This window comes from Escherichia sp. TW09308, assembly GCF_000208565.1.
In the GTDB taxonomy this organism is placed as follows: domain Bacteria; phylum Pseudomonadota; class Gammaproteobacteria; order Enterobacterales; family Enterobacteriaceae; genus Escherichia; species Escherichia marmotae.
Map to the genome: position 1 here is coordinate 1,031,787 of NZ_AEME01000001.1, position 57,671 is coordinate 1,089,457.

Consider the following 57,671-nt stretch of genomic DNA (forward strand, 5'->3'; position numbering starts at 1 on the left):
ACGAATACCTACAACATTAATTAATGAAAACATATGACATAACAAGAAGGACTCGTTATGAAACGGATGCTCGAAGGCATTCTTGCGGTCATCATCGCAATACTGTCTTGTATTATTTTTATTAATATAATTCTTCGATATGGATTTCACACAAGCATATTATCGATTGATGAATTATCCCGACTTTTATTTGTCTGGTTAACATTTATTGGCGCTATCGTGGCGTTTATGGACAACAGCCATGTACAGGTTACTTTCTTAGTCGAAAAACTCTCACCCACTAATCAACAACGTGTTTCGCTGCTAACCCATACGCTTATTTTATTGCTTTGCCTGGGCCTGGCCTGGGGGGCAATAGAAAAAACAGCGCAAGACTGGAGTAACTTATCGCCCATTCTCGGCGTACCTGTTGGCTTAATGTATGCCGCCGCAATCCCCACTAGCCTGATTATCGCATTGCTGGAATTGCGCCATTTATACCGGCAGTTAACAAGTGCCCCCAGCCGAAACCAACAAGGAGCCTGACGATGACAATCCTTATATTTATTGTCAGTCTGTTAGGGGCTATCGCCATTGGTATTCCCATCGCCTGGGCATTATTACTGTGTGGCATTTCATTGATGTTCTGGATGGATATCTTTGATGTGCAAATTCTGGCGCAAACACTGGTCAATGGTGCAGACAGCTTCTCCCTGTTAGCCATCCCCTTCTTTGTACTGGCGGGTGAGATCATGAACGCGGGCGGCCTGTCGCAACGTATTGTCGACTTGCCGATGAAACTGGTAGGCCACAGACCGGGAGGTCTGGGTTACGTCGGCGTTCTTGCTGCGATGATCATGGCAAGCCTTTCTGGTTCTGCGGTTGCCGACACCGCTGCCGTCGCGGCACTGTTGGTGCCGATGATGCGTCAGGCCAACTATCCGGTAAACCGCGCCGCCGGGCTTATCGGATCGGGCGGTATTATCGCGGCCATTATTCCGCCATCTATTCCACTCATTATCTTCGGTGTCTCCAGTGGGTTATCCATCAGCAAACTGTTTATGGCTGGCATTGCGCCGGGCATCATGATGGGCATCACGCTGATGATTACCTGGTGGTGGCAGGCAAAACGGCTAAACCTGCCTTGCCAGCCGAAAGCCTCGCTGCGGGAAGTCTGGCAATCTTTAGTTTCCGGTATTTGGGCACTCTTTTTGCCAATAATTATTATTGGCGGTTTCCGTTCGGGATTATTCACACCAACAGAAGCTGGCGCGGTTGCGGCATTCTACGCCTTGTTTGTCTCGGTGGTGGTCTATCGCGAAATGACGTTCGCCACGCTTTACCATGTTTTGGTTAACGCGGCGAAAACCACTTCCGTGGTGATGTTCCTGGTGGCTTCCGCAGCGGTATCCGCATGGCTAATCACCATTGCTGAACTGCCGATGATGGTATCGGAGTTATTACAACCGTTGGTTGACTCGCCTCGCTTATTATTCATCGTAATTATGCTCGCCATTATGGTGATCAGTACAGTCATGGATTTAACTCCTACCGTATTAATTCTTACGCCGGTATTAATGCCATTAGTAAAAGAAGCGGGAATAGATCCTGTCTATTTTGGCATTATGTTTATTATTAACTGCTCAATTTCGCTAATTACGCCCCCGGTTGGTAACGTACTTAACGTCATATGCGGTGTTGCGAAGCTTAAATTTGACGATGCTGTAAAAGGCGTTGCGCCTTACGTCATGGTTTTATTCATGTTGTTAGCATTATTTATTTTTATCCCAGAATTAATTACCGCCCCACTAAAATGGATGAGCTAAAAGGAAAATATTATGAAATTACGTTCTGTAACCTACGCTTTATTAATTGCCGGAGTGGCTACATTCAGTACATCTTCTCTGGCGGCACAATCATTACGTTTCGGTTATGAAACATCACAAACCGATTCGCAACATATTGCGGCAAAAAAATTCAATGAATTATTGCAAGAGAAAACCAAAGGTGAGCTGAAATTAAAACTGTTCCCGGACAGTACCCTCGGCAATGCACAGGCGATGATCAGTGGTGTGCGCGGTGGCACCATTGATATGGAGATGTCCGGCTCGAATAACTTTGCGGGACTCTCACCCGTGATAAACCTGCTGGATGTACCTTTCCTGTTCCGCGATACCGCCCACGCGCATAAAACCCTCGATGGCAAAGTGGGCGACGAGTTGAAAGCCTCCCTCGAAGGCAAAGGACTGAAAGTACTGGCGTACTGGGAAAACGGCTGGCGTGATGTGACTAACTCTCGCGCGCCGGTAAAAACCCCTGCAGACCTGAAAGGACTGAAGATTCGCACCAACAACAGCCCGATGAATATCGCCGCATTTAAAGTGTTCGGTGCCAACCCAATCCCGATGCCATTTGCTGAAGTCTATACCGGCCTGGAAACTCGCACCATCGACGCGCAAGAGCATCCGATCAACGTCGTCTGGTCAGCAAAATTTTACGAAGTACAAAAGCACCTTTCTCTGACACATCACGCTTATTCACCGCTTCTGGTGGTGATCAACAAAGCGAAGTTTGATGGCTTAAGCCCGCAGATGCAGGAAGCTCTGGTCTCCTCCGCGCAAGAAGCGGGTAGCTACCAGCGCAAACTGGTTGCTGAAGATCAGCAAAAAATCATCGACGGTATGAAAGACGCCGGTGTAGAAGTCATCACCGATCTTGACCGCAAAGCCTTTAGCGACGCCCTGGGTACTCAGATCCGCGACATGTTTGTTAAAGATGTTCCGCAGGGTGCTGATCTGCTGAAAGCCGTGGATGAGGTGCAATAAACCATGACGCAATACTGGCTGGGGTTAGATTGTGGCGGTAGCTGGCTAAAAGCCGGACTGTATGACCGCGAAGGCCGGGAGGCGGGCGTGCAGCGCCTGCCGCTGTGCGCATTAAGCCCGCAGCCAGGTTGGGTAGAGCGCGATATGGCAGAACTGTGGCAATGCTGCACTTCCGTCATTCGCGATCTGCTTGCAAATACCGGTGTCAGTGGTGCTCAAATTGTCGGCATCGGCATTTCAGCACAAGGTAAGGGATTGTTTCTACTAGATAAAAACAACAACCCGCTCGGTAACGCCATTTTATCCTCTGACCGCCGGGCGATGGCAATCGTTCGTCGCTGGCAGGAAGAAGACGTACCGGAAAAGCTCTACCCACTGACCCGACAAACGCTGTGGACCGGGCATCCTGTGTCGCTGCTACGTTGGCTGAAAGAGCACGAACCAGAACGCTATGCACAAATTGGCTGCGTGATGATGACACATGACTACCTGCGCTGGTGTTTAACCGGCGTAAAAGGCTGCGAAGAGAGCAATATTTCGGAGTCCAATCTCTACAACATGAGCAGCGGGCAATATGACCCACGCCTCACCGACTGGCTGGGGATCAGTGAAATCAATCACGCCCTGCCGCCTGTTGTCGGTTCAGCCGAAATTTGCGGGGAAATCACCGCTCAGACAGCCGAATTGACCGGTCTGGAAGCGGGTACGCCCGTTGTCGGCGGTCTGTTTGATGTGGTTTCCACCGCGCTCTGCGCCGGGATCGACGACGAATTTACCCTCAACGCAGTGATGGGCACCTGGGCAGTGACCAGCGGTATTACATCAGGTCTGCGTGACGGCGAAGCGCATCCGTATGTCTATGGCCGCTACGTCAACGACGGTGAGTTCATCGTTCACGAAGCCAGCCCGACCTCCTCCGGCAATCTCGAATGGTTTACCGCGCAGTGGGGAGGAATCTCATTTGATGAAATCAACCAGGCCGTTGCCAGCTTGCCAAAAGCCGATGGCACTCTCTTTTTTCTGCCATTCCTGTACGGCAGCAACGCCGGACTCGAGATGACCAGCGGTTTCTACGGTATGCAGGCGATACACACCCGCGCACATCTGTTGCAGGCCATTTATGAAGGTGTGGTGTTCAGTCACATGACGCATCTCAACCGGATGCGTGAACGTTTTACCGATATTCACACCCTGCGCGTGACTGGCGGTCCGGCGCATTCCGATGTCTGGATGCAAATGCTGGCGGATGTCAGCGGCTTGCGTATTGAGCTGCCGCAGGTGGAGGAAACGGGCTGTTTTGGCGCGGCGCTTGCCGCCCGCGTCGGCACTGGGGTTTATCGCGATTTCAGCGAAGCCCAACGAGGATTACAGCACCCGGTACGCACCCTGCTGCCGGATATGACCACGCATCAGCTTTACCAACAAAAATATCAACGCTATCAGCACCTTATTGCCGCACTTCAGGGTTATCACACCCGTATCAAGGAGCACTCATTATGAGCAGACCACTTCTGCAACTGGCCCTCGACCACTCGTCACTTGAAGCCGCACAGCGCGACGTGACGCTGTTAAAAGACAGCGTCGATATCGTCGAAGCGGGCACCATTCTCTGCTTAAACGAAGGGCTTGGCGCGGTGAGAGCCTTGCGTGAACAGTGCCCGAACAAAATCATCGTCGCTGACTGGAAAGTTGCCGACGCCGGTGAAACGCTCGCTCAACAGGCGTTTAGCGCGGGAGCCAACTGGATGACCATTATCTGCGCCGCACCGCTCGCCACGGTAGAAAAAGGCCATGCGATGGCGCAACGCTACGGCGGTGAAATTCAGATTGAACTATTCGGCAACTGGACGCTGGACGACGCCTGCGACTGGTATCGAATTGGCGTGCGACAAGCGATTTATCATCGTGGTCGCGACGCGCAGGCCAGCGGGCAGCAGTGGGGCGAGACCGATCTGGCACGTATGAAGGCACTTTCTGATATCGGCCTCGAACTTTCTATTACCGGCGGAATTACCCCTGCCGACCTGCCGCTATTTAAAGATATCCGCGTGAAGGCGTTTATTGCCGGGCGAGCGCTGACGGGCGCAGCAAATCCGACACAGGTTGCTGCCGATTTCCATGCGCAAATCGATACTATCTGGGGAGGCGCGCGTGCGTAATCATCCGTTAGGTATTTATGAAAAAGCACTGGCAAAAAATCTCTCCTGGCCAGAGCGGTTGGTGCTGACAAAAAGCTGCGGTTTTGATTTTGTCGAAATGTCGGTGGATGAAACTGATGAGCGTCTGGCGCGCCTTGACTGGAGCGCCGCACAAAGGGCTTCGCTGGTCACCGCGATGATCGAAACAGGCGTTGCCATTCCATCAATGTGCCTTTCTGCCCATCGCCGTTTTCCTTTTGGCAGCCGTGACGAGGCGGTACGCCAGCGAGCACGGGAGATCATGAGCAAAGCGATTCGTCTGGCACGCGATCTCGGTATTCGTACCATTCAACTGGCGGGCTACGACGTCTATTACGAAGACCATGACGAAGGCACACAGCAACGGTTTGCTGAAGGGCTGGCGTGGGCGGTTGAACAGGCGGCGGCATCGCAAGTGATGCTGGCGGTGGAGATTATGGACACCGCGTTTATGAACTCCATCAGCAAGTGGAAAAAATGGGATGAAATGCTCGCCTCGCCGTGGTTCACCGTCTACCCGGACGTCGGCAACCTTAGCGCCTGGGGCAATGATGTTCCCGCTGAACTGAAATTGGGGATTGACCGTATCGCGGCTATTCACCTGAAAGACACTCAACCAGTCACAGAGCAAAGCCCTGGTCAGTTTCGTGATGTGCCGTTTGGCGAAGGCTGCGTTGATTTCGTTGGCATCTTTAAAACGCTGCATGAACTGAATTATCGCGGTTCATTCCTGATTGAGATGTGGACAGAAAAAGCCAATGAGCCGGTGCTGGAAATTATTCAGGCGCGGCGCTGGATTGAAGCACGCATGCAGGAGGCCGGATTTATATGTTAGAGCAACTAAAAGCCGAAGTGTTGGCGGCGAACCTGGCGCTTCCCGCTCATCATCTGGTGACGTTCACTTGGGGCAATGTCAGCGCGGTAGACGAAACGCGACAATGGATGGTGATCAAGCCTTCCGGTGTCGAGTACGACGTGATGACCGCCGATGATATGGTGGTGATTGAAATAGCCAGCGGTAAGGTGGTGGAAGGCAGCAAAAAGCCCTCTTCCGACACGCCAACGCATCTGGCACTCTACCGTCGCTATGCAGAAATCAGCGGTATTGTGCATACCCACTCGCGCCACGCCACTATCTGGTCGCAGGCCGGGCTGGATCTCCCCGCCTGGGGCACCACGCACGCCGATTACTTCTATGGTGCCATCCCCTGCACGCGCCTGATGACCGCAGAGGAGATCAACGGCGAGTATGAATACCAGACCGGCGAAGTGATCATTGAAACTTTCGAAGAACGCGGCAGGAGTCCAGCGCAAATTCCGGCGGTGCTGGTGCATTCTCACGGCCCGTTCGCCTGGGGAAAAAATGCCGCCGATGCGGTGCATAATGCCGTAGTACTGGAAGAATGCGCCTATATGGGCCTGTTCTCACGCCAACTCGCGCCGCAGCTTCCTGCCATGCAAAACGAACTGCTGGATAAACATTACCTGCGTAAACACGGGGCCAATGCCTATTACGGACAATAATCTCTCACGCCGGGGCTTCATCGCCCCGGTACTATGAATTGATATGCTCCCGATTACATTGCGCACAAAAATCAGAAACGTTTAACGCAGGCGATTATAGTTACCGACCAGTTCATTATAAGCTTGTAATGATTTCGGATATGAGTCCTCGACCATCCAGCTTGTGTTTGCGTCCTGAAGTTTCTTTTTATCCCAGTCAGAATACGGGACTTTATCTCTGATACGACGAACATATTTTTTAGATGCAATTTGATATCGGTCTGCTGCCCCTGTGAAGAGAGAATTCATACTGTCTTTACTCACTTCTTTGGCTTGCGCCACCAGCGTTTCAAGTTCAGCCACTTTCTTCATTGCCGCTTCTGCATCAAACTTCTCTTGCGATATCAGGTTATTAATTTGTTTCGCTGAAATCATGGCAGCCAGAGAGTAGTAGTGGAATGTTTTCCCTTCTCTTTGTTCAATATTTTTCAGTTCTACAAGCTGACGCTTATCATTAATTTCCTGAATTGCCGCATGATAAGATTCTGCTACAGGTTCAAAGGCTTCAAGATTTTTTAAGAATGTCTGGTGCAGCGTTTTCCCTTTGGCAAACGCATCGTCTTTATAATTTTCCTGGGTGTAATATTTATCCATTTCATTAATAGTATTCCCCAGCGCGACTGCGGTATTAATATAATTCAACGCTACGCCATCAATAGGTTGCAGCTCAGGCGTTAACGCCACAACACTTTTCACGCCTTTTTCGCACTCAGAAAGACTGGATTCACTAATGCCGTAGATGCCATAAACATGACTCTCTTTGCCCGTTGGTCCCTGTTTAAAATCTTTCAGCCAGTCGGCATAACGCGCCAGACTGCGCTGTACCGGGATCTGTAACTTGTTGTAGCACTTGATATAGATATCCATTTTTTCGTCGAAAACCGCTTGTTCATCGACCACCGGTTGCGCAGGTGTTTCAGGTTTAGCTTCTGCTTTTGCAACGGGGGCTTCTGTAGGTTTCGCTTCAGGAGCAGGTGCGGCAGGTTGACTATTGGCGGGCGGGGGAGTTTCTGTTTCGGCTTTTTTATCATCACAGCCAGTGATACCGAGGGCCATTATGGCGGCTATAATAGCGGAAGATAATAAATTCCTTTTCATTTAATTGCCTTATAAATAGATAAATAAGAGAGTGAATATAATAAAGGAAAAAAGAAAGCGTCACTACACGCGTTTTGTTTATAAATAAATAGATACAATTCACAAAATGAATAAGTTCTGCAATTTAATATATAAATCGCAGAACTTAATTTAATTAACAGTTCAGCCGTTGCGGAGGGGGAGTTTCCTGCTCCCCATTATTTAAGCCCCGATTACATCCCATAACGTTCAGAAATAGCAGCATGCTTCTCTTCATTCGCACCGGCTTCTTTGGCAAGACGCCACCAGCACAACGGATGTTCCCAGTCAGCGGTCAATTCACTCAGGGTCTTATCGATATCACCTTTAGAAACTGAACGCGGTGCACTGATGACAAAGTAGAACGCAGACAGCGGCTGTGCATCTTCTCCCTGATGACTGTCCGTTAACGTATAGTCATCATTACTGTTGCTCCAGTAGTACCAATTTCGTTCACGGAGCGCCTCACGGAAGGTATTAAACTGTTCTTCACCAGGCATAACACCTTCGCAGAACCAGGACTCGCCGTACCCGGTCGGGATAATGGTTTGCAGGCACCCATAGAGCGGAGTGAAATTCTTCTGCTCTTCTTCGTCTTCTGGTCGGGTATTCAACATTTCCGCATCGAAAACGACAATTTCATCAACATGTTGTGGGAAATCGGTCCGGTAAGTCGGCTCTATAATCCTTGCCGTTACCGGCCCAATCCGCTGGGCATAGTAATAGCGGTATTCGAAGTTTTCCCGGAAACGGATGTTCAATAACCCCCATTTTTCGTCGATAAAACCTTCGCCTTCCGTAAGTTCTATTTCCAGCTCGGCTGCAATAGCACGCACCAGATCCCATTGTTGTAAGATGCTGGCGGTCGCCATGATATCCCACTGGAGATTGCGAATATCTTCTTCACGGCTAATCAAAAGCTGCTGTAATTGCTGTAAATAATCCAGTTGCCGATCCCAGGCTTCCTGTTTTTGTGCTGCCCAGGAGCACATACGATAAACGCCTGGCCACTCACGCCCTTTTGCGTTTTTCAGCAATTGTTGACCAATTGTCTCCAGTTCACTCCAGTCTTCCTGTTGGTTGATCACTCGCGCGCGGAACCACAGCGCCATATGTAGCAGCCCCGCCTGTTCATACAGCTTCGCCAGGTGCTCAATGGTTTGCTGATCGCCACGGTTAAGCAACAAATCCAGCAGGTCGAAACAGAGACCGTTATCTTCCTCAATATGACTTTCAACGTAACATTGCAAAAGTTCGATCGACTCATTGATCGCATTACAGGCGTTTAATGCATTGACCAGTTTGCCCAGCAATTCCGCATCATCTGGCGTGTTCAGGTAAGCACGACGGAATACCTCTACGTCTTTTTCTGGATCTGGCTGCGTTTCTTCATCGCTATTTTCAGATGCTTCCACTATCGGGCGAGCAAGCAACTCCGCCTCTTTGGCGGCGATTTTTTCGCTGAGTTCGAGAAATTCACGATCGACACCCAATAACGCGCGTAATTTCGGCATGTGCCGCTGGGCCAGTTTCATCGCCATTTTAGCAACCCAGACAGATTCACGTTCCAGCGCGAGGGTGATTTGCAGTTTTGCCAGATCAACCACTTTGCGGTGCGCCCCAGCCTGCGAACGATGCTCCAGCATTTGTTGGATAATGCGCGCCAGTTGCCAGTGGTTTCTCTGCGGATGGCGAGGAAGCAGTACGGTAATAATCTTTACCCACATGCCCCATGAATAGGGAGTCAGATCTGACCAACGCGGCAATTCCTTCCAGACTTCTTCGTCCTGTCCGCATAACGCCATGATGTACAGTTTTTTCAACTGATAACTGATACGGTCACGTCCCCAGTAATCATTTTCTTCTGCCAGTTCATCAATCAATTTGCGTGCTTCATCGTAACGCTGAAGGGCAACCAAAATATCGGCACGGGTCGCCAGCAGCGCTTCTAAATATTCACTCCCCGCTGCGTTTACCGCGTCGATTTGCCTGTCGATATAAACCAACGCCTCTTCTGTTTTGTTGGAGTCCACCAGTGCGCTGGCATATTCGCAGGATAAACACATAAAACAGCTCCAGGTCGGATCAATGCGCGCGATGGTCTCTTCACATACCGCCATGCGTTCATTAGCCCAGCCTGGGGCATCTATATTCTCGTAGCAGGCGGATAAATCCTGCGTAACGCAGATAGATTGCGGGCAATCTTTCGCCTCTTCCCGATGTGCTTTTTCAAACAGCGCCACCACATCAGGCAGCACTTCTTCGCCTTCTTCGTGGTTAGTCAGACGATGGCGCATTTCCCAGTGTCCGATAAATATTTCCAGCCACGGATTTTTTGCCACCTGATTAAGTGCTTTCATTTCCGGTAATAATGAATCGCACTTTTCCATTTGCAGATGCAAAACACCTTCTGAAAAATCATCAATAAGTTGCGGAATATATTCTTGCCCGGCATCGCGCAACTCCTGACTATATTTATTGTACCACTCCCATGTATCCATTTTATTTTCCTTGATTAATTAAAACAGGAATAACCTGAGTAAAATCTTCCAGTGCCTGGTGTAAATCCCACTGCTGATCTTTATTACCGCTGGAACACAAAATCACTTTTAGCGATTTTAATAACCGTAATGCCGCCGCTGGTTGCTGTTGATGTTGTAATGCTGTCACCAGTTGCATGACGCAGGGATTATTAAGGTTGATATACAGACTTGATGTTTTGGTCTTTTGGATTTGCGAGGTAAATTGCCGCGCCAGCATTAACGCCGCGGTGCTGATGCGCTTATCGGCATCATCCTGCTCAAGAATTTGTTTTAATTCCGCTTCCCGGTCTGGCGTGACGACTAACGGTAAAACGGCCGGTTCGAAGCGGGAAATAATTAATTGCTCACCATCGCAGAGCTGCTCTTCCAGATACGCAACCTGCTCTTCGGGCAACTCCGCCAGGCTGAACAACTGCTCATTACCCGTTTGCGTACCGACTTCGATAATCCGGCAGTGATATAACAGCGCCCAACGGCGTAAAAATGGCACCACGGCATAGCGATCGCCACGCGCAACGGGTCGTTGCAGAATGTGGAACAACATCTCTTCAAAACCGCCGTCGCGGCTTAACAGAATATGAATGCTGTTATTGATGCGTAAATCTTTCGCCAGCAACGCTCCTTTTGAGGTTGGCACCTGCAAACGGTCTTTCAGCAAATCAAACAGACGATCATCACACAATGCCGCACCCAGTAACGCCTCGTTATGGCGCATTAATACCCGTCGCCATATTTCTGGCTGGTTTTGTGCGAGATCGGACAAACCAGAGATCAGCGACTCTTTTAACGCCTCCTGCACCGCAACCCAGGTTTCATCTCGCTGAAGATCTTCCCGGCTCGCCGTCGGCGTCAGTTTCGATGATTCAATCACACCGCCAATAAAACCGGCCCAGGGCGGTAACAGCTCACGCGCTTCGTCATCGAGTAACATGCCGCGCAAAAACAACGACAGGTTGCGGTTATCGCTGGTGCCATAAGTTGCACCATCCTGAATCCATAAAATCCCGACGGCATCGCTCATCCCCGCCGGTACTACCGGAATGGTACAAATCGGTTCGAAGGAGGATTCAAACTGGGCGGCAAAGGCGAGATTTTTACGCTGCACCAACGCGCGGTGCATGGTTACGCCTTCGGGGGCAACTTCACGCCACGGCGGCTGGAGTTTATTCACCGGCTCGCTGGCATCGCCCACATAGACCGGCTCGTGCAGCAATATGCAGTAGCGGGAAAGAACGCGGTTCAGCAAATTGTTACTCGCCAGATGGCTGTACTCTTCTTTGAGCGTCAGAATGACCTGCGTACCCGGAGCCGAGTTTTGATGCGGGGTAACGGTGTATTTTTGCCCGTCGGTAGAGTGGTATTTCCAGCTCTGATCCGGCGTTTGCCAGGATGTGGTCAACACCGTGACCTCTTTTGCCAGCACAAAGGCCGACAAAAAGCCGAGGCCGAACATGCCAATGAGTCCCGTATCGTCATCCTGCTGGCGTAACATTCGGGTATAACCCACACCAACCGTTGCCAGAAAGCCATGAATTTCACTTTCCGTCAGGCCTGCGCCGGTATCGCTAATGGTGATGGTGGACTTCGCCACGTCAGCTACCACACGGATTAGATTGTCCTTTGGTGCATCAGGTTGCTCAATCCTGCGACGCACAATTGCATCATGCCCGTTCTGCACCAGTTCGCGCACGGCAACCACAGGTGTGGAGTAAAGATGCTTGCTGAGCACCTCAATTAAGCCGTTTAAATTAACTTCTGTTGAATATGAACTGCCTGGTAACTGTAATGTACTCATTTTTCAATACTCATAATCCATCACCCACTATTGAAAATACATTGAGGTTGACAACAAACACGAAATTGCCTGATGCGCTGCGCTTATCAGGCCTACGGAATTCATTAAATCTGTACGATTTACAGGTCGGATGAGGCGTTTGCGCCGCATCCGACAAAAATACTTTGCATTTCATCAGTAATACTTATTGCTGTTTTTAATGCTGGAATAAAATTGTTTTTCCCTTTACTCATTAGTTACACGTTTTTATTTATTGATACGATGATTAGTTCAAAACGTCCATATAAATAAAATCATTAATTCATCGCGTAACGTGAAAGAAGTATATCTTTAACCGCCGGAGTTAACGAGGATATTTACTACAAATAAATAGTAATTATATTTAAATGCTGAATAATATATTGAGAATTATTTAATAAAAAAATAAAACCGCAACCCGTAATCAGAATTGCGGTATTTTTTAATGATGAATTAAACGCTGAGGATGGGTATAAACCGTTGCCCTGCCTGGCTTACAAAAGCCCACTAATGTCAGGTTACAACGCTCAGCAACTTCCACCGCCAACGTTGTCGCGGCAGACACCGCAAACAAAATCTCTACGCCGCACATCGCTGACTTTTGTACCATTTCATAACTGGCACGACTGGAAACCAGCACCGCACCTTGCAGCCAGCTTTCGCCTTCCCGCGCCCGGCGACCCAGCAGTTTATCCAACGCTACATGGCGACCCACGTCTTCATGTCCGCCCACCAGTTCACCAGAAGGCAGCATCCAGGCGGCGGCGTGCGTACAACCAGTCAATTGCCCCACGGGCTGGAAGTCATTGAGATGACGTAATGCGTCATCCAGTTTGTTGAGATCAAAGGTCTGGGTGAACGGCAGTGGCTGCACCGGTTTACCAATGTCATTAAGTTGCTCTACGCCACAGACACCACAGCCCGTGCGCCCGGCCAGCGCCCGGCGGCGCTCTTTCAGCCCCATAAAGCGGCGGCTGGAAAGCTCGATTTGCACTTCAAGACCGTTACAGGAAGGAACAACGTCCATACCGAAGATATCACGCGGGTTTTCGATAATTCCTTCTGAAAGCGAAAAACCGAGCGCAAAGAGCTCAAGGTCTTTTGGCGAGGCCATCATCACCACATGCGAAATACCGTTGTAGACCAACGCAACGGGAACTTCTTCCGCGACTTCATCAAGCCGGGAATGTTGTAAATCATCACGCCGCCATAACTCAATTTGACGCATCCCTGTGATATTTGTCACATTTTCGATTTCTTTTTGCTGTGTTTTTTTCACTTTCTCTTAACCAGATAAGAACACACACACCAAGATTATGGTATTCTGTTACAAACCCTTCCTGGATGGAGGGAAATTGAGCCAATTCTGGACCTTTGCGGCCTCTTCCGCAAAGAAAAATAACTCCCACTCCCTGCACGCGCAGCAAGCGAATGTAAATGGGACGTGACAATGTCGAAACAAGGAGCAATCCATGCAGGTCAGCAGAAGGCAGTTCTTTAAGATCTGCGCTGGCGGTATGGCAGGCACCACGGCAGCGGCACTGGGTTTTGCACCCAGCGTAGCACTCGCGGAGACAAGGCAGTATAAACTGCTGCGCACCCGCGAAACCCGTAATACCTGCACCTATTGTTCTGTTGGTTGTGGGCTGCTGATGTACAGCCTCGGTGACGGAGCAAAAAACGCCAAAGCATCTATCTTCCATATCGAAGGTGACCCGGATCACCCGGTCAACCGCGGTGCGCTTTGTCCGAAAGGCGCTGGCCTGGTGGATTTCATCCACTCCGAAAGCCGTCTGAAGTTCCCGGAATACCGTGCACCTGGTTCTGATAAATGGCAGCAAATCAGTTGGGAAGAGGCGTTTGATCGCATCGCCAAACTGATGAAAGAAGACCGCGATGCTAACTACATTGCGCAAAACGCCGAAGGCGTGACTGTTAACCGCTGGCTCTCCACCGGGATGCTGTGTGCTTCCGCGTCGAGTAACGAAACCGGCTATTTAACGCAAAAATTCTCGCGCGCGCTGGGTATGCTCGCGGTCGACAACCAGGCGCGTGTCTGACACGGACCAACGGTAGCAAGTCTTGCTCCAACATTTGGTCGCGGTGCGATGACCAACCACTGGGTCGACATCAAGAACGCCAACCTTGTTGTGGTGATGGGCGGTAATGCCGCTGAAGCTCACCCGGTCGGATTCCGCTGGGCGATGGAAGCCAAAATTCACAACGGCGCGAAGCTGATTGTGATCGATCCTCGCTTTACGCGTACGGCAGCGGTGGCTGACTACTATGCCCCTATTCGTTCCGGTACTGACATTGCTTTCCTGTCAGGCGTATTGCTGTACCTGCTGAACAATGAAAAATTCAACCGCGAATACACCGAAGCCTATACCAACGCCAGCCTGATCGTGCGTGAGGATTACGGCTTTGAAGATGGCCTGTTCACCGGCTACGACGCGGAAAAACGCAAGTACGATAAGTCTAGCTGGACTTATGAACTGGACGAAAACGGCTTTGCCAAACGCGATACCACGTTGCAACACCCACGTTGCGTATGGAACCTGCTGAAACAGCACGTTTCCCGTTATACGCCAGATGTGGTTGAAAACATTTGTGGTACGCCAAAAGACGCGTTCCTGAAAGTCTGCGAATACATCGCAGAAACCAGTGCTCACGATAAAACCGCCTCGTTCCTCTACGCGCTCGGCTGGACGCAACACTCCGTTGGTGCACAGAACATCCGCACGATGGCGATGATCCAGTTGCTGCTCGGCAATATGGGGATGGCAGGCGGTGGCGTTAACGCCCTGCGCGGTCACTCCAACATTCAGGGACTGACGGATCTGGGGCTGCTGTCGCAGAGCCTGCCGGGTTACATGACGCTACCGAGCGAGAAGCAAACCGATTTGCAAACCTACCTCGCCGCCAGCACGCCGAAACCGCTGCTGGAAGGTCAGGTCAACTACTGGAGCAACTACCCGAAATTCTTCGTCTCGATGATGAAAGCATTCTTTGGCGATAAAGCAACGGCGGAAAATAGCTGGGGCTTTGACTGGTTGCCGAAGTGGGATAAAGGCTACGACGTCCTGCAATACTTCGAGATGATGAAAGAGGGCAAGGTCAATGGCTATATCTGCCAGGGCTTTAACCCGGTTGCCTCATTCCCGAACAAAAACAAAGTGATCGGTTGTCTGTCGAAACTGAAGTTCCTCGTGACCATCGACCCGCTGAACACTGAAACCTCTAACTTCTGGCAGAACCACGGTGAGCTGAACGAAGTCGATTCTTCGAAGATCCAGACCGAAGTGTTCCGTCTGCCATCGACCTGCTTCGCGGAAGAAAACGGTTCTATCGTTAACTCCGGTCGCTGGTTGCAGTGGCACTGGAAAGGCGCGGACGCCCCGGGGATTGCGCTGACTGATGGCGAAATCCTTTCCGGTATCTTCCTGCGCTTGCGCAAGATGTATGCCGAACAGGGCGGCGCAAATCCGGATCAGGTGCTGAACATGACCTGGAACTACGCCATTCCGCATGAGCCATCTTCAGAAGAAGTGGCAATGGAGAGCAACGGTAAGGCGCTGGCCGATATTACCGACCCGGCAACCGGAGCGGTCATTGTTAAAAAAGGCCAACAACTTAGCTCGTTTGCCCAACTGCGTGATGACGGAACAACCTCCTGTGGCTGCTGGATTTTCGCCGGTAGCTGGACGCCGGAAGGCAACCAGATGGCGCGTCGTGATAACGCCGATCCGTCTGGCCTCGGTAACACGTTGGGCTGGGCATGGGCATGGCCGCTTAACCGCCGCATTCTGTATAACCGCGCCTCCGCAGACCCGCAGGGTAACCCGTGGGATCCGAAGCGTCAGTTGCTGAAATGGGACGGCACCAAGTGGACCGGCTGGGATATTCCAGACTACAGCGCAGCGCCTCCGGGCAGCGGCGTCGGGCCGTTTATCATGCAGCAGGAAGGCATGGGCCGTCTGTTTGCCCTCGATAAGATGGCGGAAGGCCCGTTCCCGGAACACTACGAGCCGTTTGAAACGCCGCTGGGGACTAACCCGCTGCATCCAAACGTTATCTCAAACCCGGCTGCGCGTATCTTTAAAGATGACGCTGAAGCATTAGGTAAAGCCGATAAGTTCCCGTATGTCGGAACCACCTATCGTCTGACCGAGCATTTCCACTACTGGACTAAACACGCGCTGTTGAACGCGATTTTGCAGCCAGAGCAGTTTGTGGAAATCGGTGAGTCGCTGGCGAACAAACTTGGCATTGCCCAGGGCGATACCGTGAAAGTCTCCTCCAACCGCGGCTATATCAAAGCCAAAGCAGTGGTGACCAAACGTATTCGCACGCTGAAAGCGAACGGCAAAGATATCGATACCATCGGTATTCCGATTCACTGGGGCTATGAAGGCGTAGCGAAAAAAGGCTTTATTGCCAATACGTTGACGCCATTCGTCGGTGATGCGAACACGCAGACGCCGGAGTTTAAATCCTTCCTCGTGAATGTGGAAAAGGTGGATACCTAATAGATTTCAGATTGCAGGGAGCTGGCAACGCCATGAAGACCGGGAGCATAGAAACACTATGTGACCGGGATGAATAAGGAAGCCAGCGAACCTGCAAGCTGAAAGATGAAGGGTACGGAGACGAAATATGGCTTACCAATCTCAAGATATCATTCGTCGTTCCGCGACTAACGGTCTGACCCCCGCCCCTCAGGCGCGGGATTTCCAGGAAGAAGTGGCGAAACTCATCGACGTCACCACCTGTATCGGCTGTAAAGCCTGTCAGGTGGCGTGTTCAGAGTGGAACGACATTCGCGATACCGTCGGCAATAACATTGGGGTGTATGACAACCCTAATGATTTAAGCGCCAAATCGTGGACGGTGATGCGCTTCTCGGAAGTGGAGCAAAACGACAAACTGGAATGGCTGATCCGCAAAGACGGCTGTATGCACTGTTCCGATCCAGGCTGCCTGAAAGCGTGCCCGGCGGAAGGGGCAATTATTCAGTATGCCAACGGTATCGTCGACTTCCAGTCCGAGCAGTGCATTGGCTGCGGTTATTGTATCGCGGGCTGTCCATTCGATATTCCTCGCCTCAATCCGGAAGACAACCGCGTCTACAAATGCACGCTGTGCGTAGACCGTGTAGTGGTTGGGCAAGAACCGGCCTGCGTGAAGACCTGCCCGACAGGCGCGATTCACTTCGGTACGAAAGAGTCGATGAAAACGCTGGCGAGCGAGCGCGTGGCTGAGCTGAAAACCCGCGGTTACGACAATGCAGGTCTGTACGATCCGGCTGGCGTCGGTGGTACACACGTGATGTATGTGTTGCACCATGCTGACAAGCCGAATCTGTATCATGGCTTGCCGGAAAATCCGGAAATCAGCCAAACCGTAAAATTCTGGAAAGGCATCTGGAAACCGCTCGCGGCTGTTGGCTTTGCGGCTACCTTTGCGGCCAGTATCTTCCACTACGTGGGTGTCGGTCCGAACCGTGCGGATGAGGAAGAGAATAATCTGCACGAAGAGAAAGACGAGGAGCGCAAATGAAACGACGTGACACCATCGTGCGCTACACCGCACCGGAACGTATCAACCACTGGATCACCGCCTTCTGCTTCATCCTGGCGGCGGTAAGCGGGATGGGATTTTTGTTCCCCTCTTTCAACTGGTTGATGCAAATCATGGGCACGCCGCAACTGGCGCGAATTCTGCACCCGTTTGTTGGCGTGGTTATGTTTGCCTCGTTCATCATCATGTTTTTCCGTTACTGGCATCACAACCTAATCAATCGGGATGATATCTTTTGGGCGAAGAATATTCGTAAGATCGTCGTCAACGAGGAAGTAGGTGACACCGGGCGTTATAACTTCGGTCAGAAATGCGTTTTCTGGGCGGCAATTATTTTCCTGGTCCTGCTGCTGGTGAGCGGTGTGATTATCTGGCGTCCTTATTTTGCGCCTGCTTTCTCAATCCCGGTGATCCGATTCGCGTTAATGCTGCATTCATTTGCCGCAGTGGCGTTAATTGTGGTTATCATGGTGCATATCTACGCCGCCCTTTGGGTGAAAGGCACGATTACCGCCATGGTGGAAGGATGGGTTACCAGCGCATGGGCGAAGAAACACCATCCACGCTGGTATCGTGAAGTCCGCAAGACAACGGAAAAGAAAGCTGAATGAGTATTCGCATAATCCCGCAAGATGAGCTGGGTTCGAGCGAGAAACGTACGGCGGATATGATTCCGCCGTTATTGTTCCCTCGGCTCAAAAATTTATACAACCGCCGCGCCGAGCGTCTGCGCGAGCTGGCAGAAAATAATCCGCTGGGTGATTACCTGCGCTTTGCTGCGCTTATCGCCCACGCCCAGGAAGTGGTGCTGTACGACCATCCGCTGGAGATGGATCTGACCACACGCATTAAAGAAGCAAGCGCACAGGGCAAGCCACCGCTGGATATTCACGTACTGCCGCGTGATAAGCACTGGCAAAAACTGCTGATGGCGCTGATTGCTGAACTGAAACCTGAAATGAGCGGTCCGGCGCTGGCTGTGATTGAGAATCTGGAGAAGGCATCGACCCAGGAACTGGAAGATATGGCCAACGCGCTGTTTACCTCTGATTTCTCGTCAGTCAGCAGTGATAAAGCGCCGTTTATCTGGGCCGCGTTGTCGCTCTATTGGGCACAGATGGCTAATCTGATCCCTGGCAAAGCCCGTGCAGAATATGGCGAACAACGTCAGTACTGCCCGGTTTGTGGTTCGATGCCGGTTTCCAGCATGGTGCAAATCGGCACGACTCAGGGCCTGCGTTATCTGCACTGCAACCTGTGCGAAACCGAATGGCACGTGGTGCGCGTAAAATGCAGCAACTGCGAACAGAGCGGCAAACTGCACTACTGGTCGCTGGATGACGAACAGGCTGCAATTAAAGCCGAAAGCTGTGATGACTGCGGCACTTACCTGAAGATTCTTTATCAGGAAAAAGATCCAAAAGTTGAAGCTGTGGCGGATGACCTCGCCTCTCTGGTACTGGACGCGCGAATGGAGCAAGAAGGCTACGCCCGCAGTTCCATCAACCCGTTCCTGTTCCCGGGTGAAGGGGAGTAATCTCTGACGTTTTCCGGGGGGCACAGGTCGCCCGGATTACAGTTCATAGGGTGTGACAACACCTGCTATTCCCGCAAAATCTCTCGTATTTCGCGTTACCAGTTCGCAGCCATAAATCTGTGCCGTTGCCAGAATAATGGCATCTGGCTTTTTGATTTTATATTCAAGAATGAAAAAGTCTTTTTGTCATTCCTCATGCACCTTACACGGATTCTTCAACACCTGGCGCCTCCCCCTTTTGCCTGCCTCCCTTTGCCTTACGTACCGGAAATTGCTGCCGCTCCAGATATTGCTCCACCGCTTCGCGTAAAATTGCAGATCGTGAAACTTTACGCCAGCCCCTGAGTTTGTTCAGTCTTTTAATTGCCTCTTCTGACAAATGAAGAAAAACCGTATTCATCGCCATCGTTACCACCTAACATATACTGTTAATTAATGTATGAAACTTACACTGGAAAATTAATTAACGAAAGCTGGTTTCCGCATGTGGTTTTGTTTTTTGCGAGACACTTTCCAGAAACAATGCAACAGTTACAGTTATTTTAATTATTATTAAAAAATCGTTTAGCATCGCCCATGATTGTTTATTACTCTTAATTAGGTCGGATCGCATCCACAGAAAAGCGACAACAAATAATAAGGACGAGTTATGGTGCTATGAATATATTATATTCAAGGATATTTGTTTTTTGACTGGGTCTTCATTTACATCATCAGGATAGTGTACCCGAAAAAGTCAGCGTATTTACCGCATCAGGCTTAAGATAAAATTTATCGCCCATCGCAGACCGGTCAGTGCCGCCACCAACCGGTATTTAATTAAAACGGCCGCCCTACTCTTCTTCGTTCCCGCCCTCTTCATACGGGCCAAATGGCTTCGCGGGCAGAACGATATATGTGCCTTCAAACACCGCGCCTGGCGTATCGTCGCCAAAGATTTCGACCTGCATTTGCACCCGCGCTTTACGCCCGCGCGCCAGACGGTCGAGATCGCCGCTTAACGCACCGAGGTCGGCCACCGCATGAGGTTTGCCGCTAATCGGCTTGCTGTAGCGGATATGCGCATCGGCAAGAATAATCGTTCCGCCGAGGTGGCGTTCGCGCAGCATCAGCCAGATAAGCCCCCAACCGGTGAGCGTCGCCAGAGAGAATAAACTCCCGGCAAACAACGTGTGGTGCGGATTCTGATTGCCGGTTTCCGGCATGGTGGTGATAAATTTTTGCCCGGTATATTGCTGAATGCGCACGCCCATTTTTTCGCTTAACGGGATGTGTTCATACCACGCCTGCTGGAGCTGGGCGCACCAGTCGCCGCGATGCAAAATGTCATCCAGAGTAGCGACGGGTTTAATCATCAGAAAATGGCGAATCGGCGTGGTGGTTGGGGTGGTGATCTCCCCCTGATTCACAAACCCCAACTTAGCGAAAAACTCCACCGCGTCTTCACGGGCGCTACAGGTCACGCGCTTAACGCCTTCCTGACGCGCTACCGACTCCAGGGTCATCGCCATCAGCGTGCCCAGGCCTTTGTCCTGCACGTCGGGATGAACGGCCATAAAGCGAATGGAGGCTTCGTTATCGGCATTGATATACAGCCGCCCTACTGCCACCAGATTACCCTGCTCGTCGACGACCATCTGGTGATGCGCCATCGCATCCCAGGCGTCGCGTTCAGAACCTTTCGGTTGATGCAGGGGTTTACGCAACATCTCCCAGCGGAATTGATAGTAGCGCTCTAATTCTTCTTCTGTTTGTGGAACCCGAAGGTGATACATAGCGATACTCTCTCTTGTTTCCCGTGACACACCTGGAAGCTGGCTCATACCTGCAACCAGAATGTCACGGGACCATCATTGACCAGCGATACCTGCATATTGGCAGCGAAGCGTCCTGTTTGCGTGTTCATTTCCTGCTGACGGCAGCGTTCGACGAAATAGTCATATAACGCCTCTGCGCGATCCGGTGAAGCGCCTTTGGAGAAGCTGGGGCGCATCCCCCGTTCGGTATCTGCGGCAAGGGTAAACTGGGAAACAACCAGCACACTGCCGCCCGCCTGTTGCACGTTGAGATTCATCTTGCCTTCAGCATCGCTAAAAATGCGATAGCCGAGCACACGCTCGCACAGACGGTTTGCTTTCTGTTCGTCATCATCCTTTTCGACACCCAATAACACCAAAAGTCCCGCGCCAATTTCGCCCGTCACTTCTCCCTCCACGGTGACGCTGGCTCGGGTTACGCGTTGAATTAATGCAATCATGGTTCGTCGTCTTCTTCTTGTTCAGCAGCTTGTTTAAGTTTGCGGTATTCCCCGAGAGTGACAGTAATTTCTGCACCAAGCAAGACGATACACCATGTCCAGTAGACCCAGACAAAGAGGATGGGGATCACCGCCAGCACACCGTAAATGAGCTGATATGACGGGAACATGGTGATATAAAGCGCGAAACCTTTCTTTCCTGCTTCGAACAGGAGTGCGGCGACAAACGCGCCGACAATCGCGTCGCGGTTAGGTACGCGAATGGTAGGAACAATGCTGTACAGCAGCCAGAAGGAGATCCACGACAACAACAGCGGAAAAATACGCAGCACATTGTCGATGACAGTATTGAGATCGCTCGCCCAGCGCAGGGAGAGTAGATAGGAGCTGATCGCCAGACTGGCCCCCGCCAGCAGCGGCCCCAGCGTCAGGATCATCCAGTACACAGCAAACGAATAAATTTTGGGGCGTACCCGTTTACTGCGCCAGATGGCATTCAGCGCGCTATCGATGGAGTACATCAACAATAATGCCGTGACGATCAGACCACACGCCCCGACGGCGGTCATCTTGTTGGAGTTGGCAACAAACTGTTCGATATATTGCTGGATAACATCGCCTGTGGCAGGAAGAAAGTTGGCGAAGATAAAATGACGCAACTGAATGCTGACGTCAGAAAACATGGGAAACGCGGCGAAAAGTGCAAAAACAACGGCAACCAGCGGCACTAATGAGAGCAATGACACGTAGGCAAGGTTACCTGCCAGGGTTGTCATGTTGTCCTCATTAATGCGTTGCCAGAGTAGTTTCAGCCAGGCCCATAGCGGACGGGTACGATGCCTGGCTTTTTCATGGATGGTTTTTAGCATAACACCTTCGCGAAATAGTCCGGGATGGTGGTTTTATCTTTCACCAGAATGCTGGTAATACCTAGCTGATTAGCTCCTTCTATATTATCGGCGTTATCGTCGAAAAAGACCGTCTCGTCTGGTGAAAAACCTTCTGCCCGCAAAACATGCTGGTAAATTCGCGCTTCCGGTTTGCGCATACCTAAATCTTGCGACAAGTAGATATGGTCGGCAGCGCTACGGATTTCCGGGTATTCCTCTGGCCAAAAGGTAGTATGCAGGCGGTTAGTATTGGAAAGCACCACCACGCGATGCCCCTGCTCACGCAGTTTATGCATAATGGCGATCACTTCCGGGCGTAGCGCGACAAACACCGCCTGCCAGCCGTGGGAGAACTGTTCGTAACTTAACGGTAAGGCCATCTCATGACACAGCGCCTCAGCGAACTCTTCATCACTAATTTCCCCACGCTCATGCTGATGAAACGCCTCACCCATATGAAAACTCTTCTTAAGCGACGCCAGCGGAATACGCGTTAAATCGCTCCAGGTTCCCAGCACACGGTTAAAGTCGATATCGACAATCACATTACCTAAATCAAAGATATAGAGCATTTTTGCCTCCTTTCACACCACAGGAAATTAACTGTAGCGGGAAAGGATGGGTTTGGCTATGTGGCAATAAGGGTAATCTTGTGACGCTGATTGCGAAAAAGCAGAGTAATTTCACTGACTTTTTCGCATTAGATGAATGGTTAAGATTCAGGCGTAAATTGCCAACGGGTTTCGATGACCAGCGGCTTATCTGGTGTCACAAATTCCGGCGTTAGATTTATTGCGTTAGGTGCCTGAGTAAGCGGGTTAACACAGGTGGCATCAGGCTGTTTATCAAATACAACCAGACTGTTTGCTGAAGAAGTCATGGTCATCGCGAGTTTACCTGGCCACAGTAACTTAACCTTTAACCCGTCATAAAAACCAAAGCAGTCATCCCAGGGGCCGACTTGAGGAGAGATGCGATTTCCTGTTGGCAGTTCATCACTACCCGCTTCTTCTTGCCAGTCCGCATCAAAAAGCACCTGCAACGACGCTGTACTTTGCGGAGCCAGCTTTTTCGCAAACCACGGATGCCAGCCCGCAGAGGCCGGGAATGTATCGGCATGTGAATGGATTTCCAGTTGTAAAACCAGCGCATCGTTCTCCAGCAAAAAAGTCTGAATCACTTCCCCTTGCCATGGCCACGGTGAAGCCAGAGGCATACGTAAAGTCAGGGAATCTGTTGTTTTGGCGATAATTTCCCATGTTGAATAGCACGCCATACCATGTAACGCATGTGGTGGTTTATTGGCGGGTAAAGAATAACATTGCCCACCAGCATTCAGCGTCGCGTTCCCCAATCGCCCTGCCCACGGCACCATTGGGAAACAGCCGTACTGAAAAGCTCTGCGTTGCGGCTGCCATTGGCGTAATACTTCACAACCAAATGCCTGTAATGAGGTGATCCTGGCACCATCATGCGGATAAATCTGCAGGCGAATACTGCCTTTTTCCAGCGTCACAGACTCTCCCACAGGCCCAGGCCAGGGCGCGTCAAACGCCTGTTGTAGCACCAGATAATGCTCGTTATTCCGTTCAGTTTTCATGAGATTGTTCCCTGATGTAGCGGTAAGAAGCGGTTTCTTGTTCATCGGTCGGCTCAATCAGCCAGACGCAAACAAAGGAAAGAACTGAGACAGCAAATAAAAACAGAGCGACATACCACGGTTTTCCCCCTCCCAGCGCCAGCAAACTTGAGGCGATAAGGGGGCTTAGTCCGCCAAGTATTGCGGAAAATTGATAGGCAAAAGAAAGACCGGTATATCGTACTTTGGTGCCGAACATGCGGGTGAAAAGTGTCGGCTGCACGGCAAACATCATCGTCGGGCCTAAGTTATAGCCGAGGATCATACTGCACCAGATGATGAGCGTACTTTTACTATCCAGTAATAAGAAGAAAGGAAACGCGAACAGGACACAAAATCCCGCACCTGACAAATACAGACATTTTTGACCTATACGGTCTGATAACCACCCGACCAACGGACAACTGAAAATACCGATCGCCGAGGCAATCAACATGCCCGTCAGAGGAATATCTCGCGATAATGCTAATTGGCTGGAAATATAAACGATACCAAAGGCGTTAATAATATTGGAGGAGACACTCTCTGCCAGCCTCGCGCCCAGCGCTAATAAAATATTTCGCGGATGTTTTTTGAATAATTCAATCAACGGAGGAACGGACTTTTCTTTATTATTCGTCGTTTTTTGCTTTTGAAAATCCAGTGTCTCCTCAGTATGCAGGCGGATAAATAACCCAACGATCAACATCACCGCAGAAAGCCAGAACGGAATACGCCATCCCCAGGAGAGAAACTGTTCCTGAGTCAGTAAATGGTTACAGAGCGCAAAAATACCGGTTGCCAGCATAATCCCCACTGATGCAGCCGTTTGTGGGAGCGAACCTAAAAAACCGCGCCGGGATTCGGGCGCAGATTCAATGGTCATCAATGCCGCTCCGCCATACTCGCCACCAAGACCAAAGCCCTGAATTAAGCGCAGCGCCATTAATATGAGCGGTGCCCAGATCCCAATTTCCTGATACGTCGGAATAAAACCAATCAAAAATGTGGAGCAACCGACAATAGCCAGTGTCCAGATAAGCGTTATTTTTCGCCCAATTTTATCGCCAAAATGGCCAAAGACGATGCCACCTAAGGGACGAGTCAAAAAACCGACACCAAAGGTAGCAAAGGCGGCTATAAGACCTATAAAAGGATCGCTGTTCGGGAAAAAAAGCGGAGCAAATACCAGCCCTGCTGCCGTGCCAAAAATAAAGAAGTCATACCATTCCATCAACGCGCCCGCGAAACTGCCCATTACGACACGTCTCATGGCTTTACCGGAAAGTCCTTCTTGCGGTGTAGGTAACGTTTCAGACATCATTTTCCTCTCCTGGTCGGCGAGAAATTGGGGAATAACCCACTACAAAGTGGGCAGTCTGATAAATACGCGCATCGACCTGATGCCGATACGCGTTATGTTTATTTGTTCAATTCCGCCAGAACTTCCGCGTCTTCGGCATCCACATTCGCCCCCAACGGTTCCCAATTAATCAATACGCAGGTCAGGAATCCCAGGAATGGCACAATTGCCAACCAGTAAAACGCTTCAGTTTTCAACGCACCCCACAGCATCGGCCAGAAAATAAGCCCGGCAATCGCACCGGTGCGCATAATCGCACGGGCAAATCCCACCCCAGTAGGGCGAATAGCAGGAGGATATGAGAGTGTGGCAATGGTCATGCCCAACCCACCAGGCCCCGCTGAATGGAAGAAAATAATTGATCCCAACAACCCTAAAGACAGCCAGGGATTAGTCGTCGCCAGTGCGCCTAACGACAGCAATGCTAAGGTCACAACGGCAAATCCATACATGGACTGTCGGCGGGTGCCTAATCGTTGGAGAATAAACGAGCCGATCATCCCGCCGGTTACCCCACAAAGGGCATTCACGACGGCAGAACCCGTCAACGCGCCAGTAAGCCCGCCACTTATTATTCCCGCCAGGGTAAGAGGAAGATAAACACCTACAGCGTTATATTGCCACGCCTGCATGGTTGCCACGACACAGCCGAGGATGGTGCGTTTGCGGTAACGATCATTAAATAAGATGCCATATCCACCTCTGTATTTATTCTCTACCTTTTCCGCGGATCTGGCTTCTGCTGTACCCGGTGTCGCAACGCGAGCCTGAACACCGTAACGTTTTCCCAGGATGTCGCATGCTTCCTGGTAACGCCCGACGCGTGCGGCCCACATTGCGGATTCACCGATAAAGACGTAACGCAAAATCATGAAGATGACTGCGAAAATAGCCCCGATGAATATTCCGTAACGCCACAACTGTTCTTCAGCAATACCAGACAGAAGCAGAGGCAAAAGCACCAGATAGACAACGGTAGTTGAAACATACCAGGCCATTTGCCAGAGATTGACCGACGTTCCGGTTTTCTTCGACGTTGAACCACGAAGCTCTGCCACGGCATTGGTTGCCAAAGGGAAGTCGATGCCTAAGCCAAAGCCCATGATGACGCGACACACCAGCACCCACCAGATACTGGGCGCAATAGCCACCGCAGCAGCACCGATGGTGCATAACCCCATGCCAATAATAAATGCTCGCTTTTGCCCAAAGCGATTGATGACCCGATTCGCTAATAAACCACCTATTAATGCGGCGATTAATACTGAAGCATTAACGGTTGCGGCAAGCCCAGGAGAAATACCAAATTGAGCGGCAATATATTTATTACCAAACCCCACCATCGCCGCCTGATAGGCATCAATCAATATGCCGCCCAAAGCAATAAAAATAACGCCGATACTGGTGTTGATCGCAGAGTTCTTATTAACAATATCAATTACGTCCTGTGGACGACTAATTGAATAAATTGCAGGACTGGTGATTTGACTCATCGCAGTGTCCTTTTTAATTGTTGTAGGGTGGCGCTGACGTAGCGCAGCGCCAGACAGAGATTTAGAAAATCATTCCGGCGCAAATTGCAGCATGACTTTTATGGAGTCATTTTGCTGCGCGCGTTCGAATGCTGCCGCTGCGTCATCAATGGCAAATAAATCGGTAACCAGCTCACTGGTATCAAACCGCCCATCCGCCAGCCATTCGATAACGGCATCGAAATCTTCAGGGATGTACATGCCAGAGTTGAGCAAGTCACGCTCGAAACGTTGCATCATCGGTAGTGGTATTTCACGCGGCCCACTCGGTACGCCCATACACACAACGGTGCCTCCGGCATACACACGGGTACAGGCATCATTAAGCGTGGCCTGCGCTGCAACGACATCAATCGCTCCCGTAAATCGCACATCTGCGGCCAGTTCTCCCGGTGCCCAAACCTCTGCAGCACCCAATTTTAACGCCAGTGCACGTTTGGCCGCGTCAGGTTCAATCACGGTAATCTTTCCTGCCCCCATAATGCGCAGTGCCTGCACAATGGATAAGCCAATTGTTCCAGCACCAATCACCAGTACGCTCTCCAGAGAAGCCTTCGGCATTCGGTTAACACAGTGACGAGCACACGCTGCCGGTTCGGCAAAGGCCAACACTTTTAGCGGTAAAGAGGCTGGTGCGACATGGCAATTACGCGCAGGAACAATGTGCTGTGAGCGAGCAAAGCCCGGCGCGCGAAAACCGGCAACCTGCGGTGGTTCACAAAGATTAAAACGCCCTGCTTTGCAGGCCCGGCATTCCATGCAAGCCATGATGGGATCGACAACCACATGATCGCCCGGCTGTACATGTTTGACGTCGCTACCCACTTCCGTAACACGCGCTGCAATTTCATGACCGGGAACGACTGGCGGTTTGGCAAACGGATGACCGCCTTTCAAAACATGCAGATCCGATCCGCATATCCCGTAGAACACAGGCGCAATCCGTACTTCGTGCGGTTTAAGTTGCTGGTGTGGTACTTCAACATATTGAGTGGTGACTTTCCCAATATCTGAAAATAAAACCTGGGTAATTTTATCCATCATTATTCTCCAGAATCGTTATCCATAGGGAATTAGCGTTGCGCGATACCTTCATCGACAATTTCAGCCAATCGTTGTAAGCGTGGAACGGAGACATCGCGCAGCATAGTTTGTGGATCTTGTGCACCAACAACCGACGCCCAAACCGCTCGTCCTGCCAGGAAGCCAGACGCGCCGCTTTTCATCGCAATACTTACCGCGCGTCCAAAAATATCGGCATCGACGCCAGAAGAAAGAATTACCCACGGCATCTTCATCTGATCGTTAAGTTTCTGGCAGGCGGAAAGTAAGGTTTTTTCATCGCCTTTGCCTCCTAATGGCATCTCGGCTTTGTAAAGATCAGCCTCTGTTCCACCAAGCTCTGCGGCGGCGGCAACAATGGCGCTTTCACGATCAAAGTCCCAACCACGACGAGGTGGACGCACCACAGGCTCAATAATGCTGACCAGCCCGGCACTACGGCAGCGACGAACAAACTTATCGACCATTGCCAGACGTTCCTCTGCAGGTTCATCTTCACGCCAGAGCACAAGTAATTTCATCGCCTTAGCCCCCATTTCACGGGCTTTATGCGGGTCGACGGACATATCTATTTCAACGCTATCAACCGGGATGCCATTACCTGGGATAAAAAGATCGGCAGCGACAATCAGACCGCAAGAATTAGCAACAGCGCCCTGCTCGACAATTTGATCAAGACAAAATTGTTTATCCGCCAGAACGGCAGAAGCATAAGGAGAAAGGATGCGGGTCGCGGCGACTTTAAAATCGGTGAGTACACTGTCGGAGACGGGTTTTGGCTGTCCTGCTGCCGCAAACATCAGACGCATAGCTTCACGCTGATCGACAGCTAACATGGCAAATCCACCACCTGGGCGGGAGATATCTTTCAGCGTAAATGGGGTGAAGTGGGATGACATAGAAACTCCTGTTAATAGATAAAATTAAAGACCAGCCTGCTGACGAACCTGATTTAGCAGGGCGCTCCAGTCCTGCCGCCCTTTACCGTCTTGACTTGCTGCGGCGTAATAACTTTCTGCTGCAATCCCCATATTGAGCGGCGCCCCCGTCTCCTGAGCGACATCAACAGCAATACGCAGATCTTTCAACGCCAGATCCACCATGAAGGCGGGAGAAAGATCGCCTTTCAGCACTTTGCCAGGCCAGGTGGTCGTAAAATGCCCTTTCCCTGCTGCCGTACCACTCATCACCTTAATTGCGATATCAAGATTTAATCCCAGTGACTCACATAACACAGCGGCTTCGGAGGACAGCGCATTAAGCGCAATGCTCATATAGTTGTTAATTAGCTTCACGCGGATCCCCATTCCCGGGCCGCCAGCTTCGACCAGCTCATTACCCATGCACATGAGAATCGGGCGTGCGCGCACAATCTGCTCATCAGTGCCACCCGCTAAAATCAGCAATGTGCCATCAATCGCATTCACAGACGTTCTGCCCACGGGGGCGTCCATCATACTGATGCCTTTTTCTTGTAATTCCCGTATTAATGCATCGGTCTGTAAGGGATGAATAGTCGACATATCAATCAATAACGCGTCAGATGAAACAGTTTCACAGACACCTTTTTCCCCCAACAACACCTGCCGAACAATGTCACCATTGGGAAGCATAGTGATGATAAATTCAGCGCCTACTGCCGCTTCCGCTGGGGTTTGTGCCGCAGTGGCTCCCTGCGTGACTAGCGCATCGACAGCCTGTGTATTGACATCAAATACCTGCAATAAATGCCCTTTTTGCAATAGATTGTTAGCCATTGGGCTACCCATCTGCCCCAGCCCGAGAAATGCAATGGTTGCCATGAACGCTCTCCTGTCTGACATTGACAAAATAATGACAATTGAAAATTCGTTTTCGTCTGTTTTTGAGCACATTTGTAATTTATGTTCAAAAACACGACACACATCACTAATTTGATCATTTGTGTCATTTAAATTGACCAAAGACGACAAAATTAAACAGGACAAGACAAATATGACCAGAATTGCATGTGTAGGTATCACTGTTCAGGACAGGATTTATTCTTTGCCCTGTCTGCCAGAGGGCGGCGGGAAATATCAGGCAAATCATTATCTTGAGATTGGTGGTGGCCCGGCGGCAACAGCCGCTGTTGCAATAGCAAAACTCGGCGTGGAGGTTGATTTCATTGGTCGCGTCGGCGATGACAGTTGTGGAAATACCTTACTTGCAGAACTTGAGAGTTGGGGCGTCAATACGGCATTTTGCCGCCGATATCTTAATGCCCGTTCGTCGCAATCAGCGATCCTCGTTGATCAGCATGGCGAACGGATTATCGTTAATTATCCAAGCCCCGATCTCGATACAGATGCCGAATGGTTAGAAGCGATCGATTTCTCTCGTTATGATCTGGTTCTGGCCGATGTTCGCTGGCATAGCGGCACTGAAAAAGCATTCTCGCAAGCGCGCCTTGCGGGCGTGACAACGCTTTTAGACGCCGATATGACACCGCAGGATATTTCTCCACTTGTCGCGCTTGCCGACCATGCTGTGTTCTCAACGCCAGGGCTGAAACGCATGACCGGCCTTCAGTCACCTGAAGAAGGCTTGTACCAGGCAGCCACACAAACAGCAGGTAAAGTGTATGTCACGCTGGGTTCTGAAGGATCGTTGTGGATTGAAGGTGATCATTTGTGTCAACAGGAGGCATTTTCTGTCAATGTGGTTGATACCACTGGAGCAGGCGATGTTTTTCACGGCGCACTCGCGGTAGCGTTAGCAGAAAAAATGCCCACAAAAGAGGCTATTCGTTTTGCCAGTGCGGTTGCCGCGATGAAATGTACCCAGGCTGGCGGTCGAGCTGGCATTCCTAATCGTGAGCAAACCGAATCATTTTTGTCACTTTATGCGTAAAATGGTAAACATCTACCGAGGAGGGGCAAGGGAGTATTCATGAGTATCATCGAAGTGACAGGTAATCCACGCCATGACCAACTCGTTCATCTAATCGCAGAACGCGGTTATATGAATATTGAAGAACTGGCACAACTGCTGGATGTTTCAACGCAAACCGTGCGCCGGGATATCCGAAAACTAAGCGAGCAGGGGTTGATCACCCGTCATCATGGAGGGGCTGGGCGCGTCTCCAGCGTCATGAATACCGCTTTTGAGCAACGGGAACTTTCGCTCACCGCCGAGAAACGGGCGATCGCTGAGGCGGTCGCTGATTACCTTCCCGAACGCTGTACCGTCTTTATCACCATCGGTACTACGGTCGAAGCCGTTGCCAGGGCATTACTCAACCGCCGTGATTTACGCATTATCACTAACAGCCTACGTGTGGCACAGATTCTTTATAAGAATCAGGATATTGAAGTGATGGTGCCGGGAGGCACTTTACGCGCCCATAACGGCGGGATCATCGGCCCCGGAGCTGTGGATTTTATTGAAGGTTTCCGCGCAGACTATTTAATCACCAGTATTGGTGCCATTGAGCATGATGGCACCCTGCTGGAATTTGATGTCAATGAAGCGTTAGTCGCGAGAACGATGATTAAACATGCGCGGAATACATTGCTAGTGGCAGATCATACTAAGTTTGCCGCGTCTGCTGCCGTTTCAATTGGCAATGCACGAAATGTCAGAGCATTTTTTACTGATGCTCCACCGCCCAATTCTTTCTGCCAGTTATTAAGCGAAGAGAATGTCGAACTGGTGGTTGCCGAGCAAGAAGTATCCTGAAATTGAAATTTCGAAAAATACGCTGGAGATTTCAGCGGATTTTGTTTTGCCGGATGCGATGGTTGATACGGTTTTCATTGGCCGGATTAAACACATCCGGCCATTAATTAAGCTTCAGCCGCCAGCATCTCTTTCTTACATTGGCTAATACGCTTAACCAGCATTACGGAAACCACCGCACCACAGAATGCGAAGCAGGCCATAATGCCAAACACGATTTTGTAGCCAATAATCCCCGGATTTAAATCCAGAATGTAGCCATACAGACTGAAGCAGAACATCGCCGGGGCGTAACCAATAAAGCTACCCAACGCCATCGCCGCGCCTGTTTTATTTTCAGCAATTTTTGCTTCGCCGATAGGTGCAAAAAATACGGCTCGCTGTGTAAAGACTATCGCACCAAAGCCCAGCGTACATGCCATCCCTAAATATACCGGCATACTTTCGTGCGGCAGCATAATCAACATTATGAGTGCCGCGGTGCTGATGATAAAGGTGTAGCACAGATATTTACTCGGTGATTTCAGGATCTTATCTGAAATCATGCCGCCAATAGGCCCACCGATCATCTTCAGACAATATTGATTTATGATGCCGTAAGCCCCCACCAGCGCAACGGGCAGCAGATAGATGTTTTTCAGGAATGGGATGAAGAACGTCAGGCCACAGTAAACCGCGTAAACGAAGAAGACGTTGAAAGCGATAAGCCAGATTGTTTTGTCTTTCAGCACCGAGCTCATACTGGTATTTTGCGATGCTTCGTCTTCTTTTTTCACCTCAACGGAAGGTGCCTCTTCTTTGTCATTCAGTACAAAGAAAATGATAATGCCCACGGCAATCACAATAAGGGAATAAAACCAGATACCCGCTTTAAAGCCCAATAAGCCACTACCAAACCAGGTAAATACTGCCAGCGCAGAAAATGCCACCACGGTATCGACAATGCCACGTCCTGTTTCGAAGAAACCAAACAACCGGCCTTGTTGTTCGCTATTGCCCAGCCGACTTACCGACTTGAGCAAAACAGGCCAGTTCATCATGTCGCAAGTAACGCCAAATAGCGCCCAGACAAAGAGGATGCCCCAATACCCCGGCATTGTCGTCAAATAAACTCCCAGTAATCCCGTAGCAATGAGTGAGAATGACATGGTGTATCTGCGCGGTAGTTTATCGGCAAAATAAATAGACAGAAAAAAACCCACTGTCGTGACAAATGAGTTTACTGACATGGCATTACCAATTTGGCCATTGGTCAAATTGAAATACTCCTGCATCGGGATATAAAACGCATCTTTTAACGACGGTAATTTATAAATTGTACCGCCACACAGTGTTAATAGACTAAATAACGCCCATTTCTTTTTTGTGAGCATAACATCCCCTAAGCGATTTTTAAAATCACTGTTTTAAAGGCAATAAGATACCGACCATTCTTATAGAATGGTTTTTATTAACTGCGGATGAGTTAAAACTTATTAGTGGTTCAGAAGATGGCTTGCCTCTTGCTTGATTTGTTGTAGTACGTTACGCACATGATATATCTGATTAATTGCATCTTCTTTTTCTTTACGTAACCGCGCATCCAGCAAATGCTTTTCTGGCAATGGTGTTTCACTCATCTGGCGATATGGGATCCACGGATTATCATCTTCGTCTTCAAAGCGGAACGCCGGAGCATAATAATCAACCTCTTCTTCCAGGCCATATGCCGTCACCTGCGGTTCATCATCACCCAGGCAGATAAGGTGCGTTAATAACTCTTTGAACGGCATATCTCCCTGACCTGAAATACAGGCTTTATGCCCCAGACCACTCTGTTCTTTAACGATCAATGCATCTTTGATATGCACCTGAGTAATATGCGGTGCCATCGTTTTTAAGGCGTCCATGGGATGCTCATTTGCATTGATCATGTTCGCAAAATCAAACAGTAAGGAAAGAGACTCCATCTCACTTTCTTTGACCAACGATACCAGCTCATGGCTTTTCAAATCTTCATGCTGTTCGATCGTAAAGGTCAGGCCGCTGTCCTGATACGCTTCCCGCACATAAGCAATATCGTTAGCGATGATCGATAATACATCGCGCAAATTACCTTCATAACGCGGATAAAAACGCACGGACGATGCCCCGGTTTTCAGTGCGATGGCGACGGCTTCGTCAATAGATGCTTTATCTGAGGCACTGGTTTCAATATGAATATCAAGGTTCAGACGGCGAGCTTTATCGCCAAAGGCAGAGAGTTCTTTATCTGCCATATTACCCAGAGAAAAACGTTCTCCATCCAGAACATGAATTTTGACGCCTCGCAGATTATTTTCACTCGCTATATCAAGTAAATCAGTCGGCAATACTCTTTCCAGCCGCATATTTAAATGAAAAGCATAGGCATGTAAATAAAGAGGAAGAGTATCGACACGTTGTAGAATCTTTCTTGCGTTATTTATTGTCACCATAAAACACCTACAGATTAATGATGAGGTCTACAGCCTCAAATCGCCAATATTCAATATCTATCTGGACAATATTCCCTTGCTGGTCGGCGCGATGTTTTTCAATTAAGATCGCTGGCATACCCGCAGAACCGCCAAGATATTTGCTGATATCGCCAGGCATTCTGACGGGTTTGAAAATCAATTTTTTTACTACCGTCTCTTTTTGGTAGCATTTTTCCCAGACTGAAGAAAATGAATGGTTTTCAAGTTGCTCAATAAAACCAGGGGCAACTTCAGGATTAATATACGTCTCGTGATAGAAAACTTTATGCCCTTCCAGCGCCCCCCAACCGGTAATGCGATAGAGTTCGGTTGACGGCGTTACTGTAATCAGTGGCATGAGCGTCTCGGGAATATCGCTGATACGACTTTTCTCGGTAAATCCCCAGGAAGGTTCCCGCCCTTGTTCAATTGCAGCCCGTTGAAAGCTAGCCGACAGTTCCGGGCTGTAATTAAAACGCGGCTGAGTAACGAACCAACCTTTACGATCCTTACGGAAGATTTTGGATTCTGCCTCGAGGTTCAGCAACGCCTGGCGCAGCGTCATACGTTTAATACCCAGCAACTCTCCCAACTCTCTTTCTGAAGGGAGTTTTCCACCCGGCGTGGTAATGCCATCTTTTAACCACCGATCCAGTTTCTCTTTTGCATTTTCTACGGTGGATTGGTTTCCGGCCATTGTTTAATCCTTTTGGTTTAAACCAGATGAAGCATCTTACGCTTACGCCAAAAAAGAAAGCAATTAACGGCGTGTGACTTTGCAGATAATTGTGACAAAGCTCTCTATTGCTGTAGTCACAGACTTACAAGGGAGATACTCGCACTGGTGAGAACTTACAACAGGCAAAAAAAAACCTGCCATCGCTGGCAGGTTTTTCACGACTAAAAAGAGAAATTAATCTTCTTTCGGACCACGGTTAGCGCGGCGACGATCGTTTTCCGTCAGGTGACGTTTACGAATACGGATAGAGGTCGGAGTGACTTCTACCAGTTCGTCATCATCGATGAACTCCAGTGCTTGTTCCAGAGTCATGCGGATAGGCGGAACCAGAACAACGGCTTCATCAGTACCGGAAGCACGCATGTTGGTCAGTTTCTTACCGGTCAGGCAGTTTACAGTCAGGTCGTTAGAGCGGCTGTGAATACCGATAATCTGACCTTCATAAACTTCTGCACCGTGACCGAGGAACAGCTTACCGCGATCCTGCAGACCGAACAGCGCGAACGCTACCGCTTTACCCTGACCGTTAGAGATCAGTACGCCGTTCTGACGCTGACCCACTTCACCCGGACGCACATCGTCGTAGTGGCTGAAGGTGGAGTACAGCAGACCAGTACCGGAAGTCATGGTCATGAACTCTGAACGGAAGCCAATCAGACCACGGCTTGGGATCACGTAGTCGAGACGTACGCGGCCTTTACCGTCTGGATTCATGTTTTTCAGCTCGCCTTTACGTTCGCCCAGCGCCTGCATTACAGAACCCTGATGCTGTTCTTCAACGTCCAGAGTCACGTTTTCGAACGGCTCTTGTTTACGACCGTCGATTTCACGGAAGATGACTTTCGGACGGGATACCGCCAGTTCGAAACCTTCACGACGCATGTTTTCGATAAGAACAGACAGGTGCAGTTCGCCACGACCAGAAACGCGGAACGCATCGGCGTCTTCGGTTTCTTCTACGCGCAGCGCAACGTTGTGTACCAGTTCTTTGTTCAGACGATCCAGAATCTGACGAGACGTTACGAACTTACCTTCTTTACCGCAGAACGGAGAGGTGTTAACGCAGAAGAACATAGAAACGGTCGGCTCATCAACGGAGAGTGCCGGCAGCGCTTCAACGTTTTGCGTGTCGCAAACGGTGTCAGAAATGTTCAGTTCACCAAGGCCAGTGATTGCCACGATATCGCCAGCTTCCGCCAGATCGGTTTCGATACGTTCCAGACCAAGGTGGCCCAGCACTTTACCGACTTTCGCGTTACGGGTTTTGCCTTCACTATCGATGATAGTAACCTGCTGGTTCGGCTTCACTTTACCGCGCTTGATGCGACCAATGCCGATAACACCAACATAGCTGTTGTAATCGAGCTGAGAAATCTGCATCTGGAACGGACCGTCAAGGTCTACGTCCGGTGCAGGAACGTGGTCGATAATCGCCTGATACAGCGGGGTCATGTCTTCCGCCATATTTTCGTGGTCCAGACCCGCGATACCGTTCAGCGCAGAAGCATAAACGATCGGGAAGTCCAGTTGCTCGTCGGTCGCATCGAGGTTAACGAACAGGTCGAATACCTGATCAACAACCCAGTCAGGACGCGCGCCAGGGCGGTCAACTTTGTTGATTACCACAATCGGCTTCAGGCCGTAAGCAAACGCTTTTTTGGTTACGAAGCGCGTTTGCGGCATCGGGCCGTCAAATGCGTCAACCACCAGCAGCACTGAATCTACCATGGACATTACACGTTCAACTTCACCACCGAAGTCGGCGTGCCCCGGGGTATCAACGATGTTGATACGGTAATCATTCCATTTGATAGCGGTGTTTTTCGCGAGGATGGTAATCCCACGCTCTTTCTCCAAATCGTTGGAGTCCATCACGCGCTCTTGGGTTTCGGCACGAGAGTCGAACGTACCGGATTGTTGGAGCAGCTTATCTACCAGGGTGGTTTTACCATGGTCGACGTGCGCGATGATGGCGATGTTACGCAATTTTTCGATCACAACTTTGCCTCAGGCATTAGAAATAGCGCGTTATTGTACACGGATTAATCGCACTACAAAACAGGATCACAAACATCCTCCGCAAACAAGTATTGCAGAGTCCCTTTGTGATCGCTTTCACGGAGCATAAAAAGGGTTATCCAAAGGTCATTGCACCAACATGGTGCTTAATGTTTCCATTGAAGCACTATATTGGTGCAACATTCGCATCATGGTGCAGCCCTTTTGCACGATGGTAAGCATGATAACGCCTTTTAGGGGCAATTTAAAAGTTGGCACAGATTTCGCTTTATCTTTTTTACGGCGACACGGCCCAATTAATTGCAGATTTCGTTACCACGACGACAATGACCAATCCAGGAGAGTTAAAGTATGTCCGCTGAACACGTACTGACGATGCTGAACGAGCACGAAGTGAAGTTTGTTGATTTGCGCTTCACCGACACCAAAGGTAAAGAACAGCACGTCACTATCCCTGCTCATCAGGTGAATGCTGAATTCTTCGAAGAAGGCAAAATGTTTGACGGCTCCTCGATTGGCGGCTGGAAAGGCATTAACGAATCCGACATGGTGCTGATGCCAGACGCATCCACCGCAGTGATTGACCCGTTCTTCGCGGACTCTACCCTGATTATCCGTTGCGATATCCTCGAACCAGGCACTCTGCAAGGCTATGACCGTGACCCACGCTCTATTGCTAAGCGCGCTGAAGATTACCTGCGTTCCACTGGCATTGCCGACACTGTACTGTTCGGGCCAGAGCCAGAATTCTTCCTGTTCGATGATATTCGTTTCGGCTCTTCTATCTCCGGTTCTCACGTCGCTATCGACGATATCGAAGGCGCATGGAACTCTTCCACCCAATATGAAGGTGGTAACAAAGGTCACCGTCCTGCAGTGAAAGGCGGTTACTTCCCGGTTCCGCCGGTAGACTCTGCTCAGGACATCCGTTCTGAAATGTGTCTGGTAATGGAGCAGATGGGCCTGGTGGTTGAAGCACATCACCACGAAGTGGCAACCGCAGGTCAGAACGAAGTGGCAACCCGCTTCAATACCATGACCAAAAAAGCCGACGAAATTCAGATCTACAAATATGTCGTCCACAACGTGGCGCATCGTTTCGGTAAAACGGCGACCTTTATGCCGAAACCGATGTTCGGTGATAACGGCTCCGGTATGCACTGCCACATGTCACTGTCTAAAAACGGTGTCAACCTGTTCGCAGGCGACAAATACGCTGGTCTGTCTGAGCAGGCGTTGTACTACATTGGCGGTGTAATCAAACACGCGAAAGCGATTAACGCGCTGGCAAACCCGACCACCAACTCTTACAAGCGACTGGTTCCGGGCTACGAAGCACCGGTAATGCTGGCTTACTCTGCGCGTAACCGGTCTGCATCTATCCGTATTCCGGTGGTATCTTCTCCGAAAGCGCGTCGTATCGAAGTGCGTTTCCCGGACCCGGCAGCTAACCCGTACCTGTGCTTTGCTGCCCTGCTGATGGCGGGTCTGGATGGCATCAAGAACAAGATCCACCCGGGCGAAGCAATGGACAAAAACCTGTATGACCTGCCGCCAGAAGAAGCGAAAGAGATCCCGCAGGTTGCAGGCTCTCTGGAAGAAGCACTGAACGAGCTGGATCTGGACCGCGAATTCCTGAAAGCCGGTGGCGTGTTCACTGATGAAGCGATCGATGCGTACATCGCTCTGCGTCGCGAAGAAGATGACCGCGTACGTATGACTCCGCACCCGGTAGAGTTTGAGCTGTACTACAGCGTCTAATAGTTGAAGTAGTCATACCCGGCGCACAAACGCCGGGGTTTTAGTTGCCGTGGAAATTTCAGCCCATCTCTGCATGGGCTTTTTTCTCCGTAACTTCTCTGATGCTTCGCGCTTTTTATCCGTAAAAAGCTATAATGCACTAAAATGGTGCAACCTGTTCAGGAGACTGCTTTATGGCAACAGGCACGCAGCCCGATGCTGGGCAGATCCTCAACTCTCTGATTAACAGTATTTTGTTAATTGACGACAACCTGGCGATCCATTACGCCAACCCCGCCGCGCAACAACTGCTCGCCCAAAGTTCCCGTAAATTGTTTGGTACGCCGTTACCGGAACTGTTGAGCTACTTCTCGCTAAATATCGGTCTGATGCAAGAAAGTCTGGAGGCGGGGCAAGGTTTTACCGATAACGAAGTGACGCTGGTGATTGACGGGCGCTCGCATATTCTTTCTGTGACGGCCCTGCGTATGCCGGACGGCATGATCCTGCTGGAGATGACACCGATGGATAACCAGCGTCGCTTAAGCCAGGAGCAGCTACAGCACGCCCAGCAAGTTGCTGCCCGCGATTTGGTCCGCGGCCTGGCACATGAGATCAAAAATCCACTTGGCGGCTTACGAGGTGCGGCGCAGTTACTCAGCAAAGCGTTGCCCGATCCGTCTCTGCAGGAATATACCAAAGTGATTATCGAGCAGGCGGACAGACTGCGAAATCTGGTCGACCGTCTGTTGGGGCCGCAACTACCAGGCACACACGTCACCGAAAGCATTCACAAAGTGGCAGAGCGCGTGGTGACGCTGGTGTCGATGGAATTACCGAACAATGTACGGTTGATTCGTGATTACGACCCCAGCCTGCCAGAACTGGCGCACGATCCGGATCAGATTGAGCAAGTACTGCTGAATATTGTGCGCAATGCGTTACAAGCGCTGGGGCCGGAGGGCGGTGAAATTATTCTGCGTACCCGCACCGCGTTTCAACTGACCTTGCATGGCGAACGCTATCGGCTGGCAGCACGAATTGATGTGGAAGATAACGGGCCTGGTATTCCGCCCCATTTGCAGGATACGCTGTTTTATCCGATGGTCAGCGGTCGCGAAGGCGGCACCGGGCTTGGTTTATCCATCGCCCGTAACTTGATTGATCAGCATTCAGGCAAAATTGAATTTACCAGTTGGCCGGGTCATACCGAGTTCTCGGTTTACCTGCCTATCAGGAAATAAAGGTGACGTTTATGCAACGAGGGATAGTCTGGGTAGTCGATGACGATAGTTCCATCCGTTGGGTGCTTGAACGTGCGCTCGCTGGAGCGGGTTTAACCTGCACGGCATTTGAGAACGGTGCCGAAGTGCTGGAGGCGCTGGCAAGCAAAACGCCGGATGTACTGCTTTCAGATATCCGTATGCCCGGAATGGACGGGCTGGCGTTGCTCAAGCAAATTAAACAGCGTCATCCGATGCTTCCGGTCATCATTATGACCGCACATTCCGATCTGGATGCCGCCGTTAGCGCCTATCAACAAGGGGCGTTTGATTATCTGCCCAAACCGTTTGATATCGACGAAGCCGTGGCGCTGGTTGAGCGAGCCATCAGCCATTACCAGGAACAGCAGCAACCGCGCAATATTCAGCTTAACGGACCAACAACCGATATTATTGGCGAAGCGCCTGCCATGCAGGATGTGTTCCGTATTATTGGCCGTCTCTCACGTTCTTCTATTAGCGTGTTGATCAATGGCGAATCCGGCACAGGTAAAGAGCTGGTCGCTCATGCCCTGCATCGCCATAGCCCGCGCGCCAAAGCGCCGTTTATCGCGCTGAATATGGCGGCTATCCCGAAAGATTTGATCGAATCAGAACTGTTTGGTCACGAGAAAGGCGCGTTTACCGGTGCCAATACCGTTCGCCAGGGCCGTTTTGAACAGGCCGATGGGGGCACGTTATTCCTTGATGAAATTGGCGATATGCCGCTGGATGTGCAGACACGGTTACTGCGCGTGCTGGCAGACGGTCAGTTTTACCGCGTTGGCGGCTATGCGCCGGTGAAAGTGGATGTGCGTATTATCGCTGCGACTCACCAGAACCTGGAACTGCGTGTGCAGGAAGGCAAGTTCCGTGAGGATCTGTTCCACCGCCTGAACGTTATCCGTGTTCATCTGCCGCCACTGCGCGAGCGTCGGGAGGATATTCCCCGTCTGGCACGTCATTTTCTGCAAGTTGCCGCGCGTGAGCTGGGTGTAGAAGCGAAGTTACTGCACCCGGAGACAGAAGCCGCCCTGACGCGTCTTGCATGGCCGGGGAACGTGCGTCAGCTAGAAAATACCTGCCGCTGGCTAACGGTGATGGCCGCCGGACAGGAAGTGTTGATTCAGGATTTGCCTGGCGAACTGTTTGAATCAACCGTAGCGGAAAGCCTTTCCACAATGCAGCCGGACAGTTGGGCAACGCTGTTAGCGCAATGGGCCGATCGGGCGCTGCGTTCCGGTCATCAAAACTTACTTTCTGAAGCGCAACCTGAGCTGGAGCGGACATTGCTGACCACCGCGTTGCGACATACGCAGGGGCATAAACAAGAAGCGGCGAGACTGCTTGGTTGGGGACGTAACACACTGACACGTAAGTTAAAAGAGTTGGGAATGGAGTGACTCAGGCTTGCTGTGTAAAGATTGATTATTGAGCGCAAATTGCTGTTATTTTGCGCTTTACTGTTCCGATAAGTTCAGTATGATCTTGCCCGGAAAACGGGGAGAGTCATTATGTTAGAATCAATAATTAATCTGCTATCGAGTGGCGCAGTTAGCAGCCACGCGCCGCAAACTGCCGTTGCTGCCGTGCTGTGTGCCGCGATGATTGGGCTGTTTAGCTGAAACTCGTTGTTCATGCCGGATGCGGCGTGAACGCTTTATCCGGCATACAAAAACAGGTTTTGTTGGCCTGATAAGCGTAGCGCATCAGGCAGTTTTGTTCTCAGTCAATTGATGGCGCTTTCGTTTATCACCGTTGTAAACGAAGCGCCATTCAACTAAATCACCCGCGAGAACTGCTGCATTCGCGCTTTCTGGCGCAAATAAGTATCAAAGCACATGCAAATGTTGCGGATCAGCAAACGACCTTTCGCTGTCACCTGAATTCCCTTCTCATCGACATCCACCAGCCCGTCTTTTGCTAATGGGGCGAGCAGCTTGAGGTCTTCCGCAAAATAATCAGCGAAGTTTAAATCCCACTGCTGTTCAACGGGGGCGTAATCCAGACGGAAGTTGCAGATCAGCGACTTAATTACATCACGGCGAATACAGTCATCGCGCGTTAACGCAATACCGCGCCACAGCGCATTGCCTTGCTCATCTACCTGCTGATAGTAACGCTTCTGCTCTTTCTGGTTCTGCGCATAGCAATCGCCAATCATACTGATGGCAGAGACGCCCATTCCCAGCAGATCGGTATCGCCCTGGGTGGTGTAACCCTGGAAGTTGCGATGCAGCACGCCTTCACGCTGGGCCTCCGCCAGCTCATCATCCGGGCGGGCAAAGTGATCCATACCAATGAACTGATAGCCCGATTGCGTCAGGAAGGCGATGGTTTCCTGCAGGATATCCAGTTTTTGCTGCGGACTCGGCAGGTCAGCATCTTTGATTTTACGTTGAGCAGCAAAAATGGTCGGCAGATGCGCGTAGTTAAAGACGCTCAGACGATCAGGGTTCAGTTCCGCCACGCGTTTCAGGGTAAAAGCGAAACTCTCCGGCGTCTGTTTCGGCAGGCCGTAAATGAGGTCAATGTTGGTGGAGGTAAAGCCGATCTCACGCGCATGGTTAAGCAGGGCAAAGATGAACTCTTCATCCTGCTCACGGTTGACCAGACGTTGCACTTCTTTGTTGAAGTCCTGCACACCCATGCTCAGGCGGTTAAAGCCTTCGGCACGTAAATGATCGAGGACATCCAGTTCAATTTCACGCGGATCAACTTCGATCGAGATTTCCGCATCAGTATTAAACTGGAAGTTTTCCCGCAACAGATTCATCAGACGGCTAATTTGCGCTTTGTTCAGGTACGTCGGCGTACCGCCACCCCAGTGCAACTGGCTGACTTTACGTCCGGCAAACAGTGGCGCACGATGAACGATTTCTTGCTCCAGCGCGTCCAGGTATTGGTCGGCTTTATGCTGCTGGCGAGTCACAATTTTATTGCAGCCACAGAAATAGCAAAGCTTGTGGCAGAACGGGATATGCACGTAGAGAGATAAGGGACGCTCAGGGTAGCGCGCCACGGCTTGTAAAAACGCCTGTTCACCGAAGTCTTCTGAAAACTCCAGCGCGGTCGGGTACGAGGTGTATCGTGGCCCGGAATAGTTATATTTCTGGATCAGGGCCAGGTCCCAGTCGATTTGCTGTACAGACATGCTCACTCCTTCCGATGGCGTCTCTGGCGGCTACGGCGTACCGGCTGATGTCCGTTTCGGGTCATCAACCGGTTGCGCAGCCACTTTTGTCGCCGCGACAACCGCTGTAGTTTAACGAATAACCACACCAGATAACATATAACCGGAAGGGTTATCAGCAGAACGGGAAGGCCCACAGTGGCAACCCGTTAGTTGCCTCGCAACAGACGCATCATGTCTTCTTGCTTCTCGTCTTCTTCCTCTTCTTCATCGTCGTCATAAGAGAGGCCGAGTTTCTGCATCAGCTCATCAATTCGATCCAGTTTAGCATCAACCCAGGATTGCTCTTCGGCACTCAGGGTTTCGCCCGCTTCCAGACGTTCCAGCAGCGCATCCAGACGCTCATCCGTTTCCAGTAACTCCAACTCCGCCTGCGGTGAAAGCATAGGTTTCTCACTCTTCGGTTTGTGCTGTTTGGTGACTTTTTCAGTCACACCCAATGGAATAGGGGTTTTACTGCCAATGCGTGGATCTTTCGGTGCGTTCTGGCCTTTACTGCCCGATGTAGCGCTACCGCCCGCTGCACGACTGCCGGGCGCATGACCACGACGTTTTTTCTGACGCTTGCGGTCACGAGCTTCCTGATCCAGCTCTTCGCGTGTTTTTCGACGCGCTTTTGCGTGACCTTTGCTGCGTGAGTTTGAAGATGATGGTTTCATAATAGTTCGTCTTTTAGCCGTTTTATTCAGTATAGATTTGCGGCGGAATCTAACAGAAAGCAAGCAAAGAAAAAAGGCGACAGATTACTCTGTCGCCTTTTTTCCTGACTCATAACCCTTAACGGGTCTTACAATCCTTGCAGGCCGCCAACACACCCTGTTTTTCCATTAGCCAGAACATTCCGTGTTGATTCCATTTCCGTTTAATTACGTCTCCGGACGTTTGTCTTCCTGACAATCCTCTGTCTTCGCCTCCTGGCGCTCCTGACCCTCATCCTGAGTCATCTTCCTGTTAGCGTCCTCGCTCTATGGGTGCTACTTTACGCTTCTGCACCAAACAAACAATAAACTATCATCAGTATTTACTCATTTTCAGATTATTGTATAAAACTAATCACCTGATTTCTTTGACCTATTTGACATGCATCGCAGAATTTTCTCTACGATTTCGCATAAAAATGATCGGCAATGTCTCACAAAGCATATGGTTTTTACTTACACCACTCCCCCGAAAAATCCGTCTTTTATTGTGGTTCAGGTATAATCGCCGCAACGCTTTGACTGATGGAGACGACCGCTTTGACTAATTTGAATTACCAACAGACGCATTTTGTGATGAGTGCGCCTGATATTCGCCACTTACCTTCCGATACCGGAATCGAAGTGGCTTTTGCAGGCCGTTCCAACGCAGGGAAATCCAGCGCGCTGAACACGCTGACTAACCAGAAAAGCCTGGCGCGTACCTCGAAAACGCCAGGACGCACCCAGCTTATCAACCTATTTGAAGTGGCTGACGGCAAACGTCTGGTCGATTTGCCGGGCTATGGCTACGCAGAAGTTCCGGAAGAGATGAAGCGTAAATGGCAGCGCGCATTAGGGGAATACCTGGAAAAACGTCAGAGCCTGCAAGGCCTGGTGGTACTGATGGATATTCGCCATCCGCTGAAAGATCTGGATCAGCAGATGATTGAGTGGGCGGTAGACAGCAATATCGCCGTGTTGGTGCTACTGACCAAAGCGGACAAACTGGCAAGCGGTGCACGTAAAGCGCAATTGAATATGGTACGTGAAGCGGTGCTGGCGTTTAACGGTGATGTGCAGGTAGAGACATTCTCTTCTCTGAAGAAGCAAGGTGTGGATAAGCTGCGTCAGAAGCTGGATACCTGGTTTAGCGAGATGCAGCCTGTCGAAGAGGCACAGAGCGGCGAATAATTTTCTTGCCCTTGTGCTGGTGCCGGATGCGGTATAAACGCCTTATCCGGCCTTTAAAGTGAAGAAAATTCAATAAGTTGTTATTCACAATAAACCTGATACGCGTAGCGAATCAGACAATACGGATATTTTCTTTCGTGCAATAAAAAACGCCCCAGTCATTACTGACTGGGGCGGCTAAAAAATTCAGCCAAATCCGATTACGTGAAGTAAAAGGTCTGAAAGATAGAACATCTTACCTCTGTACCCTACGCGAGTAACTTTACTCTTTTTTGTTCAGTTCAGAAAGCACTTTTTGTAATTTTTTTTCAGTTGTTGCATAGGAATTTCTAATAGTCATCACAAAATGTGGCGAGTTATGTTGCTTACTTCGAAAAAAAGGCTTGCTCAGGCGAATCTTAGTGCGCCTGATCCCAGTTTTCGCCACTTCCCACTTCCACCAGCAACGGCACATCCAGACGGGTACAGTTTTCCATCAACTGATGGATTTTCTTCGCGACCACATCGAGATCATCTTTATGAACTTCAAACACCAGTTCATCGTGTACCTGCATAATCATACGCACACGCGGTTGCTCGGCCTGGAGCCACGCATCAACGGCAATCATCGCCCGCTTGATGATATCGGCCGCGGTGCCCTGCATTGGCGCGTTAATTGCTGCACGTTCTGCCGCGGCACGGCGCGCACCATTGCTGGACTTAATATCCGGCAAATAGAGGCGGCGTCCGTCCAGCGTTTCAACGTACCCCTGTTCTTTCGCCTGGGCGCGGGTGCGTTCCATATACTCCAACACGCCTGGATAGCGTTCAAAGTAGAGATCCATGTACTTCTGCGCTTCTTTACGCGGAATGTTCAACTGGCGCGCCAGACCGAAAGCACTCATGCCGTAAATCAGGCCAAAGTTGATCGCTTTCGCGCTACGACGTTGTTCGCTGGTGACGGTTTCCAGTGGCAAACCAAACACTTCTGCAGCCGTTGCCCGGTGGATATCTTTTCCTTCTGCGAAGGCGGTCAGCAAGCCTTTATCACGTGAGAGATGCGCCATAATGCGCAGTTCAATCTGCGAGTAGTCCGCAGAAACAATCACGTAATCCTCTGGCGCAATAAACGCCTGACGGATACGGCGACCTTCCTCGTTACGCACCGGAATGTTTTGCAAGTTAGGATCGGTTGACGACAAGCGCCCTGTCGCAGTCACCGCCTGGTGATAAGAAGTATGCACGCGCCCGGTTTTCGGGTTGATCATCAGCGGCAGCTTGTCGGTGTAAGTCGATTTCAACTTCGCCAGACCGCGGTACTCCAGAATCACTTTCGGCAATGGATAGTCCAGTGCCAGCTCTTCCAGCACCTCTTCCGACGTTGACGGCGCACCACCCGGTGTTTTCTTCAGCGGTTTAATCCCCTGTTTTTCAAACAGAATGGTTTGTAACTGCTTGGTGGAAGAAAGATTAAATTCTTCACCAGCAATTTCATGCGCTTTCTTTTCCAGCTCCGCGAGACGCAGAGTGAGTTCTTCTGAATGATTGTGCAGAACTTTCGGATCGATCTTCACACCGTTACGTTCAATGCGCGAAAGCACCGGCACCAGAGGCATTTCGATGTTTTCAAAGACGTTCAACGGTCCTTTTTGTTTTTGCAGATCCGGCCACATTTTCAGATGCAACTGCAAGGTGACATCCGCATCTTCGGCGGCATAGCGTCCGGCCTCTTCCAGGGCAATCTGGTTAAAAGTCAGTTGATTTTTACCTTTACCGGCAATCTCTTCAAAAGTAATGGTTTTGTGCTTCAACCAACGGTCCGCGAGGCTGTCCATGTCGTGACGCCCGGCAACACTGTTGAGAATGTAGGACTCCAGCATGGTATCAAAGGCAATTCCACGCAGCTCAATACCGTAGTTCGCCAGAATGCCGCGATCGTATTTCAGATTTTGCCCAACCTTCAGCGCCTTCTCATCTTCCAGCAGTGGTTTCAGCAGTTCGAGGGCGCGCTCGCGAGAGATCTGGTCGGGAGCATCGAGATAATCATGAGCAACCGGTACATACGCCGCCACACCTGGCTCGATGGCGAAAGATAGCCCCACCAGGTTGGCAGAGACGTTATCGAGGCTGTCGGTTTCGGTGTCAAAAGCAAATACCGGCGCTTTTTCCAGCTTCGTAATCCATTCTTTCAGCGTATTTTCATCAAGGATGGTGACGTAATTGTCGTAAGAAATCACCGTCGCAGTCACTTCCGGCATTTCGTCGACAACAATGGTTTCCTGCGACTTTGTGGCCGGTTTCGCCCCTTTGGCCTGTAACCACTTGCCTGCTTCAACATCGGCAACCCAGCGTTTGAATTCATACTTTTTAAACAGCCCTAACAACTCTTCAGCCGCCGGTTGCTGCACTTCCAGTTGTTCACAGGTCAGCTCCAGCTCAACATCAGTTTTAATCGTCGCTAACTGGTAAGAAAGATATGCTACCTCTTTATTTTGCTCGAGCTTCGCCGCCATTGTTTTCGCACCGCGGAAGCTTAGGCCAGCAATTTTTTCCGGCTCAGCATACAGCGTATCCAGCCCACCAAGACCTTGCAGCAGTGCCTGCGCGGTTTTTTCACCCACGCCCGGTACGCCAGGGATGTTATCTGAAGAGTCGCCCATCAGCGCGAGGAAGTCGATAATCAGTTCCGGCGGTACACCGTACTTATTCACGACCTCTTCCGGGCCAAGGATCGTATTCGTCATGGTATTGATGAGTGTGATATTTGACGTTACCAGTTGCGCCATATCTTTATCACCGGTGCTGATCAGTACCGGGCGACCGGCTTTTTCTGCTTCGCGTGCCAGAGTGCCGATAACATCGTCTGCTTCTACGCCAGAAACGGCCAGCAACGGCAAGCCCATCGCTTTAACCATCGCATGCAGAGGCTCGATTTGCACTCGTAGATCATCCGGCATTGGCGGGCGATGTGATTTGTAATGTTCAAACAGTTCATCACGAAAGGTTTTTCCCTTGGCGTCAAAGACCACCGCTGCATGCGTCGGTTTATATTGCAAGATCAGACTGCGCAGCATGTTGAGGACACCATACATCGCACCGGTCGGCTCGCCTGCGCTGTTGGTCAGCGGCGGAAACGCGTGATATGCGCGATAAAGATAAGATGAACCATCTACAAGGATAAGTGGGTTTTGGGGGATCTGAACCATAATGTCCGTGCCTGTTTATCAGATTATGGGTAAAGGATGCCACAGACGGGATAAAAACATGAGTTTTTCACCGCTTTTCGTGAAAATCTTTTGTAGATCTTCTGGATCGCTCGCTAATCCCCATGTGGATAACTTTGTGCATAAATTATTTACATCGCTTTTAATTTATTCTCATGCTTTTTACAGCATAATATTTATCGTTTACTTTCATGAAGTTAAAAATATCCCCTCAATGAACAATTGAGAAAAAGGGATTTTTTATAATGTGGATAGATATGATTTATTTTTCTATTTAAGGATCATCCGTTATTTGGATCGTTTTCTGCTAAAATCTGCGCCTTGCGCTTCTTTCGCGCACTGTCTATGGCTAACTTTTTGAATAAATTAATTATGACGAGAATACTCGCTACGATAACCCTTTTGCTGAGTATCGTATTGACCATTTTGGTCACCATTTTTTGTTCTGTCCCGATCATCATTGCCGGGATCGTAAAACTGTTGTTACCTGTACCAGTAATTTGGCGAAAGGTTTCACGCTTTTGTGATTTTATGATGTATTGCTGGTGTGAAGGATTGGCGTGTTTGCTGCACCTTAACCCACACCTGCAATGGGAAGTTCACGGGCTGGAGGGGTTAAGTAAAAAGAACTGGTATCTACTTATTTGTAATCATCGTAGCTGGGCAGATATTGTCGTACTGTGCGTGCTGTTTCGTAAGCACATTCCGATGAATAAATATTTCCTCAAACAGCAACTTGCCTGGGTGCCTTTTCTTGGCCTGGCGTGTTGGGCACTGGATATGCCGTTTATGAAGCGTTATTCCCGCGCTTATTTATTACGTCATCCGGAGCGGCGTGGTAAAGATGTTGAAACCACTCGGCGCTCATGCGAGAAGTTTCGTCAGCATCCCACCACTATTGTGAATTTTGTTGAAGGCTCCCGTTTCACGCAAGAGAAACATCAAAAAACCCATTCGGCATTTCAAAATCTTCTGCCGCCAAAAGCTGCCGGTATTGCGATGGCACTGAATGTGCTGGGTAAACAATTCGATAAATTACTCAACGTTACGCTGTGTTATCCGGACAATAATCGCCAACCATTCTTCGATATGTTAAGTGGCAAACTGACACGAATTGTCGTGCATGTGGATTTACAGCCCATTGCTGAGGAGTTGCATGGCGACTATATCAATGACAAAGGTTTTAAACGCCATTTTCAGCAGTGGCTGAACTCACTGTGGCAGGAAAAAGACCGGCTTCTGACATCTCTGATGTCATCACAGCATCAGAATAAGTAAGTTTTACTCGCCTCTGAATTAGCAGAGGCGAGGCATCATTTTAATGAATAAAACGCCCTGCACGAGACATAAATTCTTCTTCACTCATCTCCTGCCCATTGAAAACAACTTTACCTGGCATATAACGCAGTTGCAGTGAGGCGATATTGTTATCAATGGTGATTAACTGAAACATCTTACCTAACGCCATCATTCCGCTAATTTGTTTATCAGCCCGCCTCTGGGCTTTTTCAGCATCCATTCCTTCAGATAAATTAATTTGCTTTGATATTTCAGTGACGACATTAAGCGGTAAAGTCACGTCAAAATTGAGTGATTTAATATCTTTATTTGTGGCCGATGATGATTTAGCAGGATCAGCAATACTGATATCCAGATTAGCGTTAAGTTCTCCGACTGTATTTTTCCAACTAATCGGTAATTTAATAACCGGTTCACTTTTTTGTAATAGCGGTAAAGACTCTTTGAACAACGCAGCATTCACTTCTTCTTGCGCATTTTGATCGTTAGCTAACTCAGGGTGTGCTGCATACTGCTTCTTCATCGCAATATTGTACTGAATGATAAATTGACGAACTGCCGTTGGGTCGATAGATTCAGCAATCAGCGACCATTGACCACTACCTAGCGCCTGATTTCCTTTGGTTAATTTCTCAATACCATAAGTCAGATTAGCATTGATAAAGTCTTTATCTTTAACACGCTCAAGCGTTGTCCTGGCTATGAATACATCAATTTTGGCAACCTCTTCACCACGATTGATAATGCTGACCTGATTAAATTTTGACTCATTTTCACCAATCGGAAATTTATTTCCTTCCAGTCTTGTCAGGGAGTTCACAGTAAAGGTTTTTGCTATTACTTTATTCATCGGCGATAAGTTCAGAGTGATATCTTCGACTTTTCCTTCAATATTCAGGTTAGACAATGAACTATTATCGCCGCTAAAAGTAAACTGGCCTTCACCAAAGGATACCTGACCATACTCTGCAGGAGCAACATCTAATATCGTAGAGAATGAGCCACCAAATGCGAATCGCAATGATGCTTCGACGGGCGATTTATCTTTCGCAGCGATAAATAGCGACTGTGTCAGTTCATTATTCACTAATTTCACTTTTGCAGCCGCCAGAGCAGGGATGACATTACCATGCATTAACATCATGATGGGAAACGGGCCGTGCTCAACATCCACATCAAATGCAACTTTCTGGCCTGGTTTGATATTGAGATCTGGAGCTCCGTTATCAAATGTAATTAGCATTTGAAAATGGGAATTAAAAAAACCTTTTTCAAAGTTTTCATAGCTTGCCGTCATCTCGTAGGCATGTTCACCTTTCTTTTTCCCATCGTTAAAATCTTTAATAAATTTTTCGACACCCGGCTGAATTTGCGTGCCAGTGTACCATGTACCACCACTCCAGATAACGGCTAACGCAATAATTACACCCGTAGCTGACTTACGTATCATATAGATATTCCCTGATAAAACAGCAAAAGTTTGAATATCCACTTATGATGAAATAATGTCCAGCAACTGGACGCATTATCAGAAAGTATTTATATTTATTTAAAAATAAAAAAGCCCGCGAGTATTCACGGGCCTTATGTAATTCACAATGAATTATTTTTTCTCAGACAGATATTTCACTGTGTCAGCATATTGCTGAACAAAAACATCCATATTGCTGGTATCCATACCCTGCGGGTTCAACTGATATTTACCGTTAACAAACATCGCCGGAACGCCACGCAATTGCACATCTGCGGCCGCTTTTTCTTGCTGTGCGACCAGAGATTTAACGACAAAACTGTTCCACGCCGCGTCGTACTCTTCACCTTTAATACCTGCGTTGATAAATACATCGCGGATATCAGATGCAGAGCGAATAGTCTGAGTTTTCTGTACGCCTTCAAACAGCGGAACAGTAACTTTGTCTTCTACACCCAGCGCCATCGCCACTGCCCAGGCCTGAGTCAGATCTTTGCCCAGGTCTCCACCCATGAAGTTGACGTGGTATTTGGTCATCTTCACGCCTTCCGGCAGTTTTTTCTTCACGTTATCAGAAATATGCAGAACTTCTTCAAACTGATAGCAGTGCGGGCAGAAGAAAGAGAAAAACTCCAGCACTTGCGGCGCGCCAGCAACCGGTTTTTCCAGGGTGGTGTACTGTTTACCATCTTCATACTGCGCCGCCGATGCGCTAAACGCTAAAACCAAACCAGCCAGCGCCAGCCAAATCTTTTTCATTGTCTACTCTCTCCGATTAATACATAGGTGTTAATTGTAAAGGGGGTTCTTGTAGAACTTTTACCTGTTCTATAAAAGTCGCCGTCTGTCGCAGCCAGTAATCTTCCCCGGTTAACCACGGGAAATTTTTCGGGAACGCGGGATCAGCCCAACGCCGCATCAGCCAGGCAAGATAATAAACCAAACGCATGGCGCGTAAAGGTTCAATCAGTCCGATTTCAGCGGTGTCGAACTCGCTAAATTCTTCATAAGCTTCAATAATAGTTTCCAATTGCATCCGCTGCTCGGCTTTATCGCCATTGAGTAACATCCACAGATCCTGTACCGCTGGGCCATTGCGCGCATCATCCAGATCGACAAACATCGGACCATCGCGCCAAAGAATATTTCCAGCGTGGCAGTCTCCATGTAGCCGCAGAACGGTGAAATCTTCCCGCCAATGCGCTGTAACAGCGGCAATCAGTTGATCTGTCGCTTTCAGGAATGCGGTCTTCAACCCGGAAGGTATTAGTGTGGCGTCCTCAAACAGCTTACGTGGCTCAGTAAGATATTCATTCAGGCCAATAGTCGGACGATGGATAAAAAGCTGTTTATGCCCCGTCTGGTGCATCCGCCCCAAATAGCGCCCCACCGCTTCCATCTGATCAATATTGTCGGCTTCGAATTGACGACCACCGACGCTTGGAAAAACAGCGTAATAAAATCCCTGATGATTCAATAAAGTTTGACCGTTATAGGCTAACGGCGCGGCGACTGGAACTTCGTCGTTTACCAGTTGTAACGCAAATTGATGTTCTTCGAGGATTTGGTCGGCTGTCCAACGTTCAGGACGATAAAATTTAACGACGAAGCGTCGACGCTCTTCGTCCTGAAATTGATAGACTCGGTTTTCATAGCTGTTAAGTGGGGTAAGACCGGAATCCACCCGGATCCCTTGCTCAAACAGAGCGTCCATGATGGTGTCCGGGTGTAGTGTCTGGAAAGTAAAAGCGCTGTTGTTCATCCCATCATCCGGAAAACATTACGAATGATGAAGGATATCATTTCACGATGATTTTGTTGGTGCCGCTTACAAGCTTTTACTCTTTAATTACGCCACGTGCGCGTAACAGCGCCGTTTTGAAATCTTCTTCATAATCTTTCTGCAAACCCGGGATCACCGCATCTTTTGCGGAATCGCGCATTTTCAGGTGGTAGATTAGAATGTCATCCGTCAAATCCGCCAGTTCGCCGTCAAAACCTGACTCTTTCGCCAATTTCTGCAAAAATTGCAGCAGGTTAAGGTCTGGCTCTTTTTGCCAGGCTGGCTGGAGGAGTTCAATAACTTCATTCAGACGTTTACATTTCATAGTGATGCTCCTTACTCTTGAGACAGACACGTTAGCAGGGTCAATCCCACAATAAAAGAGGCGATATTGGTGAATCTGATGACGACGATAACAGGCGTGGTGCTGGCAGGCGGTAAAGCCCGACGCATGGGCGGCGTAGATAAAGGATTACTTGAATTAAACGGCAAACCGCTGTGGTGGCATGTCGCTGACGCGCTAATGACGCAGTTATCTCACGTTGTGGTTAATGCCAATCGCCATCAGGAAATCTACCGATTAAGCGGTCTGAAAGTAATTGAGGATTCACTGGCAGATTACCCAGGCCCTCTGGCGGGAATGCTTTCAGTAATGCAGCAAGAAGCTGATGAGTGGTTTCTGTTTTGTCCGTGTGATACGCCTTATATCCCCCAGGATTTAGCCTCCCGACTTTATCATCAGCGAAAAGATGCATCTGTAGTGTGGGTCCATGACGGCGAGCGGGATCATCCAACTATTGCCCTGGTAAATCGCACTATTGAGCCATTATTGCAGGAATATCTGCATTCCGGAGAGCGCCGGGTGATGGCCTTTATGAATCTTGCTGGCGGTCATGCTGTTGATTTCAGCGATCGTAAAGAGGCATTTGTTAACGTAAATACGCCAGAGGAGCTTGCCCGATGGCAGGAAAGACAATAATCCCTTTACTCGCCTTTGCTGCATGGAGTGGCACCGGCAAAACCACACTGTTAAAAAAACTTATTCCGGTATTGTGCGCACGAGGGATCCGTCCGGGTCTTATTAAGCATACGCATCATGATATGGATGTTGATAAGCCGGGCAAAGATAGCTATGAGCTACGCAAGGCCGGAGCGGCACAAACCATCGTTGCCAGCCAGCAGCGTTGGGCTTTGATGACAGAAACCCCAAACGCAGAAGAACTGGATTTGCATTTTCTCGCAAGCCGGATGGATGACTCAAAGCTGGATTTGATTCTGGTTGAAGGGTTCAAACATGAAGAGATCGCGAAGATTGTGCTGTTTCGCGATGGGGCCGGACATCGACCGGAAGAGTTGGTGATAGACAGGCATGTCATTGCTGTGGCCAGCGATATACCGCTTAATGTTGATGTCGCGTTACTGGACATTAATGATATTGAGGGGCTGGCTGATTTTGTTGTTGGGTGGATGAGTCAGCAGGCTGAATAAGCAGGAGTAGGTCGGATAAGACGTGGCAAACGTTTCTGCATCAGGCATCCAGCCGTATTTACTCTACTTCCTGCCAGTTTTTTCGCTTGCTGGTTTTACCGATCCCCGGGTTCATACTGTTGGTCGGATCGTTCTCGCGATAAAACTTCTGCAGCGTCTCCGGTGCCTTATACAAATGACCAACGTTATGTTCGGCGGGATATTGTGCGCCGCGCTGCTGCAATAGTTCCAGCATCTGCTCCTTCAACGCATGCACATCCACACCTTTTTTAACGATGTAATCCTGGTGGAAGACGTAACACATAAAATGGCCGTAATAGAGTTTATGCACTAACTGGCTATCGATCTCCGGCGGCAAATGCTCATACCACTCGGTGTCATTACGACGCAGAGCGATATCCAGTGCCAGAATGTCTTCGACTTCATCGGAATGCACCGCCTGATAACGAATTGCCGCACCTGCTGCTGCGAAACGGTGCAAAAATGCTTTGCTGCCTTCCTCCGGCGTACAGACAAAGAAATCACCTTCCGCCTGTTTGAAATAATCCACCAGCCAGGATTTGGCTTCGCCAATGCCATCGCCCGCCATTTTTAACAGCAGATGATGTTCATATTTATCGCGCCAGCTTTTCATACGCGGGGGCAAATGGCTGGGGAACAGATGGCCGAATTTCTGCATCGCACGGTCGGTAAAATGCGGGCGGAAGAATTTTACTTTTTCCAGCATCGCATCGGTACGCCCTTTGATATTAAAGAAGAGTGGCATCTTGTCGGTGCCAAGTTTATCGATCATCAGGAAGGTGTCTTTGCCGTATTTTTCCGCGATATCGTAGATATCCCGGTGCATGTATTCCCCGGCAACCGGCAGATTTTCAAAATTGGCCAGAATATGGCGGCGGATTTCAGTCAGGACTTCCGGCTGATTGGTGCCGATATAAAACACCTGCTGATTTTTCTCTGCTGCGAAAGTGTCGAGACGTACCGCGAATACCGCCAGCTTACCGGCGCAGCCGGAGGCTTCAAACAGTCGATCCGGGTCAGCGTTATAACGTGCGGGGGTGTCGGCTTCGATGTCACGCACGCGGTGAACATAATCATAATCGTGGGCGTGGCGGCCATCGTGGCGTACATCGTCATCTTTGATGCGATCGTCATCCAGTTTGCTGAGGATCTGCTCCGGCGTTTCGCCCAGATCAATCCCCAGATGGTTGACCAGCGTCAGTTTGCCGTTTTCATCAATGCGCGCGAACAACGACATTTCGGTATACGCCGGACCACGCTGTACCAGCGAGCCGCCGGAGTTGTTACAGATCCCCCCGATGACTGATGCGCCAATGCAGGATGAACCAATCACCGAGTGCGGTTCGCGCCCCAATGGTTTCAGGGCTTTTTCCAGCGAATAAAGCGTGGTGCCAGGATATGCCAGCACTTGCTCACCCTTGCCGAGAACGTGCAGTTTGTCGAGTCGCAGGGTGCTGATGATAACGATATCGCGATCATAATCGTTACCGTTTGGCGTGGAGCCTTCGGTCAGGCCGGTATTGGCGGCTTGCATCAGAATAATTTTGTCAGCGGTGACGCAGGCTTTCAGTACCCGCCACAACTCCAGTAGCGAGCCTGGGAAAACAACGGCCAGCGCGTCGCCCTGACCGGAGCGGAAGCCCTTGCGATAGCGGGCCGTTTTTGCGGGATCGGTGAGCAGGTGTGAATGACCCACCAGGCGGGCAAGTTCATTCAAAAAGGCTTTATTATCAGTTGTTGTCATGGAAGACATTTTCCACTCCTTGTGGTGGCGAAAAAACATCACAAACTAGAATAGCGCCTTGTACGACAATTCAGCGAGTGAATATTTTGAAAATTCAGACAATAAACAGAGCATTCTTTTTCTCTCTCCATCATGCTTATGGCAAACTACGGTTTTTGCACCATTTTCGCTGCCACGTCGGGCAACAGAGGAAGAAAAATCCATATGAAATGGCTATGTTCAGTAGGTATCGCGGTGAGTCTGGCCCTACAACCAGCACTGGCGGATGATTTGTTCGGCAACCATCCATTAACGCCCGAAGCACGGGATGCATTCGTCACCGATCTGCTCAAGAAAATGACGGTTGATGAGAAAATTGGTCAGCTTCGTTTAATCAGCGTTGGCCCGGATAACCCGAAAGAGGCGATCCGCGAGATGATCAAAGATGGGCAGGTGGGGGCGATTTTTAACACCGTGACTCGCCAGGATATCCGCGCCATGCAGGATCAGGTGATGGAACTAAGCCGCCTGAAAATTCCTCTCTTCTTTGCCTACGACGTGCTGCACGGTCAGCGTACCGTTTTCCCGATTAGCCTTGGTCTGGCGTCCTCTTTTAACCTCGATGCAGTGAAAACCGTGGGGCGCGTTTCAGCTTATGAAGCGGCAGACGATGGCCTGAACATGACCTGGGCGCCGATGGTCGACGTCTCGCGCGATCCGCGCTGGGGACGAGCTTCCGAAGGTTTTGGCGAAGATACGTATCTCACCTCAATTATGGGTAAAACTATGGTTGAAGCGATGCAGGGCAAAAGTCCGGCAGATCGCTACTCGGTGATGACCAGCGTTAAACACTTCGCTGCTTACGGTGCGGTAGAAGGCGGTAAAGAGTACAACACCGTCGATATGAGTCCGCAGCGTCTGTTTAATGATTATATGCCGCCGTACAAAGCGGGGCTGGATGCAGGCAGCGGCGCGGTGATGGTGGCGCTGAACTCGCTCAATGGTACACCGGCAACTTCCGATTCCTGGTTGCTGAAAGATGTTCTGCGCGATCAGTGGGGTTTTAAAGGCATCACGGTTTCCGATCATGGTGCAATCAAAGAGCTGATCAAACACGGCACGGCGGCAGACCCGGAAGATGCGGTGCGGGTGGCGCTTAAGTCCGGTATCAATATGAGCATGAGTGACGAGTATTACTCGAAGTATCTGCCTGGTTTGATCAAATCCGGCAAAGTGACGATGGAAGAACTGGATGACGCCACTCGCCACGTGTTGAACGTTAAATACGATATGGGGTTGTTTAACGATCCGTACAGCCATCTTGGGCCGAAAGAGTCTGACCCGGCGGATACCAATGCCGAAAGCCGTTTGCACCGCAAAGAAGCACGTGAAGTGGCGCGCGAAAGCCTGGTGTTGCTGAAAAACCGTCTCGAAACGTTACCGCTGAAAAAATCGGCAACCATTGCGGTGGTTGGCCCACTGGCAGACAGCAAACGTGACGTAATGGGAAGCTGGTCGGCAGCAGGTGTCGTCGATCAATCCGTGACTGTGCTAACCGGGATTAAAAATGCCGTTGGTGAAAACGGTAAAGTGCTGTACGCCAAAGGGGCGAACGTTACCAGTGATAAAGGCATTATAGACTTCCTGAATCAGTATGAAGAAGCGGTAAAAGTCGATCCGCGCTCGCCGCAAGAGATGATTGATGAAGCGGTGCAGACTGCGAAACAAGCTGATGTGGTGGTGGCTGTGGTCGGTGAAGCTCAGGGGATGGCGCACGAAGCCTCCAGCCGTACCGATATCACCATCCCGCAAAGCCAGCGCGATTTGG

The 57,671-nt window shown here is 49.9% G+C and carries 49 protein-coding genes and 3 pseudogenes (1 of these 52 only partly in view); 22 read left to right on the forward strand and 30 right to left on the reverse strand.

All coding sequences use genetic code 11. The features are described 5' to 3' along the window. Window positions 1-57: 57 nt before the first annotated feature. The 7 genes from yiaM to araD are packed head-to-tail and all read left to right on the forward strand — an operon-like array spanning window position 58 to window position 6,505. Window positions 58-525, forward strand: coding sequence for a 2,3-diketo-L-gulonate TRAP transporter small permease YiaM (gene yiaM, locus ESM_RS0105125; protein ID WP_000827290.1), 468 nt, complete (start codon window positions 58-60; stop codon window positions 523-525). Between the two features lie 2 nt (window positions 526-527). Beyond that, window positions 528-1,805, forward strand: coding sequence for a 2,3-diketo-L-gulonate TRAP transporter large permease YiaN (gene yiaN / locus ESM_RS0105130; RefSeq protein ID WP_000153834.1), 1,278 nt, complete (start codon window positions 528-530; stop codon window positions 1,803-1,805). A gap of 12 nt (window positions 1,806-1,817) precedes the next feature. Next, window positions 1,818-2,804, forward strand: a complete 987-nt coding sequence (gene yiaO / locus ESM_RS0105135) for a 2,3-diketo-L-gulonate TRAP transporter substrate-binding protein YiaO (RefSeq protein ID WP_000776924.1) — start codon at window positions 1,818-1,820, stop codon at window positions 2,802-2,804. Window positions 2,805-2,807: 3 nt separating this feature from the next. Further along, window positions 2,808-4,304, forward strand: a complete 1,497-nt coding sequence (locus ESM_RS0105140) for an FGGY-family carbohydrate kinase (protein ID WP_000196113.1) — start codon at window positions 2,808-2,810, stop codon at window positions 4,302-4,304. Then, window positions 4,301-4,963 carry a 3-keto-L-gulonate-6-phosphate decarboxylase UlaD gene (gene ulaD, locus ESM_RS0105145; protein ID WP_000089490.1) on the forward strand — a complete coding sequence of 221 codons (663 nt, stop codon included), beginning with the start codon at window positions 4,301-4,303 and terminating at the stop codon, window positions 4,961-4,963. Before ESM_RS0105140 ends, ulaD begins: the two co-directional genes overlap by 4 nt. Next, the gene (locus ESM_RS0105150) at window positions 4,956-5,816 is read left to right on the forward strand and encodes an L-ribulose-5-phosphate 3-epimerase (RefSeq protein ID WP_010376764.1); all 861 of its coding nucleotides are present in this window, start codon (window positions 4,956-4,958) and stop codon (window positions 5,814-5,816) included. Before ulaD ends, ESM_RS0105150 begins: the two co-directional genes overlap by 8 nt. Further along, window positions 5,810-6,505 (forward strand): L-ribulose-5-phosphate 4-epimerase, encoded by a 696-nt coding sequence (gene araD / locus ESM_RS0105155; RefSeq protein ID WP_000893178.1) that lies wholly within the window; start codon window positions 5,810-5,812, stop codon window positions 6,503-6,505. Before ESM_RS0105150 ends, araD begins: the two co-directional genes overlap by 7 nt. Before the next feature lie 81 nt (window positions 6,506-6,586). Here araD and ESM_RS0105160 read toward each other — a convergent pair whose 3' ends face one another. The 4 genes from ESM_RS0105160 to fdhD all read right to left on the reverse strand — a co-directional run bounded on the left by ESM_RS0105160 (window position 6,587) and on the right by fdhD (window position 13,295). Beyond that, complete coding sequence (locus ESM_RS0105160) at window positions 6,587-7,642, reverse strand: YiiG family protein (RefSeq protein WP_001517337.1); 1,056 nt, start codon at window positions 7,640-7,642, stop codon at window positions 6,587-6,589. A 212-nt stretch (window positions 7,643-7,854) separates the two neighbouring features. Further along, the gene (locus ESM_RS0105165) at window positions 7,855-10,161 is read right to left on the reverse strand and encodes a hypothetical protein (RefSeq protein ID WP_000382011.1); all 2,307 of its coding nucleotides are present in this window, start codon (window positions 10,159-10,161) and stop codon (window positions 7,855-7,857) included. A gap of 1 nt (window position 10,162) precedes the next feature. After that, window positions 10,163-11,998, reverse strand: a complete 1,836-nt coding sequence (locus ESM_RS0105170) for an ATP-binding protein (RefSeq protein WP_000105773.1) — start codon at window positions 11,996-11,998, stop codon at window positions 10,163-10,165. A gap of 460 nt (window positions 11,999-12,458) precedes the next feature. Next, window positions 12,459-13,295 carry a formate dehydrogenase accessory sulfurtransferase FdhD gene (fdhD, locus tag ESM_RS0105175; RefSeq protein ID WP_000753581.1) on the reverse strand — a complete coding sequence of 279 codons (837 nt, stop codon included), beginning with the start codon at window positions 13,293-13,295 and terminating at the stop codon, window positions 12,459-12,461. A gap of 193 nt (window positions 13,296-13,488) precedes the next feature. On the opposite strand from fdhD, the gene fdnG reads away from it, so the two are divergent. The 4 genes from fdnG (at window position 13,489) to fdhE (ending at window position 19,133) form a co-directional block, all read left to right on the forward strand. After that, window positions 13,489-16,545 (forward strand): formate dehydrogenase-N subunit alpha, encoded by a 3,057-nt coding sequence (gene fdnG, locus ESM_RS0105185; RefSeq protein WP_077688246.1) that lies wholly within the window; start codon window positions 13,489-13,491, stop codon window positions 16,543-16,545. Window positions 16,546-16,672: 127 nt separating this feature from the next. Then, window positions 16,673-17,575 (forward strand): formate dehydrogenase O subunit beta, encoded by a 903-nt coding sequence (fdoH, locus tag ESM_RS0105190; protein ID WP_000331381.1) that lies wholly within the window; start codon window positions 16,673-16,675, stop codon window positions 17,573-17,575. Beyond that, a complete protein-coding gene (gene fdoI, locus ESM_RS0105195; protein WP_000829020.1) occupies window positions 17,572-18,207 on the forward strand; it encodes a formate dehydrogenase cytochrome b556 subunit in 636 nt (211 codons plus the stop codon). Before fdoH ends, fdoI begins: the two co-directional genes overlap by 4 nt. Beyond that, window positions 18,204-19,133 carry a formate dehydrogenase accessory protein FdhE gene (gene fdhE / locus ESM_RS0105200; RefSeq protein WP_000027717.1) on the forward strand — a complete coding sequence of 310 codons (930 nt, stop codon included), beginning with the start codon at window positions 18,204-18,206 and terminating at the stop codon, window positions 19,131-19,133. The genes fdoI and fdhE overlap by 4 nt, the downstream gene beginning before the upstream one ends. Window positions 19,134-19,169: 36 nt before the next feature. On the opposite strand, the pseudogene ESM_RS1000000126325 reads toward fdhE, so the two are convergent. The 12 genes and pseudogenes from ESM_RS1000000126325 to yihU form a co-directional block, all read right to left on the reverse strand. Continuing rightward, window positions 19,170-19,298 (reverse strand): annotated as a pseudogene (locus ESM_RS1000000126325) (PIN domain-containing protein); the annotation flags it as partial. A gap of 21 nt (window positions 19,299-19,319) precedes the next feature. After that, a pseudogene (locus ESM_RS0105205) lies at window positions 19,320-19,539 on the reverse strand (CopG family transcriptional regulator). A 427-nt stretch (window positions 19,540-19,966) separates the two neighbouring features. After that, the gene (gene fabY, locus ESM_RS0105210) at window positions 19,967-20,908 is read right to left on the reverse strand and encodes a fatty acid biosynthesis protein FabY (protein WP_001517342.1); all 942 of its coding nucleotides are present in this window, start codon (window positions 20,906-20,908) and stop codon (window positions 19,967-19,969) included. A 44-nt stretch (window positions 20,909-20,952) separates the two neighbouring features. After that, the gene (gene dtd, locus ESM_RS0105215) at window positions 20,953-21,390 is read right to left on the reverse strand and encodes a D-aminoacyl-tRNA deacylase (protein WP_000560984.1); all 438 of its coding nucleotides are present in this window, start codon (window positions 21,388-21,390) and stop codon (window positions 20,953-20,955) included. Then, window positions 21,387-22,259: a virulence factor BrkB family protein gene (locus ESM_RS0105220; protein ID WP_000920721.1), complete on the reverse strand. Its 873-nt coding sequence runs from the start codon at window positions 22,257-22,259 to the stop codon at window positions 21,387-21,389. Before ESM_RS0105220 ends, dtd begins: the two co-directional genes overlap by 4 nt. Continuing rightward, window positions 22,253-22,852, reverse strand: a complete 600-nt coding sequence (gene yihX, locus ESM_RS0105225; RefSeq protein WP_000965690.1) for a glucose-1-phosphatase — start codon at window positions 22,850-22,852, stop codon at window positions 22,253-22,255. Before yihX ends, ESM_RS0105220 begins: the two co-directional genes overlap by 7 nt. A 140-nt stretch (window positions 22,853-22,992) precedes the next feature. Then, the gene (locus ESM_RS0105230; protein ID WP_000846266.1) at window positions 22,993-23,880 is read right to left on the reverse strand and encodes an aldose 1-epimerase; all 888 of its coding nucleotides are present in this window, start codon (window positions 23,878-23,880) and stop codon (window positions 22,993-22,995) included. Next, window positions 23,870-25,219: an MFS transporter gene (locus tag ESM_RS0105235; protein ID WP_010376781.1), complete on the reverse strand. Its 1,350-nt coding sequence runs from the start codon at window positions 25,217-25,219 to the stop codon at window positions 23,870-23,872. The genes ESM_RS0105230 and ESM_RS0105235 overlap by 11 nt, the downstream gene beginning before the upstream one ends. Window positions 25,220-25,320: 101 nt before the next feature. Beyond that, window positions 25,321-26,754 carry an MFS transporter gene (locus ESM_RS0105240; protein WP_000078427.1) on the reverse strand — a complete coding sequence of 478 codons (1,434 nt, stop codon included), beginning with the start codon at window positions 26,752-26,754 and terminating at the stop codon, window positions 25,321-25,323. Window positions 26,755-26,823: 69 nt separating this feature from the next. Then, the gene (locus ESM_RS0105245; protein WP_000357978.1) at window positions 26,824-27,834 is read right to left on the reverse strand and encodes a zinc-dependent alcohol dehydrogenase; all 1,011 of its coding nucleotides are present in this window, start codon (window positions 27,832-27,834) and stop codon (window positions 26,824-26,826) included. 32 nt (window positions 27,835-27,866) lie between these two features. Next, window positions 27,867-28,754, reverse strand: a complete 888-nt coding sequence (locus ESM_RS0105250) for an aldolase (RefSeq protein ID WP_000094553.1) — start codon at window positions 28,752-28,754, stop codon at window positions 27,867-27,869. A 24-nt stretch (window positions 28,755-28,778) separates the two neighbouring features. Further along, the gene (gene yihU, locus ESM_RS0105255; RefSeq protein ID WP_010376784.1) at window positions 28,779-29,657 is read right to left on the reverse strand and encodes a sulfolactaldehyde 3-reductase; all 879 of its coding nucleotides are present in this window, start codon (window positions 29,655-29,657) and stop codon (window positions 28,779-28,781) included. A 172-nt stretch (window positions 29,658-29,829) separates the two neighbouring features. Here yihU and ESM_RS0105260 point away from each other — a divergent pair, with 172 nt between their 5' ends. Continuing rightward, window positions 29,830-30,726 (forward strand): sugar kinase, encoded by an 897-nt coding sequence (locus ESM_RS0105260; protein ID WP_010376786.1) that lies wholly within the window; start codon window positions 29,830-29,832, stop codon window positions 30,724-30,726. Between the two features lie 39 nt (window positions 30,727-30,765). Continuing rightward, window positions 30,766-31,554 (forward strand): DeoR/GlpR family DNA-binding transcription regulator, encoded by a 789-nt coding sequence (locus tag ESM_RS0105265; RefSeq protein ID WP_000022286.1) that lies wholly within the window; start codon window positions 30,766-30,768, stop codon window positions 31,552-31,554. 107 nt (window positions 31,555-31,661) lie between these two features. Here the strand turns inward: ESM_RS0105265 and ESM_RS0105270 are convergent, their stop codons facing one another. The 4 genes from ESM_RS0105270 to typA all read right to left on the reverse strand — a co-directional run bounded on the left by ESM_RS0105270 (window position 31,662) and on the right by typA (window position 36,768). After that, window positions 31,662-32,927 carry an MFS transporter gene (locus tag ESM_RS0105270; protein WP_000956339.1) on the reverse strand — a complete coding sequence of 422 codons (1,266 nt, stop codon included), beginning with the start codon at window positions 32,925-32,927 and terminating at the stop codon, window positions 31,662-31,664. Between the two features lie 102 nt (window positions 32,928-33,029). Then, the gene (locus ESM_RS0105275) at window positions 33,030-34,010 is read right to left on the reverse strand and encodes a sugar phosphate isomerase/epimerase family protein (protein WP_000256415.1); all 981 of its coding nucleotides are present in this window, start codon (window positions 34,008-34,010) and stop codon (window positions 33,030-33,032) included. 7 nt (window positions 34,011-34,017) lie between these two features. Next, window positions 34,018-34,728 (reverse strand): GntR family transcriptional regulator, encoded by a 711-nt coding sequence (locus ESM_RS0105280; protein ID WP_000918406.1) that lies wholly within the window; start codon window positions 34,726-34,728, stop codon window positions 34,018-34,020. 216 nt (window positions 34,729-34,944) lie between these two features. After that, on the reverse strand, window positions 34,945-36,768 hold the full coding sequence (gene typA / locus ESM_RS0105285) for a ribosome-dependent GTPase TypA (protein ID WP_000570678.1): 1,824 nt from the start codon (window positions 36,766-36,768) through the stop codon (window positions 34,945-34,947). Window positions 36,769-37,140: 372 nt separating this feature from the next. Here typA and glnA point away from each other — a divergent pair, with 372 nt between their 5' ends. The 4 genes from glnA (at window position 37,141) to ESM_RS01000000124135 (ending at window position 41,416) form a co-directional block, all read left to right on the forward strand. Next, window positions 37,141-38,550 carry a glutamate--ammonia ligase gene (glnA, locus tag ESM_RS0105290; protein ID WP_001271717.1) on the forward strand — a complete coding sequence of 470 codons (1,410 nt, stop codon included), beginning with the start codon at window positions 37,141-37,143 and terminating at the stop codon, window positions 38,548-38,550. Window positions 38,551-38,723: 173 nt separating this feature from the next. Beyond that, on the forward strand, window positions 38,724-39,773 hold the full coding sequence (gene glnL, locus ESM_RS0105295; RefSeq protein WP_000190581.1) for a nitrogen regulation protein NR(II): 1,050 nt from the start codon (window positions 38,724-38,726) through the stop codon (window positions 39,771-39,773). A gap of 11 nt (window positions 39,774-39,784) precedes the next feature. Then, window positions 39,785-41,194 (forward strand): nitrogen regulation protein NR(I), encoded by a 1,410-nt coding sequence (gene glnG, locus ESM_RS0105300; RefSeq protein WP_010376787.1) that lies wholly within the window; start codon window positions 39,785-39,787, stop codon window positions 41,192-41,194. A gap of 111 nt (window positions 41,195-41,305) precedes the next feature. Next, window positions 41,306-41,416 carry a YshB family small membrane protein gene (locus tag ESM_RS01000000124135; RefSeq protein ID WP_001517351.1) on the forward strand — a complete coding sequence of 37 codons (111 nt, stop codon included), beginning with the start codon at window positions 41,306-41,308 and terminating at the stop codon, window positions 41,414-41,416. A gap of 155 nt (window positions 41,417-41,571) precedes the next feature. Here the strand turns inward: ESM_RS01000000124135 and hemN are convergent, their stop codons facing one another. The 3 genes and pseudogenes from hemN to ESM_RS1000000127650 form a co-directional block, all read right to left on the reverse strand. Further along, window positions 41,572-42,945, reverse strand: coding sequence for an oxygen-independent coproporphyrinogen III oxidase (hemN, locus tag ESM_RS0105305; RefSeq protein ID WP_000116114.1), 1,374 nt, complete (start codon window positions 42,943-42,945; stop codon window positions 41,572-41,574). Between the two features lie 188 nt (window positions 42,946-43,133). Then, the gene (gene yihI / locus ESM_RS0105310; protein WP_001517353.1) at window positions 43,134-43,643 is read right to left on the reverse strand and encodes a Der GTPase-activating protein YihI; all 510 of its coding nucleotides are present in this window, start codon (window positions 43,641-43,643) and stop codon (window positions 43,134-43,136) included. Window positions 43,644-43,761: 118 nt separating this feature from the next. After that, a pseudogene (locus ESM_RS1000000127650) lies at window positions 43,762-43,989 on the reverse strand (hypothetical protein). Window positions 43,990-44,222: 233 nt separating this feature from the next. Between ESM_RS1000000127650 and yihA the strand changes: the two are divergent. Then, window positions 44,223-44,855 carry a ribosome biogenesis GTP-binding protein YihA/YsxC gene (gene yihA / locus ESM_RS0105315; RefSeq protein WP_001517354.1) on the forward strand — a complete coding sequence of 211 codons (633 nt, stop codon included), beginning with the start codon at window positions 44,223-44,225 and terminating at the stop codon, window positions 44,853-44,855. Window positions 44,856-45,041: 186 nt separating this feature from the next. On the opposite strand, the gene ESM_RS1000000129620 is transcribed toward yihA, so the two are convergent. Both ESM_RS1000000129620 and polA read right to left on the reverse strand, forming a co-directional pair. Next, window positions 45,042-45,089 carry a spot 42 RNA, inhibition of DNA synthesis gene (locus ESM_RS1000000129620; protein ID WP_071892919.1) on the reverse strand — a complete coding sequence of 16 codons (48 nt, stop codon included), beginning with the start codon at window positions 45,087-45,089 and terminating at the stop codon, window positions 45,042-45,044. Between the two features lie 164 nt (window positions 45,090-45,253). Next, window positions 45,254-48,040: a DNA polymerase I gene (polA, locus tag ESM_RS0105320; protein WP_000249981.1), complete on the reverse strand. Its 2,787-nt coding sequence runs from the start codon at window positions 48,038-48,040 to the stop codon at window positions 45,254-45,256. Between the two features lie 363 nt (window positions 48,041-48,403). Between polA and ESM_RS0105325 the strand changes: the two genes are divergently transcribed. Next, window positions 48,404-49,336: an acyltransferase gene (locus tag ESM_RS0105325; RefSeq protein ID WP_010376791.1), complete on the forward strand. Its 933-nt coding sequence runs from the start codon at window positions 48,404-48,406 to the stop codon at window positions 49,334-49,336. A 40-nt stretch (window positions 49,337-49,376) separates the two neighbouring features. On the opposite strand, the gene ESM_RS0105330 is transcribed toward ESM_RS0105325, so the two are convergent. The 4 genes from ESM_RS0105330 to ESM_RS0105345 all read right to left on the reverse strand — a co-directional run bounded on the left by ESM_RS0105330 (window position 49,377) and on the right by ESM_RS0105345 (window position 52,936). After that, complete coding sequence (locus ESM_RS0105330; RefSeq protein ID WP_010376792.1) at window positions 49,377-50,807, reverse strand: DUF945 family protein; 1,431 nt, start codon at window positions 50,805-50,807, stop codon at window positions 49,377-49,379. Window positions 50,808-50,960: 153 nt separating this feature from the next. Further along, window positions 50,961-51,587 carry a thiol:disulfide interchange protein DsbA gene (gene dsbA, locus ESM_RS0105335; RefSeq protein ID WP_000725337.1) on the reverse strand — a complete coding sequence of 209 codons (627 nt, stop codon included), beginning with the start codon at window positions 51,585-51,587 and terminating at the stop codon, window positions 50,961-50,963. A gap of 16 nt (window positions 51,588-51,603) precedes the next feature. Continuing rightward, window positions 51,604-52,590, reverse strand: coding sequence for a stress response kinase SrkA (gene srkA, locus ESM_RS0105340; protein WP_001065532.1), 987 nt, complete (start codon window positions 52,588-52,590; stop codon window positions 51,604-51,606). Window positions 52,591-52,666: 76 nt separating this feature from the next. Then, complete coding sequence (locus tag ESM_RS0105345; protein WP_001295263.1) at window positions 52,667-52,936, reverse strand: YihD family protein; 270 nt, start codon at window positions 52,934-52,936, stop codon at window positions 52,667-52,669. A gap of 69 nt (window positions 52,937-53,005) precedes the next feature. Here ESM_RS0105345 and mobA point away from each other — a divergent pair, with 69 nt between their 5' ends. Together mobA and mobB are read left to right on the forward strand one after the other, a co-directional pair. Then, on the forward strand, window positions 53,006-53,590 hold the full coding sequence (gene mobA / locus ESM_RS0105350; RefSeq protein ID WP_001052194.1) for a molybdenum cofactor guanylyltransferase MobA: 585 nt from the start codon (window positions 53,006-53,008) through the stop codon (window positions 53,588-53,590). Beyond that, window positions 53,572-54,099, forward strand: a complete 528-nt coding sequence (gene mobB / locus ESM_RS0105355; RefSeq protein WP_000907596.1) for a molybdopterin-guanine dinucleotide biosynthesis protein MobB — start codon at window positions 53,572-53,574, stop codon at window positions 54,097-54,099. The genes mobA and mobB overlap by 19 nt, the downstream gene beginning before the upstream one ends. A gap of 58 nt (window positions 54,100-54,157) precedes the next feature. Here mobB and dld read toward each other — a convergent pair whose 3' ends face one another. Further along, window positions 54,158-55,873 (reverse strand): D-lactate dehydrogenase, encoded by a 1,716-nt coding sequence (dld, locus tag ESM_RS0105360; RefSeq protein WP_000097358.1) that lies wholly within the window; start codon window positions 55,871-55,873, stop codon window positions 54,158-54,160. 195 nt (window positions 55,874-56,068) lie between these two features. On the opposite strand from dld, the gene bglX reads away from it, so the two are divergent. Further along, window positions 56,069-57,671, forward strand: partial view of a beta-glucosidase BglX gene (bglX, locus tag ESM_RS0105365; RefSeq protein ID WP_000871466.1) — the 5' portion only. 695 nt of this gene lie beyond the right edge of the window; only the first 1,603 of its 2,298 coding nucleotides appear in the window; the start codon lies at window positions 56,069-56,071; the stop codon falls past the right edge of the window.

Excerpts from the sequence above, each read along its gene's own strand:
- yiaM (WP_000827290.1), top strand. The coding sequence starts at position 58 with ATGAAACGGATGCTCGAAGGCATTCTTGCGGTCATCATCGCAATACTG.
- yiaN (WP_000153834.1), top strand. The coding sequence starts at position 528 with ATGACAATCCTTATATTTATTGTCAGTCTGTTAGGGGCTATCGCCATT.
- yiaO (WP_000776924.1), top strand. The coding sequence starts at position 1,818 with ATGAAATTACGTTCTGTAACCTACGCTTTATTAATTGCCGGAGTGGCT.
- ESM_RS0105140 (WP_000196113.1), top strand. The coding sequence starts at position 2,808 with ATGACGCAATACTGGCTGGGGTTAGATTGTGGCGGTAGCTGGCTAAAA.
- ulaD (WP_000089490.1), top strand. The coding sequence starts at position 4,301 with ATGAGCAGACCACTTCTGCAACTGGCCCTCGACCACTCGTCACTTGAA.
- araD (WP_000893178.1), top strand. The coding sequence starts at position 5,810 with ATGTTAGAGCAACTAAAAGCCGAAGTGTTGGCGGCGAACCTGGCGCTT.
- ESM_RS0105160 (WP_001517337.1), bottom strand. The coding sequence starts at position 7,642 with ATGAAAAGGAATTTATTATCTTCCGCTATTATAGCCGCCATAATGGCC.
- ESM_RS0105165 (WP_000382011.1), bottom strand. The coding sequence starts at position 10,161 with ATGGATACATGGGAGTGGTACAATAAATATAGTCAGGAGTTGCGCGAT.
- ESM_RS0105170 (WP_000105773.1), bottom strand. The coding sequence starts at position 11,998 with ATGAGTACATTACAGTTACCAGGCAGTTCATATTCAACAGAAGTTAAT.
- fdoH (WP_000331381.1), top strand. The coding sequence starts at position 16,673 with ATGGCTTACCAATCTCAAGATATCATTCGTCGTTCCGCGACTAACGGT.
- fdoI (WP_000829020.1), top strand. The coding sequence starts at position 17,572 with ATGAAACGACGTGACACCATCGTGCGCTACACCGCACCGGAACGTATC.
- fdhE (WP_000027717.1), top strand. The coding sequence starts at position 18,204 with ATGAGTATTCGCATAATCCCGCAAGATGAGCTGGGTTCGAGCGAGAAA.
- fabY (WP_001517342.1), bottom strand. The coding sequence starts at position 20,908 with ATGTATCACCTTCGGGTTCCACAAACAGAAGAAGAATTAGAGCGCTAC.
- dtd (WP_000560984.1), bottom strand. The coding sequence starts at position 21,390 with ATGATTGCATTAATTCAACGCGTAACCCGAGCCAGCGTCACCGTGGAG.
- ESM_RS0105220 (WP_000920721.1), bottom strand. The coding sequence starts at position 22,259 with ATGCTAAAAACCATCCATGAAAAAGCCAGGCATCGTACCCGTCCGCTA.
- yihX (WP_000965690.1), bottom strand. The coding sequence starts at position 22,852 with ATGCTCTATATCTTTGATTTAGGTAATGTGATTGTCGATATCGACTTT.
- ESM_RS0105230 (WP_000846266.1), bottom strand. The coding sequence starts at position 23,880 with ATGAAAACTGAACGGAATAACGAGCATTATCTGGTGCTACAACAGGCG.
- ESM_RS0105235 (WP_010376781.1), bottom strand. The coding sequence starts at position 25,219 with ATGTCTGAAACGTTACCTACACCGCAAGAAGGACTTTCCGGTAAAGCC.
- ESM_RS0105240 (WP_000078427.1), bottom strand. The coding sequence starts at position 26,754 with ATGAGTCAAATCACCAGTCCTGCAATTTATTCAATTAGTCGTCCACAG.
- ESM_RS0105245 (WP_000357978.1), bottom strand. The coding sequence starts at position 27,834 with ATGGATAAAATTACCCAGGTTTTATTTTCAGATATTGGGAAAGTCACC.
- ESM_RS0105250 (WP_000094553.1), bottom strand. The coding sequence starts at position 28,754 with ATGTCATCCCACTTCACCCCATTTACGCTGAAAGATATCTCCCGCCCA.
- yihU (WP_010376784.1), bottom strand. The coding sequence starts at position 29,657 with ATGGCAACCATTGCATTTCTCGGGCTGGGGCAGATGGGTAGCCCAATG.
- ESM_RS0105260 (WP_010376786.1), top strand. The coding sequence starts at position 29,830 with ATGACCAGAATTGCATGTGTAGGTATCACTGTTCAGGACAGGATTTAT.
- ESM_RS0105265 (WP_000022286.1), top strand. The coding sequence starts at position 30,766 with ATGAGTATCATCGAAGTGACAGGTAATCCACGCCATGACCAACTCGTT.
- ESM_RS0105270 (WP_000956339.1), bottom strand. The coding sequence starts at position 32,927 with ATGCTCACAAAAAAGAAATGGGCGTTATTTAGTCTATTAACACTGTGT.
- ESM_RS0105275 (WP_000256415.1), bottom strand. The coding sequence starts at position 34,010 with ATGGTGACAATAAATAACGCAAGAAAGATTCTACAACGTGTCGATACT.
- ESM_RS0105280 (WP_000918406.1), bottom strand. The coding sequence starts at position 34,728 with ATGGCCGGAAACCAATCCACCGTAGAAAATGCAAAAGAGAAACTGGAT.
- glnA (WP_001271717.1), top strand. The coding sequence starts at position 37,141 with ATGTCCGCTGAACACGTACTGACGATGCTGAACGAGCACGAAGTGAAG.
- glnL (WP_000190581.1), top strand. The coding sequence starts at position 38,724 with ATGGCAACAGGCACGCAGCCCGATGCTGGGCAGATCCTCAACTCTCTG.
- glnG (WP_010376787.1), top strand. The coding sequence starts at position 39,785 with ATGCAACGAGGGATAGTCTGGGTAGTCGATGACGATAGTTCCATCCGT.
- ESM_RS01000000124135 (WP_001517351.1), top strand. The coding sequence starts at position 41,306 with ATGTTAGAATCAATAATTAATCTGCTATCGAGTGGCGCAGTTAGCAGC.
- hemN (WP_000116114.1), bottom strand. The coding sequence starts at position 42,945 with ATGTCTGTACAGCAAATCGACTGGGACCTGGCCCTGATCCAGAAATAT.
- yihI (WP_001517353.1), bottom strand. The coding sequence starts at position 43,643 with ATGAAACCATCATCTTCAAACTCACGCAGCAAAGGTCACGCAAAAGCG.
- polA (WP_000249981.1), bottom strand. The coding sequence starts at position 48,040 with ATGGTTCAGATCCCCCAAAACCCACTTATCCTTGTAGATGGTTCATCT.
- ESM_RS0105325 (WP_010376791.1), top strand. The coding sequence starts at position 48,404 with ATGGCTAACTTTTTGAATAAATTAATTATGACGAGAATACTCGCTACG.
- ESM_RS0105330 (WP_010376792.1), bottom strand. The coding sequence starts at position 50,807 with ATGATACGTAAGTCAGCTACGGGTGTAATTATTGCGTTAGCCGTTATC.
- dsbA (WP_000725337.1), bottom strand. The coding sequence starts at position 51,587 with ATGAAAAAGATTTGGCTGGCGCTGGCTGGTTTGGTTTTAGCGTTTAGC.
- srkA (WP_001065532.1), bottom strand. The coding sequence starts at position 52,590 with ATGAACAACAGCGCTTTTACTTTCCAGACACTACACCCGGACACCATC.
- ESM_RS0105345 (WP_001295263.1), bottom strand. The coding sequence starts at position 52,936 with ATGAAATGTAAACGTCTGAATGAAGTTATTGAACTCCTCCAGCCAGCC.
- mobB (WP_000907596.1), top strand. The coding sequence starts at position 53,572 with ATGGCAGGAAAGACAATAATCCCTTTACTCGCCTTTGCTGCATGGAGT.
- dld (WP_000097358.1), bottom strand. The coding sequence starts at position 55,873 with ATGTCTTCCATGACAACAACTGATAATAAAGCCTTTTTGAATGAACTT.